The following is a 55,712-nucleotide window of genomic DNA, read 5'->3' on the forward strand; positions in this document are numbered from 1 at the left end:
CTCTCGATGATCTGCGGTGGTTTCGGACATCACATCTCTTCTCTCGCGTCGGCACGGCCGGGTCCGAGATTAGTCAACTGTGATCCACGCCGCGTCAGGATGTGCCCGTTCGGATGGCGAGCCCCGCCGCATCACCGCCGGCTCCCTCAGTAGCCTCGTATCCCGTGACCGATCCGCTGCAGCCCCTCGTCGACCTGCCGGGCGTGCTCGATGCCGCCGACCGCGCCCGCGACGCGCTGGCGGCTGTCCACCGGCACCGCTCCAACCGGCGCGGCTGGCAGACCACCGCCGCCGAGGCCGCTGTCCGCGCCGCCCGATCCTCCGCCGCGATCGACGGCGGCGGCACCGACATCCCTGCCGACGGCCGGGTCGAGGATCCGATCCTGGCCGGCTCGTTGCGGGTCGGCCAAGCCCTCGACGGCGACGCGCTGCGCAATCTGACCGCCACCTGGCAGCGCGCCCCCCTGCAGGCGTTGGCCCGGTTGCACCTGCTGGCCGCCGCCGACCTGGTCTCCGACGAACTGTCGCTGGGCAGGCCGCGCCCCGAACCGGGGGTCGCGCAACGCCTCGACCTGCTCGTGCAGACCCTGCACGCCACCCGCGCCCCCGCGCCGGTGATCGCCGCCGTCGTACACGGCGAACTACTGTCGCTGCGGCCCTTCGGCAGCGCGGACGGCATCGTCGCGCGCGCCGCGTCGAGACTCGTGACGGTGGCCAGCGGGCTGGATCCGCACAGTCTCGGGGTGCCGGAGGTCTTCTGGCTGCGTCGTAGGCAGGCCTACCTGGACGCCGCGGCCGCGTTCGGCACCGGCGACCCGAACAGCGTCGGCGGCTGGGTCATCCTGTGCTGTGGTGCGCTCGAAGACGGCGCGCGGGAGGCGACGTCGATCGCCGACGCCGCCGCGAGCTGAACGCTTTCCGGAAGACGGACGCTGCTACCGAAGAACCGACGCTGCTACGAAGAAGCTGGAACACATCGAAACGGGCGGTGCGATCGCCCTGCGACGATTCCACCGCCCGCTAGCACGGAGCACCCGGTTACCAAGCGTGCTCATCTGGGTTGTGTTCCATGGCCTCGGCGATCATTCGGACTCCGCCGGTTCATCCCCGCAACCTGTGCGAGGCTCTCGCCGTCGGCAGTCGAACTACGCAGGCCCACAACGCTGCTGCCCTTGTAGCGGCGTGCTCCGCGTGGGTGCCTGGCCTCCGTGCTGGGAAAGTCGGGCGGGGGGCCGAACCTTCTCTTCCGGTTCGGTCGTGGCCATCCGGCCTTCCGTAGCTACCTTTCTACCACTGTGGGACAGCTCACTCAAGGGGTTGAATATCCAGGTGGAAACCGTGTCTCGCGTGTCGCCCGCATGTCTCGAACTCGCGTCGAAGGCTGTCAGCGACGTTTCCGCAACAGTCGGTAGCCGACGGCTCCGGCCAGCACCGCGCTCAGCCCGACGGCGGCCGTCGCCGCCACCGTGGTGGACGAGGGAGCCTGGAAGCGCGCCCACAGCGACACCGGGTTCGAGAAGGTCAGGATGGTCCATCCCCGGGTGACGGCTTCCCTGCGCAACGCGCGATCCGGATTGACCACGGTGGGACGGCCGACCGCGCCGAGCATCGGCAGGTCGGTGATCGAATCGGAATAGGCGTAGCAGCGCGAGAGGTCGTAACCCTCTGCGGCGGCGAGCTTTTCGATGGCGCTCACCTTGCCTTCGGCGTAGCAGTAGAACTCCACCTCGCCGGTGTACTTGCCGTCGGCGACCACCATCCGGGTGGCGGCGGTGTGCTGCGCGCCGAGTGCCCGCGCGATCGGGGCGACGATCTCTTCGCCGGAAGCCGAGACGATCACGACATCGTGCCCGCGGATCCGATGATCGGCGATCAGATCGGCGGCCTCGGCGTAGATCACCGGATCGACCAGATCGTGAAGTGTCTCGGCCACAATGGCTTTCACCTGCTCGACGTCCCAGCCGGCGCACATCTTGGTCAGATGCTCGCGCATCCGCTCCATCTGGTCGTGGTCGGCGCCGGAGAGCAGGAACAGGAAATGCGCGTAGCTGCTCTCCAGCACCGCGCGGCGATTGAGCAGGCCCTGGGCGAAGAACGGTCTGCTGAACACATACGTGCTCGACTTGGCGATCACCGTCTTGTCGAGATCGAAGAACGCCGCGACGCGTGCTGCGCCGTCCGGGGGGTGCGTGGTGGTGGGCGCCGCCCTCGGGGCCGCGACCACGGGTTCGTCGTCCTCGGCCGTCACCTGTTCAGGATAGGCACGACGACGGCGCCGCGGGTTCCGGCCGGCCGTTGAGGATGCCGCGATGTTTGCTCGCAAGACGCCGGAGGCGCGAACGATCACGAAAGTTCTTCCACGCCGCACTTGCGTCGGCGGCGGGCGATGGGTGTAGTATTGCTGGCACCTGGACATGTTCCAGGCGTGTTCAGCCCGACCCCCCGGGGCTGAACCCCGACGGCCCCAGCCTCCTCCCCCCCCGGCTGGGGCCGTCCTCTATTTCCGGATGGGCGCACTTTCGTTCCCGCGACGTCCTCCACAACCGGTGAGTTATCCACATTCGGCATTCGTGTTCTGTCGGCGATCGGTTGATTCCGCGACGCTGACGGACATGCCCCACGATCCGCTCGAATCCCCGCTCACCCGGCCCGCGCTCGTGTTGATCCGTGACGATCGACTCCGCGAGGAGGTGCGCCGGGTCGCCGCCGCGGCCCAGCGCGCACTGGTGGAAACGGACCCTCCGGTGGGCCGGCACAGCTGGTCGAGCGCACCGTTGGTGATCCTCGACACAGCATGCGCTCGAGAGTGCGTGAGTGCGGTTTATCAACGCCGGGTGGGGGTAATCCTGGTGACCGATGGTGAGCCGGGGCTGTCGGATTGGCAGAGCGCGACGGCTGTCGGAGCGGAGCGGGTGATCGCACTTCCCGGTGCCGCGGTGGGGCTTGTCGAGAAGTTTGCTGAGCACGGCGAACCGAGGGCGGGCGATGGTGTCCTGGTCGCCGTGGCGGGCGCTTGCGGAGGCGCGGGCGCCTCGGTGCTGGCGGCGGCGACCGCGTTGCGAGCGGCGAGCGGACCGTCCGCCCGTCGGATTCTCCTGGTGGACGGCGCCCCCTTCGGAGGCGGTCTGGACCTGCTGCTCGGCATCGAGAGCACGCCCGGATTGCGCTGGCCGGATCTCGTCGTCGAAGACGGCCGTGTCGCGGCGGGCGCACTGCACGACGCGCTGCCGAGCGCGGCGCCTGGACTGGCGGTGCTGTCCTGCGGGCGCGGCGGTGCCGGTCGATTGCCCGGCCGCATCGGGGCTGCCGCGATCCACGCTGTACTCGAAGCATGCCGTGCCGCAGGCGATCTCGTCATCTGCGATCTGTCCGGCGAGCGCGGAGCGGCCGCCGACCAGGTGCTCGATTCGGCCGATCTGGTGGTGCTCGTCGTACCGGCGCGACTGCGCGCGGTGGCCGCCGCCGAATCCGCAGCCGCCCACATATCGGCTCGAAATCCCCATCAGGGCTTGATCGTTCGCGGTCCCGCGCCCGGTGGGCTGCGCGGAGAGGAGATCGCCGACGTGCTCGACCTACCGCTGCTCGCCGCGGTGCGCGCGCAGGCCGAGCTGCCTGCCCGGCTCGAACGCGGCGGGCTGCGGATGTCGCGGCGCGGTCCGCTCGCCATCGCCGCCGCGGCGGTGCTCGACGTTCTCGACGCACCGGAGCGGGTTCGATGAGCACCCTGGTCACCGCCGAACTGCTGGATCGGGTGCGCCATCGGATCGCCGGTCACAGTGGTGATCCCGACCCGGCGCGTCTGGCCGCCGCGGTCCGGGCCGAAGCGGGCGGTGTCCTCGGCGACACCGATCTGCTGCGAGCCCTGCGCCTGCTGCAGACCGAACTCACCGGCGCGGGACTGCTCGAACCGCTGCTGAACGATCCCCGCGTCGCCGATGTGCTGGTCACCGCGCCCGATGCGGTCTGGATCGACCGTGGACACGGCCTGGAGAAGACGGCGGTCACCTTTCCCGACGAAGCGGCGGTACGCAGGCTTGCGCAGCGGCTCGCGCTGTCCGCGGGCAGGCGATTGGACGACGCCCAGCCTTGGGTCGACGGCAGGCTCAGCGGTACCGGATCGGCCCTCGGCGCTTCGTTCGGCGTGCGCCTGCATGCCGTGCTCGCCCCGATCTCGCACGGCGGAACGTGTCTTTCGTTGCGGGTGCTGCGTCCCGCGACCCAGGGGCTGGACGCGCTCGCGGCCTCGGGAGCGGTACCCGCGTCCGCGAAGCCCCTGCTGGAAGCCATCATTCGTGCCCGCTTGGCGTTTCTCGTGGTCGGTGGCACCGGAGCGGGGAAGACGACGCTGCTTTCGAGCTTGCTGGCAACGGTGGATCCAGCGGAGCGCATCGTCTGCGTGGAGGACGCCGCGGAGCTCGCGCCACCGCATCCGCACGTCGTGCGGCTGGTCGCCCGCACCGCGAATGTCGAGGGCGTCGGCGAGGTGACAGTCCGCGACCTGGTGCGGCAGGCATTGCGGATGCGACCGGACCGGATCGTCGTCGGAGAGGTGCGCGGCGCCGAAGTCGTCGATCTGCTCACCGCGCTGAACACCGGGCACGATGGTGGCGCGGGGACCGTGCACGCCAACTCGCCCCGCGAGGTGCCCGCGCGACTGGAAGCGCTCGCCGCGCTCGGCGGCATGGACCGCGCCGCGCTGCACAGCCAGCTCGCGGCAGCGGTCCACGTGGTGCTGCATGTGCGACGCGCCTCGGATGGCTCGCGGGGGTTGTGCGAGATCGGTGTGGTCGAACGCGCTGAGGACGACCGGGTGCGCATTGCCGCAGCCTGGCGGGCGGACGGCGAATCGTGCCCGGCCGCAGCGCGATTGACGACCCTGCTCACCGAGCGGCTCGGCGGGTGACCCCCGGCACCGGTCTGCCTCGCCCGGCGCCCGGCGATCGGCCGAACCGCGGCACGATCGAAGGCCGGGCTCGCCGAACGGCTCGGCGCATGCTCCCGGTGCCGGTCTGCCCGGCCCGGCTGACCGAGCGGTTCGGCGCGTGACCCCGCCGCCGGCCTGCGCGGTCCTGCTCACGGAACGGCTCGGCGGATGATCCCCGCACTGGTCTGTCTGGCCTCGGCGCTGTTGGTGACGTCGGCGCCCGCCGCCCGCCGCCGCTTCAGCGCGTTGTTCATCGCACGCCCGAGCGTGTCGTCGGGACGGACGGTCCGCATCGTGGGCGTCGTCGGGGCGGGAGCCGTGGTGGTGGGAACCGGTGTCGGGCCGTTCATCGCGGCCGCGCTGGCGGCCGCCACCGCGACCGTCCGCACCCGCCGGGGCAGACGCGATCGTGAGCGGGGCACCGAATCCCTCCGGCTGCTCGACGCCTTGGAAGCCGTGGTGGGCGAATTGCGAGTCGGTGCACATCCCAGCGCCGCCGCCGAGGTGGCCGCGCGCGAATCCGGTGGCGGTGCGGCAGCCAGGGCCTTCGCCGTCAGCGCGGCCCGAAGCAGGCTCGGCGGCTCGGGCACCGACGGTCTGCGCGACGACGAGTCGGTGATCAGTATGGAACTGAACCGCATCGCCGATGCCTGGCAGGTCGCCGAACGGCACGGCTTGGCGCTTGCCGAACTGCTCACCGCCGCGCGTGCCGATCTCGCCGGTCGGGTGCGCTTCCGCAACCGCAGCGCCGCCGCGATGGCCGGCGCACGGGCGACCGCGACAGTGCTGTCCGGCCTTCCGCTGCTCGGCTTGGCCCTGGGGCAGCTGATGGGTGCGCAACCGCTGCGCGTACTGCTCACCACCGCCGTGGGCGACGTGCTGTTGCCACTGGGCGCGGCATTCGTCTGCGCCGGCCTGCTCTGGACCGATGCGATCACCCGGAAAGTACTGGTGTGAGCAATGCCGGGGATTTCCGCCGCCATCCTGCTCGCCGTCGCCCTCCTTTCCTGGCCCGCCCGCCCCGCGCCGAACCATCGCTTGCGCACCCCGTCCGCCGCGACGGACCCGACGCCGTCCGCGCCGAGATCACCCGCTCCCGACCCGCTGTCGATCGCCGCCGTCTTCGATCTCCTTGCCGCCTGCCTGCGCGCCGGACTCCCGATGGCCGCCGCGGCCAGCGCCGTAGCACCCAGCGCTCCCACCGAACTGGGCACCGCGCTCCTGCGCGCCGCCGGCCTGCTCGCCCTCGGTGCCGATGCCACGACCGCTTGGGAGCGCGCTGCCCAGGACGCCGCCGGACGTCCCGGCGCCGCCGAGATCGAGTCACTGGCCAGAATGGCGCGTCGCTCGGCTCGTTCGGGAGCATCCCTGGCCGAAGCCGTCGGCGAGCTCGCAGCGCAGCACCGTGGCGCCGTCGAGGACGCGGCTGCCGCCCGCGCCGAGCGCGCCGGTGTGCTGATCAGCGGCCCCCTCGGCCTGTGTTTCCTGCCCGCCTTTCTCTGCCTGGGCATCATCCCGGTCGTCGTCGGACTCGCCGGTCGCGTACTGGACGGTGGGTTGCTGTGAATCCGTCGCTGAGCCATGCGGAGAAGAGCCTCGGGGAAAATTTACGACCGCGAAACCGAACGTCTCCATGTGGAAATGCCTGTCCCATAACCTGCTCGCCCAGGCACTGTCGTTGCGTCTCTCGGGCGGAACTGTCAGCTCACGCAGGAGAATTCATGAAGTCGCACCGTTCCACCCGCCGCCGGGGCCGTCGTCTGGTCGCCGCCTCGCTGGTCGCCGCCCTCGCCCTCGGACTCGCCGCATGCGGTGGCAGCGACACGGAGAGCACGGACGGCCACGGCAAGATCAGCGTCCAGTACTCCTGGATCAAGAACGAGGAGTTCGCCGGCGAGTTCTACGCCTACGACAAGGGCTACTACACCGAGGCCGGGTTCTCGGCGGTCAACGGGATCTCCGGCCCGGACACCGGCGTGGCCAAGCTGCTGAGCGGAACCGTCCAGGTGGCGCTCAGCGACGCGGCCTCCGTCGGCGCGGCCATCGCCAACGAGGACGCTCCATTGAAGATCATCGGCGCGACCTTCCAGAAGAACCCCTTCACCATCCTGTCCCTCACCGACGGCGCGAATATCGCCACGCCGCAGGACCTCAGAGGCAAGAAGATCGGTGTCCAGGACTCCAACGCCAGCGTCTTCGAGGCGATTCTCAATGCCAACGGCATCGCCGAGAGCGAGGTGGAGGTCGTCCCGGTGGATTTCGACCCCACCCCGCTGATGGAGGGCAAGGTCGACGGTTTCATGGCCTACCTGACCAACGAGGCGCTCACCGTCGAACTGGCCGGTCGCAAGGTCACCAACCTGCCCTACGCCGACAACGGACTGCCCTACGTCGCGGAGACTTTCACCGTCACCGATCACTATCTCGCCGAGAACCGGGATCTTCTGGAGGACTTCCTGATCGCCGAGATCAAAGGCTGGTCCGATGTCTTCGCCAATCCCTTGGACGAGACCGTGGCGTTGGTGACCGAGTACTACAACAAGGCAGCCTCCGACAACACAGACGGCCTGGAATCCACCTTCGGCGCATTGGATCCGGTGAAGACCAAGCGGGGGCTCGAGGCCCAGAGCCTGCTCATCTCCACCGCGGAGACCGAGGCCAACGGCCTTTTCACGATCAGCGCGGAGCTGAAAAAGCAGACCGTCGCGTCCCTGGCCGCCGCGGGCTGGGAGGTCACCGCCGAGGAACTGTTCGACACCAGCATCATCGAGAAGATCTACGCGGAGAATCCCGAGCTCGAGACCTACCTGCCGTAGATCCAGGAGGTCTTGATGTCTTTCGACAACACCATCGCTGCCGACACGGCGCCCTCGGTGTCCGGCACCGGCATCCGGATCGCCGGTCTCACCAAGACTTTCGCGGTCGGCCGTGGCCGTTCCGTCACGGCGCTGGAGAACGCGGATCTGCACACCGAGCAGGGCTCGTTCCTGGCGCTGCTCGGTCCCTCCGGCTGCGGGAAGTCCACCATCCTGCGCATTCTCGCCGACCTGGAGAATCCCACCTCGGGCACCGTCATCGTCGACGGCAAGACGCCGGAGACGTTGCGCCGCAACAGCGAACTCGGTATCGCCTTTCAAGATCACGCACTGCTGCCGTGGCGCAGCGTGCGCAAGAACATCCGGTTGCCCTTCGAGGTGGCCGGGCGGGAGGTCGACAAGAATTACGTCGACGAGTTGATCGCCCTGGTCGGGCTGCGCGGATTCGAGGACAGCCGTCCCGCGCAGCTCTCCGGTGGTATGCGTCAGCGGGTCTCCATCGCCAGGGCGCTGGCGCTGAAACCCTCGGTGCTGCTGCTCGACGAGCCGTTCGGGGCGCTCGACGACATGACCCGCCAGAACCTCAATCTGGAACTGTTGCGGATCTGGACCGAGAAGCCGGCGACCACGCTGCTGGTCACCCACGGCATCTCCGAGGCGATCTTCCTCTCCGACCAGGTCGCGGTGATGTCGCCCCGGCCCGGCCGGATCAAGGCGATCATCGAGGTCGACCTGCCCCGGCCGCGAAGCCCGGAGATGATGCGCACGCCGGAGTTCCACGCGTTGGTGGACAAGGCGTCGGAGATCCTGTTCGGGGCCGACGGACGCGCGGGCGCGGAGTCGTGACCGGGCCCCGCTCCGAGCTGCGGACCCGTGGTATCCACGGCAGGCTCGCTGTTCTTCTCGGCACCGCCGCGCTCGTGATCGGCTGGTGGTTGTTCTCGGTGCTGGCTTTCCGGCCCGACCCGGGCACCACCTACGATCCGGTGCCCTCACCGTGGGCGGTGGTCCGGCAGATCGCCGCCGACGGATTCACCGCGTACTGGGACTTCTTCTCCGTCACCATCCACGAGGCCGTAGTCGGCTTCTTGTGGGGCAACGGCCTGGCGCTGTTGCTCGCGGCCACGGTGCTGCTGGTGCCGCGGATCGAGAGGGTCGTCACACAGGTCGCCGTGGTGACCTACTGCCTGCCGTTGGTCGCGGTCGGAGGCATCTCCATCGTCGCGCTCGGCGGCGCGGAATCGCCGGGTGACCCCTCCAAGACCGCGATCTTCCTCGCTGCGCTGTCGGTGTTCTTCACCACCGTGGTCGGCGCCCTGCTCGGCTTCGGAGCCGCCGACCAGGCCAGTCTCGACGTAGTCCGGGTCTTCGGCGGCGGCCGGTTCCGGCAGCTGTACAAGGTCCGGCTGATCGCGGCCGTGCCCGCGATTCTCAACGCGCTCCAGATCGCCGTCCCGGCCTCGCTGCTCGGCGCCGTCCTCGGCGAGTACATGGGAGCGACGGACCGGAGCGTCGGCATCACCCTCATCCGTTTGCAGGGTCAGCTGGACTCGGTGCGGGTCTGGGCGGTGTTCCTGCTCTGCGCGCTGGTCGCGCTGGTCGGATATGCCGCGTTCGGACTGCTCGCTCGATTGGCCACCCCGTGGGTGGCGGGACGGAGGAGCACATGAGCCGCGCGATGGTACGGGCGATCGGACGAGCGCTGCTCGATGCCGTGCTGACGGTGGTGATCGTGATCGCGTTGTGGCAGGCCGTGGTCAGCTTCGCCGGGGTCTCGCCGTACGTGGCCAAGGGCCCGGTCGAGGTGTTCGAGTTCCTGTTCGTCGACGAATCGGGAGCGAAGGCGGGCGGTCTCGCCGCCGACAACCGTGCTGCTCTGCGACCGCTCACCGTGCAGACTCTCCAGGACGCCGGCCTCGGTTTCGCGGTCGGCATGACGATCGCGGTGGCACTCGCCGTGGTCTTCTCGCTGTCGCGGGCCGTCGAGGCCGGGGTGATGCCGCTGGCGTTGCTGCTGCGCAGCGTTCCGCTGGTCTCCATCTCACCGGTCATCATCCTGATCACCGGCCGCGGCACCACGGCCTCGGTCGCCGCGATCGGCAGCATCGTCGTGCTGTTTCCCGCGCTGGCATCCGTTCTGTACGGCCTGGGACGCGCGAGCCCCGACAGCCTCGACCTGATCCGGGTCTACGGCGGCGGCAGTGCGACGGCGCTGCGCATGGTGGCCCTACCGGGCGCCCTCCCGTCGATTTTCGCGGCGGCCCGGGTCTCGGTGCCGGGAGCGGTGACCGGAGCGCTGCTGGCCGAATGGCTGTCCACCGGCAAGGGCATCGGCGGCTCCATCCAGAAGTTCAGCGCCGCCGCGAAATTCGACGAGCTGTGGGCCTCGGTAGCGGTCATCACCGCGATCACACTCGTGCTCTACAACGTCGTGCAGCTGGTGGAGAACGCGGTGCTGGCGCGCATGGGAATGGGCAAGCAGGCCGCCTCGGCATAGTTCTCCACAGCCACCGGGTTGTCCACATTCGGCGATCGGACGCTGTCGGTCGCGGGTCCTGTCCGCGACGCTGGCCTACATGCAATCCGATCCCGTCCCCCTCGCGGCTCCGTTCACGCCGGTGCCCGATCACGCTGCCGCACTCCGTGCAGCGGCGCGCCCTGACGCCGCGCGTGCCCGGCCGGCGACGGCATCGCAGCCTCGAGTCCGTACGGCGGTCTGTAGCGAAGATCACGAGCACGCGGTGCCTATCCTGCGGGGCCGATCACCAAGACCCGAGCCGCAGGGTCGCTCCCCGGACTTCGGTCCCGCGGGTCCCGAGTACGTGGGCGCGGGCCCGCGGGCTCGGCCTACCGGTACCTCGGTCCTGCGGGTCCCGAGCGTGTGGGCCCGAGCTCGCGGGCCCGGCCTTCCGGTAACTCGGTCCCGCTCGCTGGTGGCGATCGGGTGGGGCCCGAGTACGTGGGCGCGAGCTCACGGGTCCGATCAGCAGGACTTCGGCCGCACGGGTCCCGAGTACGCGGCGCGAGCTCGCGGATCCGATCACCAGGACCTCGGCCACGCGGGTTCCCGAGTCGCGGGCCCCGCTCGCCGTGTGCCATCACCGCCCATCCCGCGCTATCCCCGCGCCTGGTGTGGTGACCCGCTCTCAACTCCTCGCGGCGCCCGCCGCGCGCAGACGGCAATAGAGAAAGGACAACCCGTGCAGATCACCAACACAACCGGTCGGACAGCCCGGAGGTTCGGCACCCTGCTCATGGTCCGCCGTAGCCACGCTGCCGATTCGAAGCCCATTCGTCCGAGCGCTGTCAATGGCCCGGACACGATGGGCGGCTCGGACACGGTGAGGGACATGGACGGCTCCGCTCCGTCTGCCCACGATCTCGTCACCGGTGGGGTCTCCGAGCAGCAGGTGAGTTCTGCCGCTGCAGACTCGACGGGGGGCGAGACCGCCGCCGAAAGCGCAGACGGCATGGGGGACGAAGGTCCCGCGGTTCCTCCGGGCGAGACGAAAAGCCCGAACGCGATCGCGGACGCATCGCCGGGGAGCCTCGACGCGGGGTCGAATCCGAGCCTGCGCGCGGCGACGGCAGGCGCAGGCTCGGCCGCGCAGATCGAAGGACGCGACACGCAGGAGCCGGGTACGCCGCGGGCGGGTGTCGAACCGCTGATCCACGTGCCGATGTTCTGGCGACCGTCGCGGTCGGTCGATGCCGTGAGCACCGACCGATCCGGAACGGTCCCGGAATCTGTGGCTCGCACCACGGCCGCACCGGATGCCCATTCGTCGGAGACCGGCCCCGGCGTTCCCGTCGGACATTCACAGACACACGTATCCGGCCCGCGGAATCCACAGCCGTCGACCGGTCCGCGCCGGGCGCTGGTGCCGATCGTGTCGGCGGACGTGCCGCTGAGGTCGGAGGAGGCACTGTTGCCGGCAGCGTCGGACACGGCACTGCCCGCGGTGGTCTCCGGTCTGCGAGCGGTGAATTCGGGGAAGACGCCCATGCGCTGCGCCTCTCCTCGGTGCGGCTTCGCCTGTCGCGCAGGCGATGGGTACACAGCCGCGCCGGGTGGGCCGGTCGCGCGCCCGGAGTCCGGGACTTCCGGATCGCGAGCGCTCGTCCGGTCGGCATACGCCGCGGCTCCGCCCAGGTCAGGACGTGCGCGCTGCCTGTGGGCGCGACGGCTCAGGGTGCTGCGTATGGGATTGCGGCGGCGACTGCCACGCGCGGTACTCACGGAATGGGCGGACCGCCGCTTCGTCGCGGCCGTCGCCGCGGTGATTGCCTGTTCCATCCGGCCACTCGCTTTCTCCATCCGGTCCGGCGCCATGGGGCGGCGCAGCATCCGTTCCGCGGTCCGGATGACCTGGGTGCTTCTCGGAAGGATCGGCAGAGGACTGCGGATCCGCCTGGTGCGGGCAGTGCGGGCGGACGACGGCATGTCCACGGCCGAATACGCCATCGGCACGATCGCCGCGGCCGCGTTCGGTGCGGTCCTCTACGGGGTGGTGACCGGGGACTCCATCGTGGACGCCCTCACCGGGATCATCGACAAAGCGCTCAGTACCAGCGTCTGAACGGGCGTGCGGTGATGTCGACTTTGCCGGTGGGCCGGTCGGAACCGCGCACCACCCTGACCCGCCTGTTCGCCGACGACGGCGCGGTGACCGTGGAGGCTGCCATCGCCGTCAGCGCGATCATGATCGCCGTGGTGCTCTGCCTCGGGACGTTGCTCGCGGCGTCGACCCAGGTTCGTTGTGTCGATGCCGCCCGCGAGGCTGCCAGGCTGGAGGCCCGGGGAGACTCGGCGGCCGCGCGGTCCGCCGCCGACCGGGTCGCGCCGCCGGGGGCCGATGTCTCGGTGCGGCGCGAGGGCGGTTTCATCGTGGCCGTGGTCACGGCGGGCACGCCCCTGCTGCCGCTCCGCCTGCGAGCCGAGGCGGTCGCGGTGCCCGAACCGGGGACGCAGGCGCACGGTGGGTAGGGGTGGCGACAACGGGGCGGCCACGGTGTTCGCGTGCATCGCCTTGGTCGGACTGATCGCGATCACCTCGATGTTCGTGCACGTGGGCGCGGTGGTGGTGGCGCGGCATCGGGTGCAGGCCGGCGCGGATCTCGCCGCGCTCGCGGCAGCGGGCGCATTGGACAGCGGGACGGAGCAGGCATGCGCTCGAGCGGTCGCGATCGTGCGCCGGATGAGTGGTTCGGTCACCTCGTGTGAGATGGCGGGATGGGAGGTGACGGTCTCGGTGGAACGGAATGTATCGATCGGCGTCCTCGGCGCCCGGACGGTACGCGCGAGTGCGCGCGCAGGACCTGCGCATTAGTAAGACCGACCGGTTCGTGAATGTTCCACAGTGGGATGCTGCAAGGTTGAATTACCGAATACCCGGCCCATTGATAATTACGATGCGGTATCTATATGAACCCGATTGCACTAATACAATTCGCCCCAGCCGCTCTCCAGGCATGCATGGACCGCAATGTCGTAGTTAACATGAAACTATTCCGTTTTATTCTGGGGCCGAAGGTGTCCGCCGAGTGACGGCGATGGCCTGTCAACCTTCCCGCCGTGATCCAGTCCACAATCAGCTATGTGACCGTGCCTCGGCGGCCTATCCGGTCACCGGCGGACGTTCTGCTCTCGACCTGCGCCTATGGCGGGGAGGGCCTACTGGTCCAGTTCGGTGAGTACCGCGCGCAACAGGCGGGTCGCCGCGCCCTTGTCGAGGGGGCTGTTGCCGTTGCCGCACTTGGGTGACTGGACGCAGGACGGGCATCCGGTGGCGCAGACGCAGGACTCGATGGCGTCCAGCGTGGCCGCGAGCCAGGGGCGTAGCCGGGCGAAGCCACGCTCGGCGAAGCCCGCGCCGCCGGGTTGCCCGTCGTAGACGAAGACCGTGGGCAGGCCGGTATCGGGATGTTCGGCTGTGGACACGCCGCCGATGTCCCACCGATCACAGGTCGCCACCAGCGGGAGCAGGCCGATGGCGGCGTGCTCGGCAGCGTGCAGCGCGCCGGGCAGCTCGCGGGCGGTGATGCCGGCGGTGTCCAGGAGTTCGTGGGTGACGGTGTAGAGGACGGCCTTGGTCGGCAGGGTCCGCGCAGGCAGATCGAGCTCCACCATGTCCAGCACCTCGCCGGTGGGCAGGGTGCGCAGGTAGCCGATCACCTGTCCGGTCACGCTGACCTGCGCCAACGCACTGGTGACGGCGCCGTGCACGTGCTCGTCGACGATGCCGTCGATGGTCAAGGACGTGAGCGAGCGGGCGGTGGTGCTCCAGCCGGGCTCGTCCTCGTGGACGAAGGCCACGCCATCGTCCAGGTCGAGTTCGTCCACCACGTAGGTCTCGCCTTGGTGCAGGTGGACCGCGCCTTCGTGCAGCGTGGACGGTGCGCGGGAAGCGTCGGCGGTGCCGATCAACCGCCCGGTTTCGCCGTCGACGATCATCACCGGCGCACCGACCCCGCCGCGCACGTCCACGTCGTCGTGGGGGTAGGTGTGCGCGGTGATGTACCAGCGGCCCGAACCTGCCCGCTTGCCTGGCCGATGCCGGATCAGACCTTGTTCGGCCAATGCGGTGAGTACTGCGCGAGCGTCGAAGGCGTCGGCTTCGGCCTCGGTGATGGGCAGTTCGGCGGCCGCGCACAGCAGTTGCGGGCCCAGCACATAGGGGTTGGCCGGGTCGGTGATGGTCGCTTCGACAGGCTTGCCGAGCAGCGCCTCGGGGTGATGGACGAGGTAGGTGTCCAGCGGATCGTCGGTGGCGACCAGTACCACCAGCGAGCCCTGGGTACGCCGGCCCGCCCGGCCGGCCTGCTGTAGGAACGAGGCCACCGTGCCGGGAAAACCGGCGATGACCACGGCATCCAGACCGGCGATGTCCACGCCCAGTTCCAGGGCGTTCGTCGTGGCGGCCCCCAGCAGGGTGCCGTCGGACAGCGCGGTCTCGAGCGCGCGGCGGTCCTCGGCGAGATAGCCCGCGCGATAGGCCGCGACGCGGGCGGGCAGTGCCGGATCCCGCTCGGACAGCAACCTGCGAGTCTCCCGCGAGACCAGTTCGGCGCCGCGGCGTGACCGGACGAAGGTCAGCGTGCGTGCGCCCTCGGCCACCAGATCGGCCATGAGGCGAGCGGCCTCCACGGTGGCCGGCCGCCGGATCGGCGCGCCGTTCTCCCCGCCGGTGGCGTTCACCAGGGGAGGTTCCCAGAGGGCGACGGTGCGGGCGCCGCAGGGCGATCCGTCCTCGGTGACCGCCGCGCACGGGGCTCCGACCAGGCGGGATGCCGCCTCGGCCGGATCGGCGGTGGTCGCCGAGCAGAGCACGAACACCGGGTCGGCCCCGTAACAGGCGGCGACGCGGCGCAACCTGCGCAGCACCAACGCCACGTGTGACCCGAAGACTCCCCGGTAGGCGTGGCATTCGTCGACCACGATGTAGCGGAGTCTGCGAAACACCCTGGCCCAGCGCTGATGAGACCGCAGCATGCCGATGTGCAGCATGTCCGGGTTGGTGAATATCCAGCGAGCGTTGTCGCGGACCCACTGCCGGACCTCCGCCGGGGTGTCACCGTCGTAGGTGGCGGGGCGGACATCGCGCAGCGCCCCTTCGTGGGTCAGTTCGGAAACCGCGCGCAACTGGTCGGCGCCCAGCGCCTTGGTCGGCGCCAGATAGAGGGCCGTGGCTTTGGGATCTTCGCGCAGAGCGGTGAGCACCGGCAGTTGGTACCCGAGTGATTTGCCGGAGGCGGTGCCGGTGCTGACCACCACGTGCTGCCCCTTTGCGGCCAGATCTGCGGTTTCGGTCTGGTGCGTCCACGGAGCGGGGATGCCTGCGGCCCGGAATGCGGCGACGACCTCGGGATGGGCCCACGCCGGCCATGCCGTCGTGCGGGCCTGCCGGGCGGGCTGGTCGTCCACGTGGGTCAACCGCGGGTCGCCGGGAGAATTCTGGACACGGTTCAGCAACGATCGCCCGTAGCCGAGGGAGATGTCGGCGCCGGTTTCGCGGTCCGCTGTCACGAGACGAGCACGGCTGAGTGCCTGCCGAGCGTCGAAAGGCCTTCTACTGGTCGACCGACCTGTATTTCCGATACGGAATAGCGACCTGCGTCACAGCCTGATAGCCGAGCTACTGCCCGGTTATCCCAAGGCAAACCAACCGTAAGTCTGGATTCGGGGATTGCGTCCCTTATCCGCGCATTCGCAAGATCAAGTTTTTTGCAAATTGTCGGTAACTCGACTGTTGAATTGCTCTGAGACATGGTTCACTGGTTCCTGGTCGCAAGCTTCTGTGTTCGAGGGACGGATCGAAAGTCCAAACCATCAGCAGGATCGATGTTGCGAGCGGTGTGCTTGGCGCTTTCCCTGCGGTGCTTTCCCCGTAGAGGACAGCCGGTGCTTTCCCCGTAGGGGACGGCCAAGAGTACAACGGTCGGAACGGGCCCGGTGGACGAACCCAGTTGTCCGCCGTTCCGGTAAGAAAAGAGAAGGAACATAATGGCACAGGGAACTGTGAAGTGGTTCAACGCGGAGAAGGGGTTCGGCTTCATCGCGCCCGAGGACGGCTCCGCTGACGTCTTCGTCCACTACTCCGAGATTCAGGGTTCGGGCTTCCGCACCCTCGAGGAGAACCAGAAGGTCGAGTTCGAGGTCGGCCAGGGCACCAAGGGCCCCCAGGCCACCGGAGTGCGCGCGCTCAGCTGAGCCGCATCCATATCCAGCTTCGTCCCTCATCACCGGTATCGGGATGAGGGACGAGCTGTATCCGGGGTAAGGCGCCGCTTCGGGGGTGGGGCGCTACCATCTCCCCATCACGTACGCTCAGTGGTTCGGGTCGCACGCGCCCGACCGCTTCCGTCGTCAAGGTATAAACGTCACTGGTAGCGATGTTCGTAGTCGTCGCTTGCCCCACAGCCGTGCACGACGCGAGGGCGCGTGGCGCGGGTTCTGAGAAGGAAAGGTGTTTTCGCCGGTGGCAACACGAGACCGCAGTGCAGCCGACCAGGGTCGTCCCCTGCGTCGTCTCGTGATCGTCGAATCCCCGACCAAGGCGCGCAAGATCGCCCCCTATCTGGGCCGCAACTACACGGTGGAAGCGTCGGTCGGTCATATCCGCGACCTGCCGCGCGGCGCCGCCGACGTGCCCGCCAAATACAAAGGCCAGTCCTGGGCCCGCCTCGGCGTCGACGTCGACAACGACTTCGAGCCCATCTATGTGGTGAGCCCGGACAAGAAGGCCAAGGTCGCCGAGCTCAAGAGCCTGCTCGCCGACGCCGACGAGCTCTATCTCGCCACCGACCCCGACCGCGAGGGCGAGGCGATCGCCTGGCACCTGCTCGAGACGCTCAAGCCGAAGGTGCCGGTGCGCCGGATGGTCTTCCACGAGATCACCGAGCCCGCCATCCTCGCGGCCGCCGCCGATACCAGGGAACTGGACCCGGATCTGGTCGACGCGCAGGAGACCCGCCGCATCCTGGACCGCCTCTACGGCTACGAGGTGAGTCCGGTGCTGTGGAAGAAGGTCATGCCGAAGCTGTCGGCGGGCCGGGTGCAGTCGGTGGCGACCAGGGTCATCGTGCAGCGTGAGCGCGAACGGATGGCGTTCCGTTCGGCCGAGTACTGGGACATCGCCGCCAAGCTCGACGCGGGCACCGGCGAGCAGACCGATTCGGCCAATCCACGCACTTTCGGCGCGCGGTTGGTGACGGTCGACGGCAACAGGGTCGCCAGCGGACGTGACTTCGGTTCGGATGGTCGGCTCAAGGGTGCCGACCGTGTGTCTGCCGACACCCTCGCGCCGCCGAGCCCACAATCCGCCAACGGCGTCATCGTCCTGGACGAGACCCGCGCCCGCAGGCTCGCCGAAGCGCTCGACGGCGTGGATCTCGCGGTCACTTCCGCGGAGTCCAAGCCCTACAGCCGCAAGCCCTACCCGCCGTTCATGACCTCGACCCTGCAGCAGGAGGCCGGCCGCAAGCTGCGCTTCACCTCCGACCGCACCATGCGGGTGGCGCAACGGTTGTACGAGAACGGCTACATCACCTACATGCGTACCGACTCCACGACACTGTCGGAGTCGGCGATCGCGGCCGCGCGCGCCCAGGCCACTCAGCTCTACGGCGCCGAGTACGTGCATCCGACGCCGCGCCAGTACGCCCGCAAGGTCAAGAACGCGCAGGAGGCGCACGAGGCGATCCGCCCGGCGGGCGACACCTTCGCCACCCCGGGCCAGTTGCACTCGCGGCTGGACAACGACGAGTTCCGCCTCTACGAACTGATCTGGCAGCGCACCGTCGCCTCGCAGATGGCCGACGCGCGCGGCACCACCCTGACACTGCGCATCACCGGCGTCGCGGGCACCGGCGAGGAATGCGTGTTCTCCGCCTCGGGCCGCACCATCACCTTCGCCGGTTTCCTCAAGGCGTATGTGGAGAGCGTGGACGAGGAGGCCGGCGGTCAGTCCGACGACGCCGAGTCGCGCCTGCCCGCGCTGCAGGAGGGGCAGAACGTCACCGCCGTCGAGCTGAATCCCGATGGGCACAGTACGAATCCGCCCGCCCGCTACACCGAGGCCTCGCTCATCAAGGCGCTCGAAGAACTGGGCATCGGCCGCCCGTCGACGTATTCCTCGATCATCAAGACCATCCTCGACCGGGGCTATGTCTACAAGCGCGGCAGCGCGCTGGTGCCGTCCTGGGTCGCCTTCGCCGTGATCGGGCTGCTGGAAGCGTATTTCGGCCGACTGGTGGACTTCGACTTCACCGCCGGGATGGAAGACGACCTCGACGCCATCGCCGGCGGCCGGGAGCGACGCGGAAACTGGTTGTCCAGCTTCTATTTCGGTGGCGACAGCGGAGCCGAGGGCTCGGTCGCCCGATCGGGCGGCCTGAAGAAGATGGTCGGCGGGCAGCTCGACGACATCGATGCCAGGGCGGTGAACTCGATCAAGCTGTTCACCGACGACGAGGGCCGCGATGTGGTCGTGCGCGTCGGCCGTTTCGGTCCGTACCTGGAGCGCCTGGTCGCCGATCCCGATGATCCCGACGGCGATCCGATCTCCCAGCGGGCGAATCTGCCCGACGATCTGCCGCCGGACGAACTGACCGCCGAGGTCGCCGAGAAGCTGTTCGCGACCCCGCAGGAGGGGCGCAGGCTGGGCGTGGACCCGGAGACCGGCCACGAAATCGTCGCCAAGGAAGGACGTTTCGGCCCCTACGTCACCGAGATCCTGCCCGAGCCGGAACCCGAGCCCGAGGGCACGAAGAAGACTGCCGCGGCGAAGAAGGCGGCCGCGCCGAAACCGCGCACCGGTTCGCTGTTCAAGTCGATGGACCTGAGCACCGTCACCCTCGAGGACGCGCTGAAACTGCTCTCGCTGCCGCGCGTGGTCGGCGTCGATCCCGTCAGCGGCGAAGAGATCACCGCGCAGAACGGCCGTTACGGCCCGTATCTGAAGAAGGGCACCGACTCTCGTTCGCTGGCGTCCGAGGACCAGATCTTCTCTGTCACCTTGGACGAGGCGCTGAAGATCTATGCCGAGCCCAAGCGGCGCGGTGGTCAGTCCGCCTCGACCGCGCCGCTGCGTGAGCTGGGCGCCGATCCGGTGTCGGGCAAGCCGATGGTGATCAAGGACGGCCGGTTCGGCCCGTATGTCACCGACGGTGAGACCAACGCCAGCCTGCGCAAGGGCGACGAGGTCGAGTCGATCACCGATGAGCGGGCAGCGGAGTTGCTCGCCGACCGGCGGGCCCGTGGCCCGGTCAAGAAGACCGCGAAGAAGACCACCGCGAAGAAGACCACCGCGAAGAAGACCGCAGCCAAGAAGACCACCGCCAAGAAGACCCCGGCGAAGACCACGGCCGCCAAGAAGACCGCGGCCAAGAAGACGACGGCGGCCAAGGCGAGCGCCACCAAGGCCGCCGCCGAGAAGACCGCCGCGAAGAAGTCGCCGGCGAAGAAGGCCTCGGCGAATTCGAGCGCGGAGACCTCCTGAACCCGGACCTCACCCCGCCGGACGGGTCGGACCCGGCGGTTAGGGTGTAGTCGTGGCGGGAGTCTTCGATCGATTGGTCGGGCAGCACGCCGTCGAGTCCGAATTGACGGCTGCGGCGGTGGCGGCCCGCGCGGGTGTCGTCGAGGGTGCGATGACGCACTCCTGGCTGTTCACCGGCCCGCCCGGTTCCGGCCGCTCCATCGCCGCGCTCTGCTTCGCCGCCGCCCTGCAATGCGCCGCCCCGGGGACGCCGGGCTGCGGTCGCTGTCACGCCTGCACCACCACCATGGCAGGCACGCACGGCGATGTGCGGCGGGTGGTGCCCGAAGGGCTGAGCATCAGCACCAAGGAGATGCGCGAGATCGTGCAGATCGCCGCGCGCAGGCCGAGTACCGGCCGGTGGCAGGTGGTCGTGGTCGAGGACGCCGACCGGCTCACCGAAGGGGCGGGCAACGCCCTGTTGAAGGTTGTGGAGGAACCGCCCGCCCGCACCGTGTTCCTGCTCTGCGCGCCCTCGCTCGACCCGGAGGACATCTCCGTCACGCTGCGCTCACGGTGCAGGCACATGCAGTTGGTGACCCCCTCGGTCGCCGATATCGCCACCGTGCTGCGCGACAACGACGGACTCGACGCCGAAACCGCCGAGTGGGCCGCCTCGATCAGCGGCGGACACGTCGGCCGCGCCCGCCGCCTGGCCACCGACGCCCACGCCCGCGACCGCAGACAACGCGCCCTGGCCCTGGCCACCGCCGCCGCCCGTCCCGCCGCGGCCTATGCCGCCGCCGACGCGCTGGTGAAATCCGCCGACGACGAGGCCAAGGAGATGAGCGCCGAACGCGACGAACGCGAACGCGACGAACTGGCCACCGCCCTCGGCGCGGGCGGCACCGGCAAGGGCTCGGCAGGGGCCACCCGAGGCTCCGCAGGCATCCTCAAAGACCTCGAACGCCGCCAGAAATCCCGCCTCACCCGCACCGGCCGCGACGCCCTCGACCTCGCCCTCACCGACATCGCCGGTCTGTTCCGCGACGCCCTCGCCGTCCGCTTCGCGGGCCACGACCTCTCGTCGGTCACCCTCACCCACCCCGACATGACCGACGAGATCCGCGATCTCGCCGACCGCGTCCCTCCCGAAGGCCTGCTGCGCAGCATCGACGCCGTCCTGGAGTGCCGCGAAGCCATCGACCGCAACGTCAAACCCCGTTTCGCCGTCGCCGCCATGGTCGCCACCTTCATCGCCGCCCGCACCAGCTGACCACCCGTTTTCGCGATCCGAAGCCCGAGACGATAGACTCCGGTGGCCGAAAGGCACGCCGCCTTAGCTCAGTCGGTAGAGCGCTTCACTCGTAATGAAAAGGTCGGGGGTTCGATTCCCCCAGGCGGCTCCACGTTCTTCCCTCGGTTTCGGGCCGGTGACTACGGTTCTTGACGACAGTCACCCTCCGTCCCGAAACAATCCGTCCATACCGGCCACCGCGTCTTGCAGCGCTGCCCGCAGAACACGCAGGATCGTGCGCGCAGAGTGCCGGTAACTCGGATACTGCCCGCAGCGCTGGGCCGGAGTCAGTGCCCAGCAGCGGGCCTTGCCCTTCTCAGCTCGTTTCGCGTCCTTCCGAGGAAGTGTTGCCATTGGAAATCGGGGCATTCCGAACTTACGGCCCCTGACTATTGTTGGCTCGTCGCGAGTCAGCGTAGGAAAGGCGGCGAAATGCCCCGAATGGCATCGAAAATCATTGTGGCGGTCGGTGTTACGTTGTCGATGGGCTTTTCCCCCGCAATGGCCTCGGCCGCGCCGGTGACGGCGGATCCCGCTGTGGACGTGAACCTCGATACTGTCATCGGTTCCGCCGCGCTGGACCTCACCCGGGTCCTGCTGAAGTGCCTGACGACTGGTACCTCGGTCCTTCCTGGTGATCCGATGGGCCTCCCGGTGGCCTGCGTGTAGCGGACTGCTGGACATATCGGATGTCATCGGGCGCTGCACCCACGGGTGTCACTCGTGCGAAGACGGTGATCATTGCGGCGACGCCGATGGCTGCCGCGGTGATCAGAGCGGTGGCCGGCCACCCGAACCACGCGACTGCCGTGGCACCGAACGCGGTTCCGAGGCTGCCGCCGACGAAGTAGACCAGCATGTAGGCACTGTTGAAGCGGGCGGGTGCGCAGGGATCGAGCGCCAGGACGGTGCTCTGGTTGGCTACCTGGGCAGCGAACAACCCCGCGTCGAAGACCGCCAGGCAGACCAGTGTCACGAACGTGTTCGCGAGGCCGAAGCCCGCGACGGCCGCGGCCGGTCCCGCCAGGACGAGGCCGACGAGGATCACTCGGCGAGCACCATCGCGGTCGGTCCGCGCGCCCGCGATCTGCGTGGCCAGGATGCCAGAGAGGCCCGCCAGTGCGTACAGGCCGATCCGTTCGGCCGAGTAGGAGTACGGGGGCTCGGAGAGAGCCACGGCGATGCCGGCCCACACCGCGCAGAACGCGAAATACCACAGGAAACCACGGAGAGCGGCCACGCGCAGGATCGCGTGGTGGACGAACAAGCCGGGCAGGGAACGCAGGGTGGAAAGGTAGCCGCGCTCGGTGTTGCCGGGTGCTGTGGGGAGCGCCACCAGGCAACACACGGCGACGAGGCCGCAGGCAGCAGCGAACACGAGCAGCATCCCGCGCCAGCCGAGCTCGTCTGCGAGCCACCCGCCCAGAGTCCGACCGGCAAGGATGCCGACCGAGATGCCGGCGGTCACCATCCCCAGGACCGTTGCCCGCCGCTGTGGTGGAGCCAGACGGCCCGCGACCGAGCTCAGAGCGGCTCCGACCGCCGAACATGCTCCGACCAGGCCGACTACCGGACCCAGCAAGGTGACGGTGCCAACGGCGGCGCTGGCCGCAAGCGCACACGCAAGGATGCCGAACTGAGCGGCGAGGACGCGCCCAGGGGCGAAGCGGTCGACCAGTGGCACAAGAAGACCGAGGCCGACCATGTAGCCGATGGGCCCGCAAGCGAGCGTGATCCCGACGGCAGTGATCTGCGTACCCAATGTGTCCGCAACGTCCGCGATCGCGGGCTGCATCGGGTAGATGGTCGACGTGCCGAGGGCAGCCGCGACCGACATGAACAGGATGACGGGCCCGCGGAGCCGGGCAGTGGCAGGAGCCTCGGTATCGGTATCAATTCGCACTCGATCGACCGTAAGTACGCACGAACCGTGTTACCGGCGGGAATGCGACGTGACCGTCCTGGTGCGCGCAACGCCGGCCCGGGTGTCGGCACCGGCTTCCACGGCCGCGTTTGAGACGAGGCGGGCCGGGTAGTTCCGGTCGGCCCCGTGCCAGGCGTGGCGCGGTCGGAATCGAGGAGGCCGGAGACATGCTGTTCAGCACGCTCGGAGATCTGCTCCATCGCTCGGGAAAGCCCGCCGACGAGGATTACCCGGGGGAGGTGGCTGTCACGGTGCCGGTGCCGCCGGAAGAGGTGTTCGACGTCCTCTCGGATGGTTGGTGTTACGGATTGTGGGTGGTGGGGGCTTCGCATATCCGCGATGTCGAAGACGGATGGCCCGCCGTCGGTTCCCGGATCCATCACGGCGTGGGGCCGTGGCCCCTGACGCTGCACGATTACACCGAGGTGGTCGGCATGGACAAGCCGAGGCTGCTCGAATTGCGGGCTCGGTCGTGGCCGCTCGGGGTGGCGCGGGTCCGGCTCGACCTGCGGCCGGACGGGAACGGCGGCACCGAGATCCGGATGGCCGAATGCGCAAGCGAAGGCCCCGGCCGGGTGTTGCCGGGCCGGGTGCAGTATCTGATGCTGGCGCCACGCAACCGGGAATCGTTGCAGCGCTTGGCCGATATCGTGGTGAGTCGGAGTTCCGGCAGCCGGGACCGTGCTGGTACAACAGGCGATCCCGGAGGACGAGGCGGCGATGCACCGCACGAGCCGGGCTGAGCGCTCAGCTCCCGTGCTGCGCCGACAGCTTTCCGGCCTCGGCGAGCAGTAGGCGCAGCGCGTGTCGGATGGTCTGTTCGAGTACGTCTCCGGGCTCGCCGTCGAACTTCCGGTGTGCGGCCTCGCACGACCCTTCGGTCGCGACGGCGAACCACACCGATCCGGGCTCGTGGCCGTCCTGCGGGTCGGGGCCGCCCGCGCCGGTGACAGCGACGCTCAGCGTGGCGTCCATCATCTTCCTGACCCCGCCGGCCATCGCCTCGGCCGCCGTCCGGCAGACGACCGGCCCGAGTGGCACGTCGAGAACCTGATGTTTGACGTAACGCGAGTAGGCCACCACACCGCCGCGGAACCACTCGCCCGCGTTCGGCGCCGCTCCGAGTGCGGCGGCGAGATTGCCCGCGGTCAGCGATTCGGCGACGGCGATCGTCAGGTCTGCGCGCGTTGCGATGTCGGCGAGTTCTTCGGCGAGCGAATCGGCCCCGGCCATGCGTCTGTCCTTCCGGTTCTCGGTGTCGCGGTCGGCCGAACCCCGCTGTCCGAGGGGCGTGCCGACGGGCCGGGTGATACCCGGACCGGCGCGGTTCAATCCGGGTCGCGCGGCCGGGCTTCACCCGGATCGGGTGATCCCGGCCCGCCGCACCCGGCCATACCGTGGACGCAGTCGCCGACCCGCGATGTTCCATCGACATCACCGAGGTGCGCCATGTCGTTCTGGGAAGTGCTGTGGCTGATCGTGGTGAGCTTCGCGTTCATCGCCTACCTGCTGCTGCTGTTCCACATCATCGCCGACCTCTTCCGGGACAGCGAGACCTCCGGCTGGGCGAAGGCGGTGTGGATCGTGTTCCTCTTCGTGCTTCCGCTGCTCACCTCGCTGGTGTACGTGATCGTTCGCGGCAAGGGGATGCAGGAACGCGCGATGGCGCAGGCGCAAACGTGGCAGTCCGAACAGCAGGCCTACATCCGGGAGACGGCGGGCACCAGCCCGGCCGCTCAGATCGCCGATGCCAAGCGCCTGCTGGCCGAAGGCTCGATCTCCGAGCAGGAGTTCGAAGTGTTGAAGGCCAAGGCGCTCGCGTGAGTGGGTGGACCGGACGGAAGTCCGAGGCCAGGCACGCGGCGCCGGAGCAGGCGGAAAAGCCCTCGCTGCTCGCCCGGGTGTCGCTGAACCAGTGGCTGGCGCTCGCGCTGGCCGTGCTCACGCTGGTGTTCATCTTCGCCAACCGCACCGAGGTCGAGATCGAATTCCTGCTGATCACCGTGCGGTCGCCGATGTGGCTGATCTTGCTGGTGGTGTTCGCGATCGGATGGCTCATCGGGCTGCTCACCACCCACCGCCGCACCCGCTGAGGGTCGCCGCCGAGCGTCACCCGGGCGATCTGGTGCTCCGTTTGCGGCGCCGATGGCTGGTGTCGCACAGCGGATAGATCTTCGACCGGTGGCACAGGCAGACGGCCACCAGGAACCGGTCGCAGCGGATCGTTCGCCCGTCGGCGGTGACCAGGTCCAGCGGCCCTTCGACCAGGGCTGGGCCGTCGGCGGTGAAGGTCATCCGCGTGCGGTCATCGTCGGATGCGGTCACCGCGGATCACCACCAAGTCCTCGGTATCGGTCGTGGGGTCGATGCGACGGGTCGCCGACAGCCAGGCCGCGCGTGCTCGCAGGACCGGTCCGAACGGGACGGTCGCGCGGGCGACCACCGCGGTCTTCAAGCCGTGCTCGCGGAGCGCGTCGATGGTCCGATCGGGGTCCGACAGGGCCGAGTGCACGATGAGGGCGGTGCCGCGTGGCGCGAGCGCCGAGGGCACCAGCGCGCAGAACCGATCCAGTAATGCGCGACCGTCCGCGCCGGCGTCCCAGGCGCGGGCGGCGCCGACCGGGGTGTCGTGCGGGGCGGGGACGTAGGGCGGATTGGCGACTACCAGGTCGTAGGGGCGACGGCCGAAGACCGAGGCGAAATCCCCGCAGTGGACCTCGGCGGAGACGCCGCGCAGGTGCAGGTTCACCCAGGCCGCGGCGGTTGCGCGGCGCGAGATGTCGACGGCGGTGACCGTCGCCGCGCCGATCCGCGCGGCGGCGATCGCGAGCGCGCCGGTACCGGTGAAGACGTCGAGAGCGTGTGCGCCGCGCGGAATGCCCGCTTCGGCCAGGGCGTGCGCCAGCAGCCAGGTGTCGGCTTGCGGCGGATAGACCCCCGGGGGACGCAGCAGAGTTCGCCGGGGGATGCGCAGGGGGTTGTGCATGTGCAGCGGGTTATGCATCGATCGCTCCTTCACGCAGCGAACTGCGACCGGCTCGCCAGGCCTCGAGCACGTGATCGGCGAAGCGGTCCTCGAGGAAATTCGTGACCTGGATCCCGAAGGTCACCGAGGCACGCAGGTCGGGCTCCCTGGCGAGCAGGTCGCCGATGACGCCGGTGCGCATGACTTGTTCGTGAACCGCATCGGCTTCCACGTGTTCGGCGAAGAACCGCACGCACGCCGGGGCGGCCTCGAACCGGCGCAGGGCCTCGACCATCCGCTTGGAGCCGGGTGGCGAGGTGATCTCGACGCTCGCGAAATGCCCGACCAGCGCGCCGCGATGCACGCGGTGCAGGCCGAACAACGACATCATGTTGACCAGGGCCAGCATCGGCGCGCCGACATCGTCCAGGTAGTGCAGATACCCCGGATCCAGCCCAGCCCCCGCCAGCAGATCGGCATACAGCTGCGCGTGCACGCGGTCGCCATGGCCGCCGCCGAACTCGTCGAACTCGACCGCCACCAGCGAGGCCTTGGCCTGGCCGCGCAACCGCGGGATGACCCAGGCATAGGGATCGGCTTCCTTGTGGTGATAGATCGAGCGGTGCACGAAGTACTCGCGCACCTGCCACCACTGGCCGTGCTCGAGCAGGAATGCGCTGGTCCCGGACGGCTCATCGGGGACGACGAGCAGCTGCTCCAGCTCGTGGTCCAGATCGTCGCCGCCGGGGACCGCCGCGCGCAGGGCCGCCAGGAACACCCGTTCCATCTCCGCGCGCAGGCCCAGCAGGCCCGGATCCCATTCCCATCCGGGATCGACGTCGGGGAAACCCTGGTAGTGCAGCTCATAGCAGGTATGCAGGGCCAGCTGCAGGTCGTCGCCGAAGGGGTCGGCCGTCTCCATCCGCGGCACCGCCGCCCCGGGGGATCGACCGAGCAGACCGATAACGGCATCCGAGAGCGGGCCCCGCGCGGCCGGGAGCGTCGGCGGCGAGGCAACGGCGATGGTCATCGGGAATCCCCCTGCCGAAGAATGTGATCATGCAAACTGGTCGGGCAATACCCGGCGACAGCGTGGCGAAACGGGCGAAAACGGTGGTCACGGCAGTAGCGGGCGCATCCACCCGGCCCGGCCCGGTGGCGGGGGCTTGCGAGTCCGCTCAGAGGATCGGTCGCCCGCCGGTGACGGCGATACGCGCACCGGAGATGTAACTGCCGTCGTCGGAGGCCAGCAGCACGTAGGTCTGGGCCAGTTCCGCGGGCTGACCGGCCCGGCCGAGCGGCACGTCGTCACCGAAGCCGGAGACCTTCTCCGGGGGCATGGTGGAGGGAATGAGCGGTGTCCAGATCGGGCCGGGCGCGACGCTGTTGACACGAATTCCGCGCTCACCGAGCAATTGCGCGAGGCTGGCCGAGAAGTTCGCGATGGCCGCCTTGGTGGCGGCATAAGGCGCCAGCGTCGGGGAAGGCATATCGGAGTTCACCGAGGAGCTGCCGATGATGGACCCGCCCGCGGGCATGTGCGGCAGCGCCGCCTTCACCAGGGAGAAGTAGGCGCCGACATTCACCTTGAAGGTGTAGTCGAATTCCTCGTCGCTGATCTCTTCGATCGTCTCGTGGGTCATCTGATAGGCCGCATTGCTGACCAGGACGTCGATCTTCCCGAATTCCTGGACCGCGCGGTCGACGACAGCGCGGCCGTGCGCGGGATCGGCGAGATCACCCGGAACCAGGACTGCGCGCCGACCCGCCTGCTCGACCAGCGTGGCGACCTCCTTCGCGTCCTCGTCCTCGTCGAGGTAGGAAATCAGCACGTCCGCGCCCTCGCGCGCGAAAGCGATCGCCACGGCGCGGCCGATACCGCTGTCGGCGCCGGTGATCACCGTGGACTTGCCGGTCATTTTCCCCGACCCTCGGTAACTGTGCTCTCCGCAATCGGGCACCGGCGACATCCGCGACTGCACACCGGGCACTTTCTGCTGTTGTTCGGGAAAACCCATGGTGTCCTCCTCTGCGACGTTGCACCGGTCCTACCCCGCATACGGGCGCTCAACCGGAATGGCCGCGGCGGCCGGCGCACAGCCGGGAGTGACCGGAGCCACCACGAATCGCGCAGCGGATCTGTTGGCGCCGTGGATATTCGGGTATCGCCGTGACAGGACACAAGCGTGCCGGGTTTCGACACCGAGGAGATGATCTGATGAACGCCTCCACCATGACCACCCGAAATGCGAACTCCCGAATCGCCAGGCACGAAGAGGTGGCCGAATGCTTCGGCACGTGGCGCTCGGGCTACGCCGTCATGGCGCTGTGGATCACCCTCGTCGTCGCCGCGAGCCTGGTCCTGGCCGTCGTGTAGGCCCGAGCGATTGTGACGAGGATTTTCCGCCCGCACGGTTTGCCCTGTTCGAAACGGTCAAGACCGGAGATACGGCGGAACAGTTCGAAGGAGATGCGCTATGTCAGATCTCGGAGCGACCAACGACCCCAACCGTGCCTCCGTCCCCCCTGGCAACGAGGGTTTCCCGGACCATGCCCGTACCTCGCGCAGCCACGCGGGCGAGGGCATCGAAGACAGCTACAACCTTCCCGGCATCATCATGTTCGCGCTGGGCATCGTCGCGCTCGGACTGACCTTGACCGCGGCCGCCTACGGATTCGGCGGGTGGGTGATCATCGGCGCGGTGGTGTGCGCGGTCGGCCTGCTCGGCGGCTCGGCCTGGATCCTGCTCGAACATCGCCGGGTCAAGGCGAAGGAAGGGCTTTCCCTGACCGATCAGGCCGGGCACTGATCGCCGGTCCGCCGGGTCGATCGCAGGTCGGTGGGACCGGGCCGCTCACCGCCGCATGGCGGTGAGCAGGCCGGCGCGGACGGTGGAGTCCGGCCCCTCCGCCGGGCCGGTCGTGCCGCCGAGGGCGAACTTCTTCTCCGAAGCGGTCTCGGGTGCGTCGTCGGAGGTGGCGATCAGCAGTCTGTCCGGCAGGGCCAGCTTGTGGATGGTGCGCAGGGCAAGCAGGTACTGCCGCAGAAGTGATCCCGTGGTGTACGGCAGGTTGTAGCGCGCGCACAATTCCCGTACCTCGATCGCGATCTCCGGGTAGCGGTTGCAGGGCAGATCGGGGAACAGGTGGTGCTCGATCTGGTGACTGAGGTGTCCGCTGAGGAATGCCAGCACCGGACCCGCACGGAAATTCGCGGAGCCGAGCAACTGGCGCAGATACCATTGCCCCTTGGTCTCGTGTTCGAGCACCGACGGCGCGAATTTCTCGGCTCCGTCGGGGAAATGGCCGCAGAAGATCACGACATAGGCCCACACGTTGCGAACGAGGTTCGCGCAGATGTCGGCTGTCAGTGTGCGCCGCCACCGACGACCACTCAGGGCGGGAAACAGCAGGTAGTCCTTGCCCATCTGACGCGCGACCTTGACCGCGAGCGCGCGGGTTTCCGCTGCCTTGCCGGTGGCGGTGCCGACGCGTTCGTGCTCGGAGTACAGGTCGTGCAGCGCGATTCCCCATTCGAAGAACAGCGCGAGCACGATATTGCGCAGCGGCTGGAACAGATGCTCGAGCCGCCACGGCTCGTCGCGGGTCACCCGCAGCACACCGAAGCCGACGTCGTCGTCCATGCCCACCACATTGGTGAAGACGTGATGGCGATAGTTGTGCGAATAGCGCCATTGCGCGGAGGCGCCGACCATGTCCCATTCCCAGGTGCCGGAATGGATTTCGGGATCGTTCATCCAGTCCCACTGGCCGTGCCCGACGTTGTGGCCGATCTCCATGTTCTCCACGCTCTTGGCCAGCGCGAGCATCGCCGTACCCGCTGCCCAGCCCGAACGCTTGCGGGTGAGGCCGATGGTCAACCGGGCCGCGACTTCGAGGCAGCGCTGGAACGCGATCGTGCGATGGATGTAGCGCGCGTCCCGGCTGCCCCGGCTCGCGGTCACTTCGGCGCGAATGCGGTCGAGTTCCGCGCCGAAGGCTTCGATGTCCTCGTCGCTCAGATGGGCGTATGCCGCGACCCGGGTGATTGCCATGCTCCGACCTCGTTTTCTGCCTCGTTTCGCCGACGCCGATCCAACGAACCGCCGTGTGCGAATACCATGCGAGCGCGACACGGCAGGCGGTATCTATAAGCCCTGTACTCCCAGCGTAGAGGCCGCGGCCGCCGATTATCTACAGCGTAGAGTTGAACTGTAGGCCAACATGTGAACGGTACCGCGGAGACGAGCCGAGCGGCCGTTCGCGCGGCGGTGAGAGGAGTGCCGGTCATGACGCGGCACGAAGACTCCGTGATTCTCGATCGTGACCCCGACCCAGACGGAAAGCCCGCGCAGGACAGGGAACAGGTGGCGGTGCGGGCGGCTGTCGGTGTCGCGGATCGCGCGGCGCACCAGCGGTGGGATACCGACGGCGGGGACGCCGGTCGCTGATCGGTCAGCGGTGCTCGCCCGCCGGGCCCCCGAGGCCGGCGAGCAGGATGTCCAGCCCTCGTTCCAGCTCGGCCGCCCCGTCGTAGGCGGCCAGCGCCGCAGCGAGGCCGCGCAGCAGCGGGAATTCGCCGATCGGCAGACGGTACAGGCCCAGGCGCAGCACCTCGTCGGTCTCGTCCGGCCGCTCGACGACCTCCTGCAGTTCGTTGAGCACATGGCCGTAGAGAAAGCCGAAGACGGCGCGGTAGATGTGCAGCGCGTCGACTCCGGAGAATCCCGCGCGGGTCAGCAGCGCGAGAATGTCTTCCACCGGCCGCACCACCGCGTGCGGTCGCAGGCCGAGGGGGGTGGCCAACGGCCGCGTCACCAGCAGCGGGACCGCGTTGGGGTGCTCGAGCGCCAGCCGCCGGAAATCGCGGGCGACCGTCCTGAGCTGCTCTGCCCAGTCCGGATCCGACGGATCGACTCGCAGGCGCGCGAGGATGATCTCGGCGACGCCGTCGAGCACCGCCGCCTTGTTCGGCAGGTGCCGGTAGATCACCATCGGGTCGCGCCGGACCGCCTCGGCCAGCCGTCGCATGGACAGTCCGTCGATGCCGTCCCGGTCGATGATCGCCAATGCCGCGGCCAGCACGGCATCCCTGGTCACCGGGGCTTCGCCCCGCCGATCCTCGCCCGTTCGCCGGCGGCTTCGCTCGGCGGGCATCTTCACCACGGTGACTCCTGACCTCGTTGCGACGTAGGTCTACAACGTTGACATACCGACCCCGGTGACGTCTACTGAAAGAACAAGGAAGGTAGTGACACCGTGACCGGAACCAGCCCCGTCCCCAGCCATGTCGAGACACGCGAGGGATCGGCCGTCTCTTCCGTCGCGCAGCCGTTCGGCAGCCCCACCCGCACCCCCAGGGTGCTGCTGAGCAGCCCCGAGGACTCGCTCGGCCTGGTCGACGGCGCCTGGTGGCCGCGAACCGACAATCTCACCTCCGAACTCCACGACCTGGTGAGCGCGGTGACTCCGCAGCTGGGGCCCATTGCCCGGATCTCCTTCGACTGGAACGTCTTCAGCGCGAATCAGCGCCGTATCGATCGCGAGGACGGCATCGAGGTCACCGGCCCCGACGCCGATCAGTCCGCCGATGTCATCCGTCTGTCCGGTCGGCAGGGTGCGCAGCTGGACCTGTTCGTCATCGCGGCCGACACCCCGCCCGAGCTGGCCGACCAACGCATGCGGGAGTTGCTCGGGACCGCCCCGGACATCCCGTGGACCGCCGCGGACTGACCCGTCCTCACGGTGATCACCGGCTGATTGCGCCGCATCGAACCGGGTAGTGCCTCTCTGCGTCGATCGGCCGGGCATCGCGCCCGGCCGCCCAATGTGTCCAGGGAACTGGTAGAGAGGTGTGACGATGTCGAAGATGCCGCCGGGAGTGCCCTCCTCGGAACCGGCCCAGCCGACCGAACCGACCGACCCCAGGGAGCCCGTGGCGCCGAAACCCGATCAGCGTGCGCCTGCGCCGGTGACCCCCACCGGGAAGACCGTCGAGCAGCCGGCGGGGGCGCGAGCCCAGCAGGGCGCGTTCCTCACCACGGCGCAGGGCGCGCGGATCGCCGATACGGATCATTCCCTCAAGGCAGGCCCGCGCGGGCCGGTGCTGCTGCAGGACCATCACCTGCGCGAGAAGATCACCCATTTCGATCACGAGCGGATTCCGGAGCGGGTCGTGCACGCCCGTGGCGCCGCGGCGCACGGCGTGTTCGTCGCCAACGGCGCGGCCGAGACCATCTCGTGCGCGTCGGTTTTCCAGAAGGGCAAGCAGACACCGGTTTTCGTACGGTTCTCCACCGTGCTCGGCTCGCGTGGTTCGGCCGACACCGTCCGCGACACCCGCGGCTTCGCCACCAAGTTCTACACCGACGACGGCGTGTGGGATCTGGTCGGCAACAACATTCCGGTGTTCTTCATCCAGGACGCCATCAAGTTCCCCGATGTCGTCCACGCCGCGAAACCTCATCCGGATCGCGAGATTCCGCAGGCCCAGAGCGCCCACGACACCTTCTGGGATTTCGTCTCGCTGCACACCGAGGCCACCGCGCACACGCTGTGGAACATGTCCGATCGCGGCATTCCGCGGTCCTTCCGGATGATGGAAGGCTTCGGCGTCCACACCTTCCGATTCGTGAATGCCGACGGCGGAACCGTTCTGGTGAAACTGCATTGGAAGCCCAAGCTGGGTGTGCACTCGCTGCTGTGGGAAGAGGCGCAGATCGCCGCGGGCGTGGACCCGGACTTCCATCGCCGGGATCTGGCCGACGCCATCGAAGCGGGCGCCTACCCGGAATGGGATCTCGGGGTGCAGGTGTTCCCCGACAACGAAGACCAGATGTTCGAAGGGATCGATCTGCTCGACCCCACCAAGTTCGTCCCGGAGGAACTCGCACCCGTCCAGGTCATCGGCACGATGACGCTGAACGCGAATCCCACCAATTTTTTCGCCGAGACCGAGCAGGTCGCCTTCCATCCCGGTCATGTGGTGCGCGGTATCGATTTCACCAACGACCCGCTCCTGCAGGGACGGCTGTTCTCCTACCTCGACACCCAGATCTCGCGCCTCGGCGGCCCGAATTTCGCGCAATTGCCGATCAATCGGCCGCATACGGAGATCAACGACATGCTCCGCGACGGCATGCATCAGACCGCCGTGCACGCGGGCGTGGCGCCCTACCACCCGAACAGTCTCGACGGCGGCTGCCCGTTCACCGCGCGGCCGGGCGAGGAACTGATCGAATTCCCCGCGCCGGTCGAGGGTGTCAAGGTCAGGGAGGCGCCCGCGAGTTTCGACGACCATTTCAGCGGCGCGCGCCTGTTCTACGCCAGCCTCACCGAGATCGAAAAACAGCACGTCGCCGAGGCTTACAGCTTCGAACTCGGGAAGTGCTACGAGAAGGCGATCAAACAGCGCACGGTGGATGTGCTGCGCAATATCGACGAACAACTCGCGCAGACCGTCGCCGGAAATCTCGGGCTCACCGTGGCGGGCGACGCGGCGGCCGGAGGCGAGGCCACGACCTCCGAGGCGCTGGCGCAGGTTCGCGGCAGCTGGCCCGCCGAGGGGCGGATCATCGGCATCGTCGCCGACGACGACACCGACGCCAAGGATCTGACGGCGACGATCGAGAAGATCTTCGACAGTTCGATGACTCCGCTGGTCATCGCCGCGCACGGTGGCGAACTCGGCTCCGGGAAGCACACGGTCCCGATCTCACGCACCCTCGACACCGCGCGCTCCATCGAATTCGATGCCGTTCTCCTCGCCGCGACGTTGCCGGACCCGAAACTCACGGTCCTGCTGCAGGAAGCGCACCGTCACCTCAAGGTCGTCGTCTACACCCCGGCGGGCGAGGCGGCGCTGCGCACGGCCGGAATCGCGGACGGCTTCGACGGTATCGAGGCCGCGTCCGGCATCGAATCGGCGTTCGCGCTCATCGCCGAGGCGCTGCCCGAACACCGGGTGTGGTCGCGGGCCGCTCAGCTGACCTCCTGACCTGTCCGTCGACGGGGCCGACGAGAACGTCGTCGGCCCCGTTGCCGTGCCCGTAGGGACGCAGGAGTGCCGAGCGAACAGTCAGGTGCAGCAGTTGGGGTCGAGGACCAGGCGCAGGGCGTCGAGGGCCTCGCGCCGGGCGCGGTGGAAGACGTTCATGCCACGACGCTCCGAAGCCACCATGCCGGCTTTCCGCAGCTGTCCGAGGTGATGGCTGACGGTGGATTCGGCCAGGCCGACGCCGGTGGCGAGATCGCAGGTGCAGACCTCCCCGTCGTCGGTGGTGAGCAGGATCGACATGAGCTTGATCCGGACCGGGTCGGCCAGGGCCTTGAGCCGCAAGGCGATCTCCAGTGCTGCCTCGTCGGCCATCGGCGCCGCGGAGACCGGGGCGCAGCAGACGGGAGCGGAGAGGTCGAGGACGGGCAGCGCCTTGGGCATGATCCGATCCTATCCACCTTGTTGACATATGTCGAAAAGGTGGAAGGCTGAACGCGTACCCATTCGACATATGTCACACACCCTGGAGGACGTCATGTCACGCACACAACTCGCACTCAACGTCGACGACCTGCAGACCGCGGTCACGTTCTACTCGAAGCTCTTCGGCACCGAGCCCGCGAAACTGAAGCCGGGTTACGCCAATTTCGCGATCGCGGACCCGCCGCTGAAGCTGGTCCTGCTCGAGAATCCCGGCAAGGGCGGCACCATCAATCATCTGGGGGTCGAGGTGGAGTCCTCGGCGAAGGTGCACGAGGAGATCGCTCGCCTCACCGAGGAAGGGCTGTTCACCGAGGAGGAGATCGGCACCACGTGTTGCTTCGCCACCCAGGACAAGGTGTGGGTGACCGGGCCCGCGGGGGAGAAGTGGGAGGTCTACACGGTGCTCGCCGATTCGGAGACCTTCGGTTCGAGTCCGCAGCATCTCGACGATCCCGCGACCGCCGAGGGCGGCGTCTGCTGCGGCACCGCGCAGGCTTCCGCCGACAAGCCGGAGCCCGCCGCCTCCTCCTGCTGCTGACCCTTCGGACGCCGCAGTGATCCGGCTCTCACGGCGGCGTCCGATTGGGAACCGCGAGGCCGGGTAGGCATCTGTTGTCAGGGTCCTAACTATCTAGGAGGACAGATGCCAGAACACACCAGCGGTATCAGCGAAGGCGTGGAAGGCGTCGTCGAGGACGTCAAAGGCAAGGCCAAGGAAGCCGCGGGGGCGGTGACCGGCAAGCATGATCTCGCCGAGGAAGGCCGCGCCCAGCAGGACAAGGCCGAGTCGCAGCGTAAGGCGGCGGAGAAAGAGGCCGCGGCCGAGAAGGCGCGCGCCAAGGCCGACGTCGACGAGGCACGTCAGGCTTCGCACCAGGACTGACCCGGCCACCGGCTGGATTCGAGCGGGCCGCCGACAGACCCTGTCGGCGGCCCGCCGTCCTTGCCCCGAGCCGGGCCGAGCCCGACACCAGGGTTGATCGAGGAGGATTCATGGTTTCCCGAGACGTGATCGCCCAACTTCATCAAGACATCACCACCGCCGAGGACGCGGGTGACCGGGTCAACGCCGACCGCCTGCGCCAGGAACTGGCCCGCGCCGAGCGGGCCCGCGAAGACGAACCGACGACGGACCCGAACGAGGCGAGGAAAGAGGCCGCACAAGATCGCCGCCCCGCCCACGACCTCGGCCCCGGTAGCGCCGAAGTCGACCAGAGCAGCATCGGCGAAGTGCCCGGCGTGGTGCAGGAGCCGCCGGACTGATCAGTCCCGCAGCGGCACCCGATCCGGCTGCGCGACAGCACCTGGGGATCACCCCGCGTAGTCCAGGTATTCGATCCCATCTCGAGGCCGTTCCGGTCGGCTGGAGATGACACTCTCAGGCGATGCCCGCCACGAGAACCGTGGCGGGCATTCGGCTGTCCGGTTCAGAGGCGGTATTCGCGGAGCAGGCCCTTGCTGATGATCGTCTTCTGGATCTCGCTGGTGCCTTCGCCGATGAGCAGGAACGGAGCCTCGCGCATGAGGCGTTCGATCTCGGCTTCCTTGGAGTAACCGAAGCCGCCGTGGATACGGAAGGCTTCCTGGGTGACCTCGGCGCAGTATTCGCTGGCGATGAGCTTGGCCATGCCCGCGACGACGTCGTTGCGTTCGCCGGAATCCTTGGCGCGGGCGGCGTTCACCATCATCAGATGCGCCGCTTCGACCTTCGTCGCCATTTCGGCGAGTTTGAAGGCGATGGCCTGGTGCTCGGCGATCGGCTTGCCGAAGGTGGAGCGCTGCTGGGCGTAGCCGATGGCCAGTTCGAAGGCGCGCACGGCGATGCCGCAGGCGCGGGCGGCGACATTGACGCGGCCGACTTCGATGCCGTCCATCATGTGCGAGAAGCCCTTGCCGGGTTCGCCGCCGAGGATGGCGTCGGCGCCGACGCGGAAGCCGTCGAAGAGCGCCTCGGTGGTGTCGACGCCCTTGTAGCCCATCTTGTCGATCTTGCCGGGGATGGTGAGGCCGGGCAGCACCTCGCCGGTGCCCTCGGGCTTGTCGATCAGGAAGGTGGTGAGGTTCTTGTGCGGTTTGTCCTCGTTGTGCGACCCGGCGCCGAGATCGGTTTTCACGAGCACGGCGGTGAGGTTGGAGGTGGCGCCGTTGGTGAGCCACATCTTGGCGCCGTCGATGGTGTAGCCCTCGTCGGTGCGGGTGGCGCGGGTCTTGATGGCGGCCACGTCGGAACCGAGATCGGGTTCGGACATGGAGAACGAGCCGCGGATCTCGCCGGTGGCCATCTTCGGCAGGTAGTGCGCCTTCTGGGTCTCGGTGCCGTGCCGGGAGATCATGTGCGCGACGATGAAATGGGTGTTGATCACGCCGGACACGCTCATCCAGCCGCGGGCGATCTCCTCGACCACGAGCGCGTAGGTGAGCAGGGATTCGCCGAGGCCGCCGTATTCCTCGCCGATCGTGATGCCGAACAGGCCGATCTCCTTCATCCGTTCGACGATGTCGGTGGGATAGGTGTCGGAGTGTTCGAGTTCCTGCGCGTTCGGGATGATCTCGCGGTCGACGAACGCGCGCACGGTGGCCAGGATGTCGGTCTGGACCTCGGTGAGCCCGGCGGTGCGGGCCAGGCGGGTCACGAGCCGACCTTCTCGAAGATGGCGGCCAGGCCCTGACCGCCGCCGATGCACATGGTGACCAGGCCGTAGCGGGCGTCGCGGCGCTGCATCTCCCTGGTCATGGTGGCGATCATGCGGGTGCCGGTGGCGCCGACCGGATGGCCCAGCGAGATGCCGGAGCCGTGCACGTTGAGACGCTCGAAATCGCTGTCGCCGAAGCCCCATTCGCGGGTGCAGGCGAGCACCTGGGCGGCGAAGGCCTCGTTGAGTTCGATCAGATCGATGTCGGCGAGTTTCAGACCGGCCCGGTCGAGGGCAGCCTGGGTGGCCGGGACCGGGCCGATGCCCATGATCTTGGGCGCCACGCCCGCCACGCCCCAGGACACCAGCCGCGCGATCGGTCGCAAGCCGAGTTCGGCCGCGCGTTCGGGATGGGTGACCACGCACAGCGCGGCGGCGTCGTTCTGGCCGCTGGAATTGCCCGCGGTGACAGTGGCTTCCGGATCCTCGGCGGCCAGCACCGGCTTCAACGTCGCCAGCTTCGCCGAGGTGGAGTCGGCGCGCGGATGCTCGTCGGTGTCGACGACGATCTCCCCGCGCCGGGACTTCACCGTGACCGGCACGATCTCCTCGGCGAACACCCCGGAAGTCTGGGCGGCGACCGCACGCTGATGCGAGGTGACGGCCAACTCGTCCTGTTCGGTGCGACCGATGTTGTACTCACGGCGCAGGTTCTCGGCGGTCTCGAGCATGCCGCCCGCCACCGGGTAATCCCGGCCGCCCGCGGTGATCCGGCCGCGGACCAGCCCGTCGTGCAGGCTCACGGACGGGCCTTTGACACCGAACCGCATGTCGGTGGCGTAGAAGACGACATTGCTCATGCTCTCCACGCCGCCGGCCACGATCACGTCGTTGACGCCGGTGGCGATCTGCATGCCCGCCTGCAAGACGGCCTGCAGGCCCGACCCACAGCGGCGGTCGACCTGCATACCGGGCACGGTCACCGGCAGCCCGGCATCGAGCGCCACCACGCGGCCGATGGCGGGGGCCTCGCTGTTGGGGTAGCAGTTGCCGAGGATGACGTCCTCGACCGCGCCCGGGGCGAGGCCGGTGCGCTGGAGCAGGCCGCGCAGCACGGTCTCGCCCAGGTCGGCGGCCGACAGACTCGACAGGGAGCCGCCGAAACGGCCGATCGGACTGCGAACCGGTTCGCAGATCACCACGTCACGCATCACATGAACCTCCCGCCGGTGACTTCCAGAACGGCACCGGTCATATAGGAGGACAGATCGGAGGCCAGGAAGAGCACCACGTCGGCGACCTCATCCGGTTCGCCCGCACGGCCCAGCGGGATCTCGGCCATCTTCTGGTCCCACACCTTCTGGGGCATGGCCTCGGTCATGGCGGTGCGGATCAGGCCGGGCTGCACGGCGTTGACGCGCACGTTCTTGAACGCGACCTCCTTGGCCGCGGCCTTGGTGAGACCGACGATGCCCGCCTTGGCGGCCGAGTAGTTGGTCTGGCCGGGCAGGCCGATCTTGCCCGAGAGCGAGGAGATGTTGACGATGGCGCCGCGCCCGTGTTCGCGCATCCGGTCGGCGGCCGCGCGGGTGCCGTTCCAGGTGCCCTTGAGGTGGACGGCGATGACGGCGTCGAAATCGTCCTCGGTCATCTTGCGCATGGTGGCGTCGCGGGTCAGGCCCGCGTTGTTGACGAACACCCCGAGCGGGCCGAAGCGCTCGGCGGTCTCGATCAGCGCCTGGATCTGCCCGGCGTCGCGGACATCGCAGTGCGCGTAGGCGGCCACCGATTCGCCGCCGAGTTCGGCGACGGCCGCCGCGCCTGCTTCGTCGTTGATGTCACCGATGGCGACCTTGGCGCCCTCGGCGACGAAGCGGCGCGCGATGTGCAGCCCGATTCCCTGGGCCGCTCCGGTGACCACGGCCACCCGACCCTCCAGCAAGCCCATATCAGCTCCGATCCGTTCGTGTCTGCGGGCCGGTGTGTGCACGGCCCCTGTCGGTCGTCCTGCGCGCGGAATGCGCACCGGGCGGACGTTGTGACTTCGCGTGACTCTGTGCCGATGCCATGGCGCGACGTCGCCGGGATGCCAGTACCCTGGCCCGGCACGACGCCTCGGCCCGACCCCGGCGAGGGAGAGTCACTGCACCACTCCCTCTTCGCGCAGGCTCTCGATCTCTTCCGGCGTGCTGCCGAGTTCGATCAACACCGCGTCGGTCTGTTCGCCGAGCGCGGGCACCGGGTCCATGCGCATCTCCACGTCGGAGAACGTCATCGGCGGCAGCACCGCGCGGATCGGCCCGGCTTCGGTGCCGACCTCGCGCCAGCGGTCGCGCGCGGACAGTTGCGGGTGCGCGATCAGGCCCCTCATGTCGTTGAGCTGCGCGGCGGGGATACCGAACTTCGCCAGCAGCTCGTCGAGCTCCCGGGTGGCGAAGCGGCGGGTCTGCTCGGCGACGGCGGCGTCGACCTCCGCGCGGTGGCGGACCCGCTCGATATTGGTGACGAAGCGCGGGTCGTCGGCGAGCTCGGGGACGCCGAACACGTCGGTGACCAGGGCGCGCCAACCGCGATCGTTCTGTACGCCGATGAGGATCCGGCCGTCGGCGGTCGGGTAGGCGTCGTAGGGGGCGATCGAGGCGTGCGACAGGCCCATGCGCTGGACCTGTGTGTCCTGGTACATCTGCATGTACATGGAGTGGCCGAGCCATTCGACGGTGGCGTCGAACATGGCGATCTCGATGGTGGCGCCTTTCCCGGTGCGCTCGCGGCGGAACAGCGCGGCCTGGATGGACGACAGCGCGTAGAGGCCCGAGGCGATATCGGCCGAGGGCACACCGGTTTTGGTCGCGGTCTCGGGGGTGCCGGTGATCGAGCACAGACCGGTCTCGGCCTGGATGAGCATGTCGTAGGCCTTGCGGTCGCGGTACGGGCCGTCGGTGCCGTAGCCGCTCATGTTGACCACGATCAGTCCGGGCTGCTCGCGGCGCAGCTCGTCGGCGCCGAAGCCCAGCCGCGCGGCGGCGCCGGGCGCGAGGTTCTGGATGAACACGTCGGCGCGGGAGATCAACTCGCGCAGCAGCTTGCGGCCGCGGTCGTCCTTGAGGTCGAGGGCGATGGATTCCTTGCCGCGGTTGAGCCAGACGAAATGCGAGGCCAGGCCGTGCACGGCGGCGTCGTAGTTGCGGGCGAAATCGCCTTCGCCGACCCGTTCCACCTTGATGACCCTGGCGCCGAAATCGGCCAGGTGGCGGCTGGCCATCGGCGCGGCGACGGCCTGTTCGAGGCTGACGACGGTCACCCCCGCGAGTGGCAGTTCGCCCGAATCCGTTGCCGCGCCGGGGTGGCCGGTATCAGCGCTGCCCACCGGTCGCCTCCCGTTTGGCCTGCTTCACCAGCTGACCGCCGATGATGAGCCGCTGGATCTCGCTGGTGCCCTCGTAGAGACGCAGCAGGCGAACGTCGCGGTAGATGCGCTCGACGGCGACATCGCGCATGTAGCCGGTGCCGCCGTGGATCTGCACCGCCAGATCGGCGACCCGGCCGACCATCTCGGTGCAGTACAGCTTGGCCGCCGACGGACCGACGCGGCGGTCCTCGCCGGAGACATAGCGGGCGGCGACGTCGCGAACGAGGGCGCGACCGGCCAGCACGCCGGTGTACTGGTCGGCGATCATGGCCTGGACCAGCTGGAAATCGCCGATCGCGGAGCCGCCCTGGGTGGCGGTGGCGGCGTAGGCGACGGATTCGTCGAGAGCGCGCTGGGCGGCGCCGACGGCCAGCGCGGCGATGTGCACGCGCCCGCGGGTCAGCGACACCATGGCGGCCCGGTAGCCGACGTCCTCGCTGCCGCCGACCAGCGCCGAATTCGGCACGCGCACAGCGGAGAAGCGCACGTCGGAGGTCCAGGCGCCCTCCTGGCCCATCTTGCGGTCCTTGACGCCCACCTCGAGGCCGGGGGTGTCGGCGGGGACCAGGAACACCGCGATGCCCGGCCCGTCGGAGTCGGCCGCGCGGGTGCGGGCGAACACGACGAACAGGTCCGCGGAGGGGGCGTTGGTGATGAAGCGTTTCTCGCCGTCGATCACCCAATCAGTGCCCCCTCTGCGATCGCCGTCGCGAACAGCTTTGGTCCGCAGCCCGGCCGGGTTGGAGCCCGCGCCCGGTTCGGTGAGGGCGAAGGAGGCCACCACCTCGCCGGAGGCGATGCGCTCGAGCCAGGTCTGCTTCTGCTCCTCGGTGCCGTAGGTGACCAGCACCTGGCCGGCGATGCCGTTGTTGGTGCCGAACATCGAGCGGAACGCGAGGGTGGTGTAGCCGAACTCCATCGCCAGCTCGACATCCTGGGCGAGGTTCAAGCCCAGACCACCCCACTTCTGCGGGATCGCGTAGCCGAACAGCCCCATATCGGCGGCGGCGCGGCGGATGTCGTCGGGGATGCGGTCGGTGTCGGCGATCTCCTGTTCGCGCGGCACCACCACCTCGCGGACGAAGGTCCGGGTCTGGGCCAGGATGTCGGCGAAGTCCTGGTCGGACACCTGCGACACCAGGGCGGCCTGGTCGGCGGCCATCGAATGCTCCTCTGCTGGAATGGGGTTCGCCGTCAGCGCGGGTTGCGGATCAGCTTCTTGTTGGCGAATTCGGCGATGCCGTAGTGCGAGAGCTCGCGGCCCACACCGGAGCGCTTCACCCCGCCGAACGGCAGATCGGGAGCCGAGCGGCTGGTGCCGTTGATCCACACCATGCCGGTCTCCAGCCGGTCGGCGACCTCGGCCGCCAGCTGTGCGTCGGCGCCGAACACCGCCGCGGCCAGGCCGTAGGGCGAGTCGTTGGCCAGTTCCACCGCCGCGTCCACCGAGGGCACCCGATAGACCACCGCGACCGGGCCGAACAGCTCCTCCCGGTAGACGCGCATGTCCGGGGTGACGTCGGTGAGCACCGTCGCCTCGTAATACGCGCCCGGTCCCTCGACGGGCCGCCCGCCGGTGGCCACGGTCGCCCCCTGCGCGACCGCTTCGTCCACCTGGCGGGCGAGATCGTCGCGCGCGCGCCGCGAGGACAGCGGGCCGAACGTCGTCGCGGGGTCCGTGGGGTCGCCGGGCCGCTGATCCCGCATGGCGGAGACGAACGCGTCGAGGAACTCGTCGTAGATCTCGTCGAGCACGATGAAGCGCTTGGAGGCCGTGCAGGCCTGACCGGCGTTGCCCATCCGGTTGCCCACCGCGGCGGCCACCGTCTGCTCCAGATCGGCGGCGTCGAGCACCAGGAACGGATCCGAGCCGCCCAGTTCGAGCACGTACTTCTTCAGGTGTCTGCCCGCGACCTCCGCGACCGCCGCGCCGGCGCGTTCGGACCCGGTCAGCGACACGCCCTGCACCCGGGGATCGGCGATGATCCGGGCGACCTGCTCGTTGCTCGCGAACAGATTGCGGTACACCGACTCCGGCGCGCCCGCCTCGGCGAACACCTCCGCGATGGCCAAGGCCGACTGCGGGCAGATCTGGGCGTGCTTGAGCAGGATCGTGTTGCCCAGCACCAGGTTCGGCGCGGCGAAGCGGGCCACCTGGTAGTAGGGGTAGTTCCACGGCATGACGCCCAGCAGCGGGCCGATCGGCTCGGTGCGCACCACGGCGGTGCCGGTCCCGGAGAAGGTCAGCGGCTCGTCGGCCAGGAAGGTTTCGGCATTGTCGGCGTAGTACTCGTAGATCGCGGCGCTGAGCGCGACCTCGCCGCGGGCTTGGGTGATCGGCTTGCCCATCTCCAGGGTGAGCAGGGCGGCCAGTTTCTCGGACTTGTCGCGGTAGAGCCGGGCGACCCGGCGCAGCAGTGCCGCGCGCTCGGGGCTGGGGACGCGCCGCCAATCGTCGTAGGCGGTCTTCGACGCGGCGAGGGCGTCGTCGATCTCGGCGTCGGCAGCCTCGGGGAAACGGGCGAGTACCTCACCGGTTGCCGGATCGGTGGTGGCGTAGTCGCTCATAGCTGTGCCCTCTTCTCGATGGCGGACTGCTCGGTGGCGGACTGCTCGGCGGCCCACTCCTGGGTGGCCGCCTTCTGGGTGGCCGATTTCTCGGGAGCCGGGTGCCCGACGATCGTGACCCTGTCGCTCATGGGGACGGCACTCCCAGATGGCCGCCGTCGATCAGCGCGTCGATCTCCTCGTCGGGCGCGCCGAGCAGATCGCGCACGACGGCCGCGCCGTCGGCGCCGAGCGCGGGCGCGGGGCCGGTCGACAGATGCCTGCCGTCGAACGTCGCCGGCAGGCCCGCCGCCAGGTAGGTGCCGATGCGCGGCTGGTCAAGGGGGCTGAACAGCGGATTGTCGGCGAGTTCGCCACCCGCGACGATCTCGGCGAAACCGCGGTAGCGGTCGAACAGCACCGAGGTGCCCGACAGCGCGGCCTCGACCTCGGCGGCGGTGTGCTCGGCGAACCAGGTGGCGAACACCGCGTCGAGCAGTTCGCGGTAGCGGTAGCGGTCGCCGTCGGTGGAGAAGTCCACGCCCAGCGAGGATTCCAGCGCCGCGACCACCTCGGTGCGGCCGGTGACCCGCACCAGATCGCGCATGTGCCGGGGTGTCAGCGCGACGACCATGAAACGCGCGCCGTCGCTGGTGCGGAAGTCCTTGCCGTAGGTGCCGTAGACGGCGTTGCCGGTGGCCTCGCGCTCCACGCCGTTGATCTGCACCTCGGTGAGGTAGCTCAGGTGACCGGCGAGGGCGAGCGCGACGTCCGACAGCGGCAGGTCGACGGCCGAACCCTGCCCGGTCGCCTCACGCTTGCGCACCGCCGCCGCGACGGCCAGCGCCGCGTACAGGCCGCAGGCCACATCCCAGGCGGGCAGCACGTGATTGGCCGGGCCGTCGTGGGTGGGAGAGCCGGTGATGAGCGGGAAGCCGGTGGCGGCATTGACGGTGTAGTCCACCGCCGCGCTGCCGTCGCGCTTGCCGAGGATCTGCACGGTGATGACATCCGGGCGCAGCGCGCTCAGCGTCTCGTGGCTCAGCCAGCCTCGGCCGCCGGCATTGGTGACCAGGATGCCGCCGCCCTCGCCCGGCGCGGTGATCAGCCGCTGCACCAGTTCCCGGCCCTCGGGACTGCGTAGATCGCAAGTGACCGACCGCTTTCCGCGATTGAGCCCGGCCCAGTAGATGCTCTCGCCCGCCTGGGTGACCGGCCAGCGGTTCTTGTCGCCCGCGCCGCCGATGGGGTCGACGCGGATGACTTCCGCGCCGAGCTGGGAGAGGGTCAGCCCACACAGGGGCGAGGCGACGAAGCTCGACACCTCGACCACCCGCAGCCCGGCCAAGGGGCGCGGGGCGCTCATGCTGTGTTGGTCGGGCATGGGCGGGGGGCCTGCGTGGTGATGCTGCGCTGCCGCCTCCGGCCCCTGACCGCTCATGCTGTGTTGGCCGGGCATGGGCGGGGGGCCTGCGTGGTGATGCTGCGCTGCCGCCTCCGGCCCCTGACCGCTCATGCCAGCAACCCCGTGAAGCGCCAATCCAATACCGGTCGCGGGGAAGCGGATTCGGAGCCCGGGCGGGGATGCGCGTGGACGATCGCGCGCAGCCGCACGGCGTGCCCGTCGCCGCAGGGTTCGGCCGACTCGATGTGCAGTTCGCTGGTGAGGGTGTCGCCCTCGCGGACCGGACCGGTGTGATCGCAGGACTGCCAGCCCAGCACGGTCACCAGTGCGGGCAGCGCGCGGGTGGCCTGGGCGAAGGCGAGGCCGATGGTGTGGCCGCCGTAGACCAGGCGACCTGCCTCGCCGCTGCGCTCGTCGTGGTGCACGGCGGCGATGTTGAGAGTGAGCCGCGCCAGTTCGGGTGCGCTGGTGACCACGTCGCCGCTGCTGTGGAAGACCGCGCCGACGAGGTCGGGGGAGAAGTGCGGGCCGGGCACACGAGCGCGGTAGGCGTCGAGATCCCAGCCTTCGACGGCTCGCGGATCACCGCTCATCGGCTCGCTCTCGGGGGCGCCGCTCGCGCCGGCCGCGGGGGCGCTGCCGATGGCCGAGAGGTCGTCGGCGCGGCGCACGCGATCCTCGGCGGCGGACGGGCTCAGCGGGAGCATGGCGCACCGGTGGAAATCCAGGACGACGCGGTCGTGCTGGTCGGTGGAGGTGATGCGCAGCGCGGCCAGACCGGTGGGGGCGCGGCCGGGCTTGGCGGAGTTCTCGCGCAGGCCGACCACCCGGGTGCGGGTGTAGAGGGTGTCGCCCAGGACGGGGAAGCGGTGGAAGCGCAGGCCGCGGTAGAAGAGGTTGGCCTTGACGTGGTGGGTGGCCAGGGTCGACTGGCCGATGGCGATGTCCCAGACGAGGCCGGGATGGGCCAGGGGAGCCGGCGAGCCGATGACTGCTTCGCCGAGGTGCGCGTCGAGGGGCAGACGCAGCCGATCGCCGAGGATCGCCTGATGAGAGGCGGCGAGCCCGCTGGTCAAGGTGACCGCGGGGGCGGTGTCGAACGTGGCGCCGGGCTCGAGTTCGTCGAAATACGGTCCGCCGACGAACGTCTCGCGTCGGTTCACAGCGTGGTCCACCTCGATCCCGGTCGCCGGCGATGCCGGAACGGCGCCGGCGATCCGGCACTGCCCGGAATATTTGCAGCGGGACAACGGTCATGTCAAGACCAATGTGCGGCTATGCTACCGATATGGCCGGTATTTGGCCGTACAAATCAGGCTGTGTGCATCAGTCCAGGGACATCAGTCCGGGTACATCAGACCGGGTACATCGGACCGGGTACTGCAGCCGTACACGTACATCGGAATTCAGGCGGAGATGTCCAAGCTCAACGACGAAGAGTCCTACCTGGTCGAGACCGTGCGGACGTTCATCGACCGCGAGGTGCGCCCGCACGTGCGCGAGATGGAGCACGCCGACACCTATCCCGAGAAGTGGATCGAGCAGATGAAGCGGATCGGGATCTACGGTCTGGCGATCCCGGAGGAGTACGGCGGTTCACCGGTCTCGATGCCCTGCTACGCGCGGATCACCGAGGAGCTGGCTCGCGGCTGGATGAGCCTGGCCGGGGCCATGGGCGGGCACACCGTGGTCGCCAAGTTGCTCACGATGTTCGGCACCGAGGAGCAGAAGCGCCACTACCTGCCGACCATGGCGACCGGCGAGATGCGCGCGACCATGGCGCTGACCGAGCCCTCCGGCGGCTCCGATCTCCAGGCGCTGACCACCCACGCTCGCGCCGACGGCGACGACCTGGTGATCAACGGTGCCAAGATGTGGATCAGCAACGCCCGCCGCTCCGGGCTGATCGCGTTGCTGTGCAAGACCGATCCGGACGCCTCGCCGCGGCACGCGGGTATCTCCGTGGTGCTGTGCGAGCACGGTCCCGGCCTCGAGGTCTCGCGGGATCTGCCCAAGCTCGGATACAAGGGCGTCGAGTCCTGTGAGCTGGCGTTCACCGACTATCGCGTGCCCGCGACCGCCGTTCTCGGCGGCGTGCCGGGCAAGGGTTTCGCGCAGATGATGAAGGGCCTGGAGGTGGGTCGCATCCAGGTCGCCTGCCGGGCGCTCGGCGTCGCCGCGGCCGCGCTCGCCGACTCCCTCGAATACGCGCAGCAGCGCGAGAGTTTCGGCAAGCCGATCTGGAAACACCAGTCGATCGGCAACTACCTGGCCGATATGGCGACCAAGCTGACCGCCGCCCGGCTGCTGGCCTGGCACGCCGCCGAGAAGTACGACGCGGGTGAGCGTTGCGACATGGAAGCGGGCATGGCCAAGCTGTACGCCTCGGAGATCGCGATGGAGGGCGCTTTGTCGGCCGTGCGCATCCACGGCGGCTACGGTTACTCGACCGAGTACGACGTGGAACGCTATTTCCGCGACGCGCCGCTGATGATCGTGGGGGAAGGTACCAACGAGATCCAGCGCAATGTCATCGCGGCTCAGCTCGTCGCGCGAGGCGGGTTGTAGCCGCGCGAGGCGGGTGTGACAGCCGGGCATGCCGGAAACAGCCGGAACGGAACGGGAGAGCACGGAGCACGATGGCCGCACGGGATACGGAACCGGCGCACCAGCTGGTGTCGCGGGAGTTGCGCGCGGGCATCGCCGCGGGGAGCTACCGCGGCGGGGTGAAGCTGCCCACCGAAGCCGAACTCGCCCAGCGTTATCGGGTGAGCAGGCAGACCGTGCGCCGCGCCTTCCAGGACCTCGTCGCCGACGGCACCGTCTACCGGGTGCCGGGCCGGGGCACCTTCGTGACCGAGCCCGACGGCCGCTACCTGCGCCACCACGGCTCCATCGAGGACCTGATGAACCTGTCCTCGGATACCACGATGGAGGTGCTCAGCCCGCTGCAGCGCCGCGTCGACATCGACGCCGCCAGCAGGCTGCGCCTGGACACCGATGTGGTGTACACGGTGGTGTTCCGGCGCATCCACGAGGGCGTGCCGTTCGTGCTGACCACCGTGCACCTGCCCGAGCACATCGCCCGGCCGCTGATCGACGCCCCGGAACTCGGCGCGGGCGCCTCGAGCGCGCACACCGTCATCGGACTGCTGGAACCGCGCCTGGACAGCCCGATCGTGGAAGCCGCGCAATCGATCACGGTCGCGCCCGCCACCGCCGAGATCGCGGGCGGGCTCGGTTGTGATGCCGGGCATGCGATGCTGCGGGTCGACCGGCTGTACTCGGACGCGGCCGGTCAGGTGATCGACCTGTCCATCAGCTATTTCCTGCCCGAGCACTACACCTACCGCGTCACGCTCCGCCGCAGCACGCTGTGAGCCGACCCGCTGCCGACCGGCGCCCGCCCTTCCAGGTGTTGTCGGATCGACGTCGCTGCACCGCACCGACCGGGAGGGCTATCTGGCTGAAATTCGGACGTCCATCACGAACGGACTCGCGGCCGCCGGTATCGACACTCCGGGGCGGGGGGACCGCCGGAGTGGATGACGTGGTCCGGCGACAGAAGGAACGGGTCAGCGTATTCCGGCGGTGATGAGCGGGGCGATGACGCGGCGGGCCAGATCGCGGGCGACCTCGTCGTCGCCGAGGTCGTAGCCGGGGGCGGGCAGCAACAGGTAGCCCATGGTGAGCCGGATGATCGCGTCGGCCTGCAGGTCGGGGTTGCCGGGCGGCAGGGTCCCTTCCTCCTGACCCGCACGGATGCGGGCGGAGATGAAGCGATGGCCGATGTCGATCGGCGACGGGGCGCCCGCGGACAGGATCGCCAGCAGTTCGGCATTGCGCTCGGGGTCGTGGCTGTCGGCGAGCAGCCGGTCGCGCAGCCGCAGGCAGGCGAGGAAGGCTTCGGCGATGCGGTCGGCCGGGTCGATGACGGTGAGGAAGGTCGTGGTGATCTCGGCCAGGAAGGTGCGCAGGGTGTGCGCCACCGCCGCCTCGAACAAGGCGTCCTTGCCGCCGTAGCGGCGGAACAGGGTGGCGCGGCTGACGCCGGTGCGCGCGGCGATGTCGTCCATGGTTGCCGCGTGGGTGCCGCGCTCGGTGAGCACCCGCAGCGTCGCCTCGTAGACATTCGAGACGTCGGGACCTGCCGCGGAGTGTGCCACGACCTTGGCGACCGCTCGGCCGAACAGACTGGTCAGCGGTGCGGAGGGGCGAGGCATTCGACCATTGTCGCACCTGAGACTTACGTGCTACTAATAGTCTCATGAGCGAGGGAGTGACCGACCGGGCGAAGCCTGTGACGACCGACGTGGAGCCCGCACCTCTCGGCCCGGATTCGGTGGCCTGGTCGGTGTTCGGTGATCTGACATTCGTGCTCGGCGCCTCGCGCCGGCTGCTCATCGACGTCGGCCACCCGATCGTGGCCGCGGGCGTGAGCGAGTTCTCGGTGTTCGAGTCCGACCCGTACGGCCGTGCCGACCGGACCTTGAACATGATCATGGGCGTGGTCTACGGCCAAGAGGAAGCGCTGGCCACCGCCAGGCGGCTGCGCGATCTGCACAAGCACTTCAAGGGGCAGTACCCCGACGGCTCCCGGTGGAGCGCGCTGAACCCGGAGGCCTTCCACTGGGTGCACGCCAGTCTCGTGCACGGCGTCTACACCCAGCAGAAGCTGCTCGGGCGCGGCTGGAAGCCCGGCGAGGTCGAGCAGTTCTACCAGGAGATGCGCCAGGTCGGCCGGATGTACGGCGTGCGCGAGCAGGACATGCCCGTGGACTGGGACAGCTTCTGCGTGTGGTTCGACGAGATGGCCGCCACCGAGCTGGCACGCTCCGAGGTCAGCGACCGAGTGCTCGCCGTGGTCGCCGGGCCCAAGCCGCCGCCGATGATCCCGGTGCTCAGGATCCCGGTCGTGTGGAACCACACGGTGCGCCCGGTCGCGGGCGCGACCCTGACCCTGATCACCGCCGGACTGTTGCCCCCGCACCTGCGCGAACTGTTCGGCGTGCCGTGGTCGCGCAGCCGCGAGATCGCGTTCGACACGCTCGCGGCGATCTCCCGAACCGTGCTTCCCCGGCTGCCGCGGTTCGTGCGACTGGTCCCGCCAGCCCGGCGCGCGCTACGGCAGGCGCGGTGACGCGGGCGCGGCGCCGCCCGGCCGCCGGGCGGGCCGGATCGCCGGTTCAGCGGCGAAGGCCGGATCGGCGCCGGGGTCCGGTCGTCGACAGCGGCGGCCCGATCGAGGTGACCGAGGTCCGCGGCGCGGACGGCACTGTGCTCCATACCGAGATCCACGGTCATCCGGACGCGCCGACGATCGTGCTCACCCACGGTGTCCTGTGCGATCTGGCCTTCTGGCGCAAGCAGATCGCCGACCTCAGCGACGAGTTCCGGGTGGTCGCCTTCGACCATCGCGGGCACGGTCTCAGCGACCAGCCCGCGCGGGGCAGCTACACCCTGGACCACCTGGCCGACGATCTGCACGCGGTGCTCACGGCCACCGTCCCGGCAGGCGAACAGGCGGTGCTGGCCGGTCACTCACTGGGCGGTATCGCTGTGATGGCCTGGGGCGCGAGGTATCCCGATGATGTCGCGCGGCGGGTGCGCTCGGTCGCGCTGGTGAACACCACGCCCGGCGAGATCCTCGACAACGTGCATTTCCTGCGCGGCCCGCGACGGTTGCTCGGCGCCCGCAGGCGGCTGGCCATGACGGTGGCGCCGCTGGCGGGAATTCCCCTGCCGCGCAGGATGCCGGTGCGCAGGCGGCTGCTGTCGCACGTCGCGCTGGGATCGACGACCGTGGCGAGCGCGGGTCGCGAGCTGGATCGGATGATCGGCGCGACCTCACCGCGCGGACGCGGCGGGTACGGCGGCATGCTGGTCAACATGGTGACCAGCATCGACCCGAGCTCGCTCGACGTCCCAGCGCTGGTGATCGCCGGGCGCAGGGACAAGATCGCGCCGCCCGCGCGCTCGGAGATCATCGCCGCGCGCCTGCCGCAGCTGATCGATTTGCGGGAGTACGACACCGGGCACTGCGGACCGCTGGAGTGCGCGGACGAGGTCACCGCGTCGTTGCGCGCGCTGGGCCGGGGCGAGCTGGGACAGGCCGGGAAAGCGACGGCCTGACCGAAAACGGTCATCGCGATCGGCGCGGTGGGCGACCCGCCCGATGCGCGACCGGGATTTCCGGTGTGTGGGGGGGTAGTGAACGAGGAGAACGATGATCCGAGGACGAGACAACGATGTCACGGTCCGCCGGACCCGGGGGTGGCGCGCTGTCACCACCCGTGCGGGTTCGGCCCTGGCGGCGGTGGCCCTGCTGGTCACCGGCTCGGCGGTCGGCACCGCCGCGCCCCCACCGGGTTTCGACGAATTCACCGGGGTCTGGCCGACCGCGGTCGACCAGGCGAACTGCCGCCCCGGCGACCGGGTGGAGACCGGGCTACAGGGCGAGGTGCCGCTCGACGACCGCAGATCCCGGCGAAGCACGGCCGGCTACAACTGCAATATCGACCTGGTCGGGCAGTATCAGGGCCTGGGCGCCGGGCCGGTGAGTCCGACCTACGAGAACTGCGCCTATATCGCCTCGACCTTCCCGGGCAACCTGTTCGGCCCCGACGCGGGCGTGCACGTGGTCGATGTCAGCGATCCGGCCGACCCGGTCCGCACCGCGGTGCTCACCGAACCGGCCATGGTCGGCGGCACCTGGGAGTCGATGAAGGTGCACCGCGGACGCGGCCTGCTCGTGGCCACCGGTGTCGGCCTGATCCTCGGCGCGGGCTACATCTCGATCTACGACATCTCCCAGGACTGTGCGCATCCCCGGCTGTTGAACACCACGACCGGGTCCATGCTGAACATGCCGATCCCGATCACCACCCACGAGGGCGATTTCTCCCCGGACGGCAACACCTACTGGGCCTCGGGCATCGCGCCGGGCTATGTCAGCGCCGTCGACATCAGCGATCCCACGCAGCCGATGGTGGTGTGGGGCGGGCTCACCGGCGTCGAGGCGCACGGCATGGGCTTCACCCCCGACGGCAACACCATGTACCTGGCGAACCTGGGCGGCCTGACGATCATCGATGTCTCGGCCGTGCAGAATCGGGTGCCGCGCACCGTGATCGGGCATCCGCTGCCGCACATCGGCCAGAAGTTCTGGACCGACGGCTTCATCAACCAGCACAGCATCTACGCCACCTACGACGGCGAGCCGCACCTGTTCACCGTCGACGAGGGCGGTTCGGGCGGTGTGAAGCTGTTCGACATCGCCGACCGGGCGAACCCGAAGTGGCGCACCAGCGCGAAGCTGCAGATCAACCTGCCCGAGCACGCCGACCGCTGGGCCTCCAGTTCGGCGGGCAACGGCGCGTTCGCCTACGACGCGCACTACTGCCGCCTGGACCGTCCCGACGACCCGCGCCTGATGGCCTGTAGCTGGATCCAGTCCGGGATCAGGGTGTTCGATGTGAGCGACCCCGACCACTTCCGGGAAGTCGCGTACTACAACCCGCCCGCGCAGACGGGAAAGCACCTGCAATTGCCGAACTCGTTGCACGCCGTGCTCGGGTCCATCATCGGGCCGCCGATCATCGGCACCATCGCGCTGGCGCGCGCGGTGATCCAGGGACAGACCTCGCTCAACGGCGTCGTCAACGATCAGAGCAGGCTGCTCGGCGGCGACCTGTCCGCCGACTGGTGCCTCTCGCCGCCGGAGTTCCACGGCGACAAGCTGTACGTGGCGTGCATGGACAACGGGTTCATGGCGCTGCAGCTCGATCCGTCGGTGTTCCGGTCCTGATGAGCGCGGCGGACGGAGCGGAGGAGCGGCGGTCGTGGCGGGTACGGGCCGTCGCGCTCGCGGCCGGGGTGCTGTGTGTCGCGGCCGGGGTGCTGATCGGCTGGTTCGCCCGCGGCGACGGCGGGACGGAGGCGGCGGGCGGTGAGCGGGTGGTGCTCGCCGACGCCGATATCGCCTTCGCCCAACAGATGTCGGCGCATCACCAGCAGGCGCTGACCATGGTCGAGATGCTCGGCCCGGACGCCGCGACCGAGGTGCGGGCCGCCGCCGAGCAGATCCGGGTGTCGCAGTGGCGGGAGGTCGGCACGCTGACCGGCTGGCTGGAACTGGTCGGCGCGCCCATGCAGCCGACGGTCGAGCGGGGCACGCACGACGGACACGGTGGGCACGACGGACACGGCGGTGACGATCATGCCGGGTCGGCCTCGGGGATGGCCGGGATGGCGTCCGACGAGGAGTTGACCCGCCTGTACCACGCGGCCGGCCTCGAGCGGGAAGTGTTGTTCCTGCAGTTGATGATCCGGCACCACCAGGGCGGCGTGGAGATGGCGGCGGCGGGGGCGGACGCCACCGCCTCGGCCGCCGTGCGGGCCAGGGCGCTGTCGATGCTCAACGGTCAGCAGCAGGAGATCTCGACGCTGTCGGTGCTGTTGAGTCGGCGCGGTGCGGAGGTCCTGGCATACCCGTGAGCCGTCGTTTCGAACACCTGTTGAATCACTGATTGAAACGTGTTCTACTCGGTGGGTGAGCCGAGCCGAGTCCGACACCCGGGAACGACTGCTGGCGGCAGCCGAGCGGCTGTTGCTGGAATCGGGATACGAGAAGGTCTCCATCCGGGCGGTGTGCACCGCGGCCGAGGTCAATCCGGCCGCGGTGCATTACCACTTCGGTTCGAAGGACGCCCTGGTCGTCGCCCTGCTGCAGAGCAGGCTCGCACCGCTGTGGGAGTCGTCGATGGACGGCCTCGCGCAGCGGTCCGCCACGGTGGCAGAGTGCGTCGCGGCGGTGATCGAGCCGCTGGTGACCTTGGCCGACGACCCGGCCGGGCGGCTGTACCTGCGGTTGCTCGCCCGGTTGGTGCAATCCCGTCGCGACATGGGCTGGACGGCCCGCTGGTTCGCTCTCGCCCCCTTCGTCGAGTTGCTGCGCGGGCAGTGCCCGTGGGTGAGCGAACGGGAAGCGCGTGCGCGCTGGCTGCTCGCCTTCGATCTGATCCTCGGCCGGTTCGGCGCCCCGCTGGCCGACGACCACATCCTGTCCCCGCACGCGGTCACGACGCTGCGCGAGTTCGTCACCGCGGGCTTGTGCACGCCCGCGGACCAACGAACGACGCTTCTGGAGAAACGATGAACAAGGTATTCACCCCCGCCCAGCTCGGGCCGATCACCCTGCGCAACAGGGTGATCAAGGCCGCCACCTTCGAAGGCCGCACCCCGGACGCGCTGGTCACCGACGACCTCATCGAGTACCACCGCGCCCCCTCACGCGGCGGCGTCGGTATGTCCACGGTCGCCTACTGCGCGGTCGCCCCGGAAGGCCGCACCGACCGCCACCAGATCTACATGCGCCCGGAAGCCGTGCCCGGCCTGCGGAAACTGACCGCCGCGATTCACGCCGAGGGCGCTGCCGCGAGCGCGCAGATCGGCCACGCCGGTCCGGTGGCGAATTCCGCGTCCAACCGCCTGCCCGCGCTCGCCCCCAGCGGGTTCTTCAACCCGCTCGGCATGGCGCGGGCACACAAGCCCGACGCCGCCGAATTGGCCAGGGTGGTGCGCGATTTCGCCGCCGCCGCGCGCACCGCCGAGGAATCCGGTTTCGACGCCGTCGAGTTGCACTTCGGCCACAACTACCTGGTCAGCGCGTTTTTCAGCCCGCTGCTCAACCGTCGCCGCGACTCCTACGGCGGCAGCCTGGCCAATCGCGCCCGGCTTGCCCGCGAGGTCGCGCAGGCCGTGCGCGAGGCGGTCGGCGGCAGGATCGCGGTGCTGGCCAAACTGAGCATGGACGACGGCGCGCCCGGCGGGCTGCACATCGAGGAGAGCCTGCAGATCGGCCGCTGGCTGGAGGAGGACGGCACCCTCGACGCGCTGGAGCTGACCATCGGCAGCTCGCTGCTCAACCCGATGTACCTGTTCCACGGCGACGCCCCGCGCAAGGAGTTCGCCAAGGCGTTCCCGCCGCCGATGAGCTGGGGCATGCGTCTGGGTGGTCGCTTCTTCCTGCGCGAATTCCCCTATCGCGAGGCGTACATGCTGGACCTGGCGCGACAGTTCCGCTACGAACTGAAGATGCCGCTCGTCCTGCTCGGCGGGATCACCAATGCCGAGACCATGCAGCTGGCGATGGACGAGGGCTTCGAGTTCGTCGCCATGGCCCGTGCTCTGCTGCGCCAGCCCGATCTGCTGCTGCGTATCCGAGAAGACGAGAAGACCAGGTCGCTGTGCACGCACTGCAACAAGTGCATGCCCTCCATCTACGACCGCACCGTCTGTGTGCTGGCCCGCCCCGACGAGCTCGCCGCACACTGACGGATTCGCCGCGACACCGGCGAAATCGCCTGCGACACCCGCGAACTCGCTACGTACCGATGAAATCGCCGCGCACCGGCGGTCCCCCGAACCGACGAAGGATCAATCGATGACCGACAAGACCGTGCTGATCACCGGCGCGGGCGGCGGCCTCGGCGGCGCGACCGCCGAACTGTTCGCCGGCCGGGGCTGGCAGGTGCTCGCCGCCGACCTGCGTCCGCCGCGGCCCGCGCCGAATCTGATCCCCCTCGCACTCGACGTGACCGACTCGGCCTCGGTCGCCGCGGCGTCGAAGGCCGCCGAGGAGCACGCGCCCGGCGGGATCGACGCCGTGGTGACCTTCGCCGGAATGATGTTCACCGGCCCGCTGGTCGAGGTCGCCGAGGAGGATATGCGGCGGATCTTCGAGGTCAATGTGCTCGGCACCTACCGGGTGGTCAAAGCCGCGTTCCCACTGATCCTGCGCGCCCGCGGACGGGTGATCACGATCAGCTCCGAGACCGGCTGGCAGAAGGCGCTCATGCTCAACGGCCCCTACGCCATGACCAAGCACGCGATCGAGGCCTACTCCGACGCGCTGCGGCGTGAGCTGATGTTCCTCGACATCCCGGTCAGCACGGTGCAACCCGGCCCGTTCCGTACCACGATGGTCGAGGGCATCCGCGCCACCTTCGACAAGGCGAAACAGAACTCGACCTATTTCGCCGAACTCATCGGCAAGGTGGGGGCGATGGCCGAGAAGGAGAACGCGAGCGCCAACGACCCGCAGATCCTCGCCGAGGTGGTGTGGCGGGCGGCCACCACCGCGCGCCCGCGTAGGCGCTATTCGGTGAAGGCCGATCTCAGCCGGTCACTGATGCACCGGCTGCCGGACGGCCTGCTCGACCCGCTGTTGAAGAAGCTGCTCGCACCCCGCTGAGTCGGCCGACCCGGGTCAGACCGCGTCGGCCCGGGTCTGGTGGGCGCCCGAGGCGATCCGGATCAGTTCGGCGTTGAACCG

At 69.1% G+C, this 55,712-nt stretch carries 57 protein-coding genes and 1 tRNA gene (1 of these 58 running past the window's edge); 36 read left to right on the forward strand and 22 right to left on the reverse strand.

What is annotated here, in order from left to right; all coding sequences use genetic code 11:
- The first annotated feature begins 164 nt into the window (after positions 1–164).
- Positions 165–911, forward strand: coding sequence for a Fic family protein (locus NS3_RS11880; protein WP_067858283.1), 747 nt, complete (start codon positions 165–167; stop codon positions 909–911).
- A gap of 473 nt (positions 912–1,384) precedes the next feature.
- On the opposite strand, the gene NS3_RS11885 is transcribed toward NS3_RS11880, so the two are convergent.
- Entirely contained in the window at positions 1,385–2,224 is an 840-nt protein-coding gene (locus NS3_RS11885) for an HAD family hydrolase (protein ID WP_067858766.1), read from the reverse strand.
- Positions 2,225–2,612: 388 nt separating this feature from the next.
- Between NS3_RS11885 and ssd the strand changes: the two genes are divergently transcribed.
- The 11 genes from ssd to NS3_RS11940 all read left to right on the forward strand — a co-directional run bounded on the left by ssd (position 2,613) and on the right by NS3_RS11940 (position 13,070).
- Positions 2,613–3,719: a septum site-determining protein Ssd gene (gene ssd, locus NS3_RS11890; protein WP_067858286.1), complete on the forward strand. Its 1,107-nt coding sequence runs from the start codon at positions 2,613–2,615 to the stop codon at positions 3,717–3,719.
- Positions 3,716–4,903, forward strand: coding sequence for a TadA family conjugal transfer-associated ATPase (locus NS3_RS11895; RefSeq protein WP_067858289.1), 1,188 nt, complete (start codon positions 3,716–3,718; stop codon positions 4,901–4,903). Before ssd ends, NS3_RS11895 begins: the two co-directional genes overlap by 4 nt.
- Positions 4,904–5,092: 189 nt before the next feature.
- Complete coding sequence (locus NS3_RS11900; RefSeq protein ID WP_067858292.1) at positions 5,093–5,881, forward strand: type II secretion system F family protein; 789 nt, start codon at positions 5,093–5,095, stop codon at positions 5,879–5,881.
- Between the two features lie 3 nt (positions 5,882–5,884).
- On the forward strand, positions 5,885–6,490 hold the full coding sequence (locus NS3_RS11905) for a type II secretion system F family protein (protein ID WP_067858295.1): 606 nt from the start codon (positions 5,885–5,887) through the stop codon (positions 6,488–6,490).
- A 155-nt stretch (positions 6,491–6,645) separates the two neighbouring features.
- Positions 6,646–7,740, forward strand: coding sequence for an ABC transporter substrate-binding protein (locus tag NS3_RS11910; RefSeq protein ID WP_067858298.1), 1,095 nt, complete (start codon positions 6,646–6,648; stop codon positions 7,738–7,740).
- 15 nt (positions 7,741–7,755) lie between these two features.
- Entirely contained in the window at positions 7,756–8,586 is an 831-nt protein-coding gene (locus NS3_RS11915; RefSeq protein ID WP_067858300.1) for an ABC transporter ATP-binding protein, read from the forward strand.
- Positions 8,583–9,410, forward strand: coding sequence for an ABC transporter permease (locus NS3_RS11920; RefSeq protein ID WP_218018224.1), 828 nt, complete (start codon positions 8,583–8,585; stop codon positions 9,408–9,410). The genes NS3_RS11915 and NS3_RS11920 overlap by 4 nt, the downstream gene beginning before the upstream one ends.
- On the forward strand, positions 9,407–10,237 hold the full coding sequence (locus tag NS3_RS11925; protein ID WP_067858303.1) for an ABC transporter permease: 831 nt from the start codon (positions 9,407–9,409) through the stop codon (positions 10,235–10,237). Before NS3_RS11920 ends, NS3_RS11925 begins: the two co-directional genes overlap by 4 nt.
- A gap of 1,867 nt (positions 10,238–12,104) precedes the next feature.
- Positions 12,105–12,320: a DUF4244 domain-containing protein gene (locus NS3_RS30340; protein ID WP_067858772.1), complete on the forward strand. Its 216-nt coding sequence runs from the start codon at positions 12,105–12,107 to the stop codon at positions 12,318–12,320.
- A 122-nt stretch (positions 12,321–12,442) separates the two neighbouring features.
- Complete coding sequence (locus NS3_RS11935) at positions 12,443–12,727, forward strand: TadE family type IV pilus minor pilin (RefSeq protein WP_245649591.1); 285 nt, start codon at positions 12,443–12,445, stop codon at positions 12,725–12,727.
- A complete protein-coding gene (locus NS3_RS11940; RefSeq protein ID WP_067858308.1) occupies positions 12,720–13,070 on the forward strand; it encodes an Rv3654c family TadE-like protein in 351 nt (116 codons plus the stop codon). Before NS3_RS11935 ends, NS3_RS11940 begins: the two co-directional genes overlap by 8 nt.
- A gap of 344 nt (positions 13,071–13,414) precedes the next feature.
- Here the strand turns inward: NS3_RS11940 and sftH are convergent, their stop codons facing one another.
- Positions 13,415–15,766, reverse strand: coding sequence for a DEAD/DEAH box helicase (sftH, locus tag NS3_RS11945; protein WP_067858310.1), 2,352 nt, complete (start codon positions 15,764–15,766; stop codon positions 13,415–13,417).
- A 477-nt stretch (positions 15,767–16,243) separates the two neighbouring features.
- Between sftH and NS3_RS11950 the strand changes: the two genes are divergently transcribed.
- The 4 genes from NS3_RS11950 to NS3_RS11965 all read left to right on the forward strand — a co-directional run bounded on the left by NS3_RS11950 (position 16,244) and on the right by NS3_RS11965 (position 21,127).
- The gene (locus NS3_RS11950) at positions 16,244–16,450 is read left to right on the forward strand and encodes a cold-shock protein (RefSeq protein WP_011206895.1); all 207 of its coding nucleotides are present in this window, start codon (positions 16,244–16,246) and stop codon (positions 16,448–16,450) included.
- A gap of 268 nt (positions 16,451–16,718) precedes the next feature.
- On the forward strand, positions 16,719–19,739 hold the full coding sequence (gene topA / locus NS3_RS11955) for a type I DNA topoisomerase (protein ID WP_084495416.1): 3,021 nt from the start codon (positions 16,719–16,721) through the stop codon (positions 19,737–19,739).
- A gap of 52 nt (positions 19,740–19,791) precedes the next feature.
- Positions 19,792–20,994, forward strand: a complete 1,203-nt coding sequence (locus NS3_RS11960) for a DNA polymerase III subunit delta' (RefSeq protein WP_067858314.1) — start codon at positions 19,792–19,794, stop codon at positions 20,992–20,994.
- A gap of 57 nt (positions 20,995–21,051) precedes the next feature.
- Positions 21,052–21,127 (forward strand) — tRNA-Thr (locus NS3_RS11965).
- A 471-nt stretch (positions 21,128–21,598) separates the two neighbouring features.
- Here the strand turns inward: NS3_RS11965 and NS3_RS11970 are convergent.
- A complete protein-coding gene (locus NS3_RS11970; protein WP_245649577.1) occupies positions 21,599–22,918 on the reverse strand; it encodes an MFS transporter in 1,320 nt (439 codons plus the stop codon).
- 260 nt (positions 22,919–23,178) lie between these two features.
- On the opposite strand from NS3_RS11970, the gene NS3_RS11975 reads away from it, so the two are divergent.
- A complete protein-coding gene (locus tag NS3_RS11975) occupies positions 23,179–23,682 on the forward strand; it encodes an SRPBCC family protein (protein ID WP_281205495.1) in 504 nt (167 codons plus the stop codon).
- A gap of 4 nt (positions 23,683–23,686) precedes the next feature.
- Here NS3_RS11975 and NS3_RS11980 read toward each other — a convergent pair whose 3' ends face one another.
- A complete protein-coding gene (locus NS3_RS11980; RefSeq protein ID WP_067858775.1) occupies positions 23,687–24,172 on the reverse strand; it encodes a CinA family protein in 486 nt (161 codons plus the stop codon).
- 216 nt (positions 24,173–24,388) lie between these two features.
- On the opposite strand from NS3_RS11980, the gene NS3_RS11985 reads away from it, so the two are divergent.
- Complete coding sequence (locus tag NS3_RS11985; protein WP_067858317.1) at positions 24,389–24,763, forward strand: SHOCT domain-containing protein; 375 nt, start codon at positions 24,389–24,391, stop codon at positions 24,761–24,763.
- Complete coding sequence (locus tag NS3_RS11990) at positions 24,760–25,032, forward strand: LapA family protein (RefSeq protein WP_245649579.1); 273 nt, start codon at positions 24,760–24,762, stop codon at positions 25,030–25,032. The genes NS3_RS11985 and NS3_RS11990 overlap by 4 nt, the downstream gene beginning before the upstream one ends.
- 16 nt (positions 25,033–25,048) lie before the next feature.
- Here NS3_RS11990 and NS3_RS11995 read toward each other — a convergent pair whose 3' ends face one another.
- From NS3_RS11995 to NS3_RS12010, 4 genes are all read right to left on the reverse strand, one after another.
- Positions 25,049–25,264, reverse strand: coding sequence for a CDGSH iron-sulfur domain-containing protein (locus NS3_RS11995; RefSeq protein ID WP_067858320.1), 216 nt, complete (start codon positions 25,262–25,264; stop codon positions 25,049–25,051).
- Entirely contained in the window at positions 25,245–25,943 is a 699-nt protein-coding gene (locus tag NS3_RS12000) for a HemK2/MTQ2 family protein methyltransferase (protein WP_245649580.1), read from the reverse strand. Before NS3_RS12000 ends, NS3_RS11995 begins: the two co-directional genes overlap by 20 nt.
- Positions 25,936–26,934 carry an iron-containing redox enzyme family protein gene (locus NS3_RS12005; RefSeq protein ID WP_067858326.1) on the reverse strand — a complete coding sequence of 333 codons (999 nt, stop codon included), beginning with the start codon at positions 26,932–26,934 and terminating at the stop codon, positions 25,936–25,938. The genes NS3_RS12000 and NS3_RS12005 overlap by 8 nt, the downstream gene beginning before the upstream one ends.
- A 148-nt stretch (positions 26,935–27,082) precedes the next feature.
- Positions 27,083–27,922: a glucose 1-dehydrogenase gene (locus NS3_RS12010; RefSeq protein WP_067858329.1), complete on the reverse strand. Its 840-nt coding sequence runs from the start codon at positions 27,920–27,922 to the stop codon at positions 27,083–27,085.
- Between the two features lie 200 nt (positions 27,923–28,122).
- Between NS3_RS12010 and NS3_RS29035 the strand changes: the two genes are divergently transcribed.
- Together NS3_RS29035 and NS3_RS12015 are read left to right on the forward strand one after the other, a co-directional pair.
- Positions 28,123–28,281, forward strand: a complete 159-nt coding sequence (locus NS3_RS29035; RefSeq protein ID WP_157101286.1) for a hypothetical protein — start codon at positions 28,123–28,125, stop codon at positions 28,279–28,281.
- Positions 28,282–28,381: 100 nt separating this feature from the next.
- A complete protein-coding gene (locus tag NS3_RS12015) occupies positions 28,382–28,714 on the forward strand; it encodes a hypothetical protein (protein ID WP_067858332.1) in 333 nt (110 codons plus the stop codon).
- A 45-nt stretch (positions 28,715–28,759) separates the two neighbouring features.
- On the opposite strand, the gene NS3_RS12020 is transcribed toward NS3_RS12015, so the two are convergent.
- Positions 28,760–29,959, reverse strand: coding sequence for a fatty acid desaturase family protein (locus NS3_RS12020; RefSeq protein WP_067858335.1), 1,200 nt, complete (start codon positions 29,957–29,959; stop codon positions 28,760–28,762).
- A gap of 234 nt (positions 29,960–30,193) precedes the next feature.
- Here NS3_RS12020 and NS3_RS29040 point away from each other — a divergent pair, with 234 nt between their 5' ends.
- Positions 30,194–30,355: a hypothetical protein gene (locus NS3_RS29040; protein WP_157101287.1), complete on the forward strand. Its 162-nt coding sequence runs from the start codon at positions 30,194–30,196 to the stop codon at positions 30,353–30,355.
- 4 nt (positions 30,356–30,359) lie between these two features.
- Here the strand turns inward: NS3_RS29040 and NS3_RS12025 are convergent, their stop codons facing one another.
- Positions 30,360–31,061, reverse strand: a complete 702-nt coding sequence (locus NS3_RS12025) for a TetR/AcrR family transcriptional regulator C-terminal domain-containing protein (RefSeq protein WP_067858781.1) — start codon at positions 31,059–31,061, stop codon at positions 30,360–30,362.
- A 102-nt stretch (positions 31,062–31,163) separates the two neighbouring features.
- On the opposite strand from NS3_RS12025, the gene NS3_RS12030 reads away from it, so the two are divergent.
- Both NS3_RS12030 and NS3_RS12035 read left to right on the forward strand, forming a co-directional pair.
- Positions 31,164–31,637, forward strand: a complete 474-nt coding sequence (locus NS3_RS12030; protein WP_245649581.1) for a DUF5994 family protein — start codon at positions 31,164–31,166, stop codon at positions 31,635–31,637.
- Between the two features lie 127 nt (positions 31,638–31,764).
- Positions 31,765–33,900, forward strand: a complete 2,136-nt coding sequence (locus NS3_RS12035) for a catalase (protein ID WP_067858784.1) — start codon at positions 31,765–31,767, stop codon at positions 33,898–33,900.
- Positions 33,901–33,981: 81 nt separating this feature from the next.
- Here NS3_RS12035 and NS3_RS12040 read toward each other — a convergent pair whose 3' ends face one another.
- Positions 33,982–34,341, reverse strand: a complete 360-nt coding sequence (locus tag NS3_RS12040; RefSeq protein WP_067858341.1) for an Rv2640c family ArsR-like transcriptional regulator — start codon at positions 34,339–34,341, stop codon at positions 33,982–33,984.
- Positions 34,342–34,435: 94 nt separating this feature from the next.
- Here NS3_RS12040 and NS3_RS12045 point away from each other — a divergent pair, with 94 nt between their 5' ends.
- The 3 genes from NS3_RS12045 to NS3_RS12055 all read left to right on the forward strand — a co-directional run bounded on the left by NS3_RS12045 (position 34,436) and on the right by NS3_RS12055 (position 35,646).
- Entirely contained in the window at positions 34,436–34,921 is a 486-nt protein-coding gene (locus NS3_RS12045) for an ArsI/CadI family heavy metal resistance metalloenzyme (RefSeq protein ID WP_067858787.1), read from the forward strand.
- A 105-nt stretch (positions 34,922–35,026) separates the two neighbouring features.
- Entirely contained in the window at positions 35,027–35,266 is a 240-nt protein-coding gene (gene mbp1, locus NS3_RS12050) for a microaggregate-binding protein 1 (protein WP_067858344.1), read from the forward strand.
- A gap of 110 nt (positions 35,267–35,376) precedes the next feature.
- A complete protein-coding gene (locus NS3_RS12055; protein WP_157101288.1) occupies positions 35,377–35,646 on the forward strand; it encodes a hypothetical protein in 270 nt (89 codons plus the stop codon).
- A gap of 164 nt (positions 35,647–35,810) precedes the next feature.
- Here the strand turns inward: NS3_RS12055 and NS3_RS12060 are convergent, their stop codons facing one another.
- From NS3_RS12060 to NS3_RS12095, 9 genes are all read right to left on the reverse strand, one after another.
- Complete coding sequence (locus NS3_RS12060; protein ID WP_067858350.1) at positions 35,811–37,016, reverse strand: acyl-CoA dehydrogenase family protein; 1,206 nt, start codon at positions 37,014–37,016, stop codon at positions 35,811–35,813.
- Positions 37,013–38,227 (reverse strand): acetyl-CoA C-acetyltransferase, encoded by a 1,215-nt coding sequence (locus tag NS3_RS12065; RefSeq protein ID WP_067858790.1) that lies wholly within the window; start codon positions 38,225–38,227, stop codon positions 37,013–37,015. Before NS3_RS12065 ends, NS3_RS12060 begins: the two co-directional genes overlap by 4 nt.
- Complete coding sequence (fabG, locus tag NS3_RS12070; RefSeq protein WP_067858353.1) at positions 38,227–38,964, reverse strand: 3-oxoacyl-ACP reductase FabG; 738 nt, start codon at positions 38,962–38,964, stop codon at positions 38,227–38,229. The genes NS3_RS12065 and fabG overlap by 1 nt, the downstream gene beginning before the upstream one ends.
- Before the next feature lie 192 nt (positions 38,965–39,156).
- On the reverse strand, positions 39,157–40,383 hold the full coding sequence (locus NS3_RS12075) for a CaiB/BaiF CoA transferase family protein (RefSeq protein WP_067858356.1): 1,227 nt from the start codon (positions 40,381–40,383) through the stop codon (positions 39,157–39,159).
- On the reverse strand, positions 40,370–41,587 hold the full coding sequence (locus NS3_RS12080) for an acyl-CoA dehydrogenase family protein (protein ID WP_084495420.1): 1,218 nt from the start codon (positions 41,585–41,587) through the stop codon (positions 40,370–40,372). Before NS3_RS12080 ends, NS3_RS12075 begins: the two co-directional genes overlap by 14 nt.
- A 32-nt stretch (positions 41,588–41,619) precedes the next feature.
- Entirely contained in the window at positions 41,620–42,993 is a 1,374-nt protein-coding gene (locus tag NS3_RS12085) for an NAD-dependent succinate-semialdehyde dehydrogenase (protein ID WP_067858359.1), read from the reverse strand.
- Entirely contained in the window at positions 42,990–43,124 is a 135-nt protein-coding gene (locus tag NS3_RS30345; RefSeq protein ID WP_281205434.1) for a hypothetical protein, read from the reverse strand. Before NS3_RS30345 ends, NS3_RS12085 begins: the two co-directional genes overlap by 4 nt.
- A complete protein-coding gene (locus NS3_RS12090; protein WP_067858363.1) occupies positions 43,121–44,338 on the reverse strand; it encodes a CoA transferase in 1,218 nt (405 codons plus the stop codon). Before NS3_RS12090 ends, NS3_RS30345 begins: the two co-directional genes overlap by 4 nt.
- A 146-nt stretch (positions 44,339–44,484) precedes the next feature.
- Positions 44,485–45,540 carry a MaoC family dehydratase gene (locus NS3_RS12095; RefSeq protein ID WP_067858796.1) on the reverse strand — a complete coding sequence of 352 codons (1,056 nt, stop codon included), beginning with the start codon at positions 45,538–45,540 and terminating at the stop codon, positions 44,485–44,487.
- Between the two features lie 253 nt (positions 45,541–45,793).
- On the opposite strand from NS3_RS12095, the gene NS3_RS12100 reads away from it, so the two are divergent.
- Positions 45,794–46,945: an acyl-CoA dehydrogenase family protein gene (locus NS3_RS12100; protein WP_067858366.1), complete on the forward strand. Its 1,152-nt coding sequence runs from the start codon at positions 45,794–45,796 to the stop codon at positions 46,943–46,945.
- A gap of 71 nt (positions 46,946–47,016) precedes the next feature.
- Positions 47,017–47,757 (forward strand): GntR family transcriptional regulator, encoded by a 741-nt coding sequence (locus tag NS3_RS12105; protein WP_067858369.1) that lies wholly within the window; start codon positions 47,017–47,019, stop codon positions 47,755–47,757.
- Between the two features lie 195 nt (positions 47,758–47,952).
- On the opposite strand, the gene NS3_RS12110 is transcribed toward NS3_RS12105, so the two are convergent.
- On the reverse strand, positions 47,953–48,600 hold the full coding sequence (locus NS3_RS12110) for a TetR/AcrR family transcriptional regulator (RefSeq protein WP_067858372.1): 648 nt from the start codon (positions 48,598–48,600) through the stop codon (positions 47,953–47,955).
- A 44-nt stretch (positions 48,601–48,644) separates the two neighbouring features.
- Here NS3_RS12110 and NS3_RS12115 point away from each other — a divergent pair, with 44 nt between their 5' ends.
- From NS3_RS12115 to NS3_RS12145, 7 genes are all read left to right on the forward strand, one after another.
- A complete protein-coding gene (locus NS3_RS12115; protein ID WP_067858375.1) occupies positions 48,645–49,517 on the forward strand; it encodes an oxygenase MpaB family protein in 873 nt (290 codons plus the stop codon).
- Between the two features lie 107 nt (positions 49,518–49,624).
- A complete protein-coding gene (locus tag NS3_RS12120; protein WP_067858378.1) occupies positions 49,625–50,509 on the forward strand; it encodes an alpha/beta fold hydrolase in 885 nt (294 codons plus the stop codon).
- Positions 50,510–50,603: 94 nt separating this feature from the next.
- Complete coding sequence (locus NS3_RS12125) at positions 50,604–52,184, forward strand: LVIVD repeat-containing protein (protein WP_067858381.1); 1,581 nt, start codon at positions 50,604–50,606, stop codon at positions 52,182–52,184.
- Complete coding sequence (locus NS3_RS12130) at positions 52,184–52,873, forward strand: DUF305 domain-containing protein (RefSeq protein ID WP_067858384.1); 690 nt, start codon at positions 52,184–52,186, stop codon at positions 52,871–52,873. Before NS3_RS12125 ends, NS3_RS12130 begins: the two co-directional genes overlap by 1 nt.
- Positions 52,874–52,928: 55 nt before the next feature.
- Positions 52,929–53,534 (forward strand): TetR/AcrR family transcriptional regulator, encoded by a 606-nt coding sequence (locus NS3_RS12135; RefSeq protein WP_067858386.1) that lies wholly within the window; start codon positions 52,929–52,931, stop codon positions 53,532–53,534.
- Positions 53,531–54,712 (forward strand): NADH:flavin oxidoreductase, encoded by a 1,182-nt coding sequence (locus NS3_RS12140; RefSeq protein ID WP_067858389.1) that lies wholly within the window; start codon positions 53,531–53,533, stop codon positions 54,710–54,712. Before NS3_RS12135 ends, NS3_RS12140 begins: the two co-directional genes overlap by 4 nt.
- Before the next feature lie 109 nt (positions 54,713–54,821).
- Positions 54,822–55,631 carry an SDR family NAD(P)-dependent oxidoreductase gene (locus tag NS3_RS12145; RefSeq protein ID WP_067858392.1) on the forward strand — a complete coding sequence of 270 codons (810 nt, stop codon included), beginning with the start codon at positions 54,822–54,824 and terminating at the stop codon, positions 55,629–55,631.
- Between the two features lie 15 nt (positions 55,632–55,646).
- Here NS3_RS12145 and NS3_RS12150 read toward each other — a convergent pair whose 3' ends face one another.
- Positions 55,647–55,712, reverse strand: partial view of an alpha/beta fold hydrolase gene (locus NS3_RS12150; protein WP_067858395.1) — the end only. The gene runs 1,002 nt beyond the window's last position; only the last 66 of its 1,068 coding nucleotides appear in the window; its start codon lies beyond the right edge, outside the window; it ends in the stop codon at positions 55,647–55,649.

The sequence above is a fragment of the Nocardia shimofusensis NBRC 100134 genome (genome assembly GCF_001613125.1).
GTDB lineage: Bacteria > Actinomycetota > Actinomycetes > Mycobacteriales > Mycobacteriaceae > Nocardia > Nocardia shimofusensis.

Bases quoted from the DNA above. Each gene is read 5' to 3' on its own strand.
- NS3_RS11905 (WP_067858295.1), top strand. From the start codon at position 5,885: ATGCCGGGGATTTCCGCCGCCATCCTGCTCGCCGTCGCCCTCCTTTCC.
- NS3_RS11925 (WP_067858303.1), top strand. From the start codon at position 9,407: ATGAGCCGCGCGATGGTACGGGCGATCGGACGAGCGCTGCTCGATGCC.
- NS3_RS12000 (WP_245649580.1), bottom strand. From the start codon at position 25,943: ATGCATAACCCGCTGCACATGCACAACCCCCTGCGCATCCCCCGGCGA.
- NS3_RS12065 (WP_067858790.1), bottom strand. From the start codon at position 38,227: ATGCGTGACGTGGTGATCTGCGAACCGGTTCGCAGTCCGATCGGCCGT.
- NS3_RS12140 (WP_067858389.1), top strand. From the start codon at position 53,531: ATGAACAAGGTATTCACCCCCGCCCAGCTCGGGCCGATCACCCTGCGC.
- NS3_RS11900 (WP_067858292.1), top strand. From the start codon at position 5,093: ATGATCCCCGCACTGGTCTGTCTGGCCTCGGCGCTGTTGGTGACGTCG.
- NS3_RS12105 (WP_067858369.1), top strand. From the start codon at position 47,017: ATGGCCGCACGGGATACGGAACCGGCGCACCAGCTGGTGTCGCGGGAG.
- NS3_RS12010 (WP_067858329.1), bottom strand. From the start codon at position 27,922: ATGGGTTTTCCCGAACAACAGCAGAAAGTGCCCGGTGTGCAGTCGCGG.
- NS3_RS11895 (WP_067858289.1), top strand. From the start codon at position 3,716: ATGAGCACCCTGGTCACCGCCGAACTGCTGGATCGGGTGCGCCATCGG.
- ssd (WP_067858286.1), top strand. From the start codon at position 2,613: ATGCCCCACGATCCGCTCGAATCCCCGCTCACCCGGCCCGCGCTCGTG.
- NS3_RS11950 (WP_011206895.1), top strand. From the start codon at position 16,244: ATGGCACAGGGAACTGTGAAGTGGTTCAACGCGGAGAAGGGGTTCGGC.
- NS3_RS12145 (WP_067858392.1), top strand. From the start codon at position 54,822: ATGACCGACAAGACCGTGCTGATCACCGGCGCGGGCGGCGGCCTCGGC.
- NS3_RS12055 (WP_157101288.1), top strand. From the start codon at position 35,377: ATGGTTTCCCGAGACGTGATCGCCCAACTTCATCAAGACATCACCACC.
- NS3_RS30340 (WP_067858772.1), top strand. From the start codon at position 12,105: ATGACCTGGGTGCTTCTCGGAAGGATCGGCAGAGGACTGCGGATCCGC.
- NS3_RS12085 (WP_067858359.1), bottom strand. From the start codon at position 42,993: ATGAGCGACTACGCCACCACCGATCCGGCAACCGGTGAGGTACTCGCC.
- NS3_RS12080 (WP_084495420.1), bottom strand. From the start codon at position 41,587: ATGGCCGCCGACCAGGCCGCCCTGGTGTCGCAGGTGTCCGACCAGGAC.
- NS3_RS11910 (WP_067858298.1), top strand. From the start codon at position 6,646: ATGAAGTCGCACCGTTCCACCCGCCGCCGGGGCCGTCGTCTGGTCGCC.
- fabG (WP_067858353.1), bottom strand. From the start codon at position 38,964: ATGGGCTTGCTGGAGGGTCGGGTGGCCGTGGTCACCGGAGCGGCCCAG.
- NS3_RS12100 (WP_067858366.1), top strand. From the start codon at position 45,794: ATGTCCAAGCTCAACGACGAAGAGTCCTACCTGGTCGAGACCGTGCGG.
- NS3_RS11980 (WP_067858775.1), bottom strand. From the start codon at position 24,172: ATGGCCGGGGCCGATTCGCTCGCCGAAGAACTCGCCGACATCGCAACG.
- NS3_RS11915 (WP_067858300.1), top strand. From the start codon at position 7,756: ATGTCTTTCGACAACACCATCGCTGCCGACACGGCGCCCTCGGTGTCC.
- NS3_RS29040 (WP_157101287.1), top strand. From the start codon at position 30,194: ATGACGCGGCACGAAGACTCCGTGATTCTCGATCGTGACCCCGACCCA.
- NS3_RS12045 (WP_067858787.1), top strand. From the start codon at position 34,436: ATGTCACGCACACAACTCGCACTCAACGTCGACGACCTGCAGACCGCG.
- NS3_RS12015 (WP_067858332.1), top strand. From the start codon at position 28,382: ATGTCAGATCTCGGAGCGACCAACGACCCCAACCGTGCCTCCGTCCCC.
- NS3_RS12025 (WP_067858781.1), bottom strand. From the start codon at position 31,061: ATGCCCGCCGAGCGAAGCCGCCGGCGAACGGGCGAGGATCGGCGGGGC.
- NS3_RS12130 (WP_067858384.1), top strand. From the start codon at position 52,184: ATGAGCGCGGCGGACGGAGCGGAGGAGCGGCGGTCGTGGCGGGTACGG.
- NS3_RS12115 (WP_067858375.1), top strand. From the start codon at position 48,645: ATGAGCGAGGGAGTGACCGACCGGGCGAAGCCTGTGACGACCGACGTG.
- NS3_RS29035 (WP_157101286.1), top strand. From the start codon at position 28,123: ATGAACGCCTCCACCATGACCACCCGAAATGCGAACTCCCGAATCGCC.
- NS3_RS12110 (WP_067858372.1), bottom strand. From the start codon at position 48,600: ATGCCTCGCCCCTCCGCACCGCTGACCAGTCTGTTCGGCCGAGCGGTC.
- NS3_RS12125 (WP_067858381.1), top strand. From the start codon at position 50,604: ATGATCCGAGGACGAGACAACGATGTCACGGTCCGCCGGACCCGGGGG.
- NS3_RS11985 (WP_067858317.1), top strand. From the start codon at position 24,389: ATGTCGTTCTGGGAAGTGCTGTGGCTGATCGTGGTGAGCTTCGCGTTC.
- NS3_RS12090 (WP_067858363.1), bottom strand. From the start codon at position 44,338: ATGAGCGCCCCGCGCCCCTTGGCCGGGCTGCGGGTGGTCGAGGTGTCG.
- NS3_RS12005 (WP_067858326.1), bottom strand. From the start codon at position 26,934: ATGACCATCGCCGTTGCCTCGCCGCCGACGCTCCCGGCCGCGCGGGGC.
- NS3_RS12040 (WP_067858341.1), bottom strand. From the start codon at position 34,341: ATGCCCAAGGCGCTGCCCGTCCTCGACCTCTCCGCTCCCGTCTGCTGC.
- NS3_RS12035 (WP_067858784.1), top strand. From the start codon at position 31,765: ATGTCGAAGATGCCGCCGGGAGTGCCCTCCTCGGAACCGGCCCAGCCG.
- NS3_RS11935 (WP_245649591.1), top strand. From the start codon at position 12,443: ATGATCGCCGTGGTGCTCTGCCTCGGGACGTTGCTCGCGGCGTCGACC.
- mbp1 (WP_067858344.1), top strand. From the start codon at position 35,027: ATGCCAGAACACACCAGCGGTATCAGCGAAGGCGTGGAAGGCGTCGTC.
- NS3_RS12020 (WP_067858335.1), bottom strand. From the start codon at position 29,959: ATGGCAATCACCCGGGTCGCGGCATACGCCCATCTGAGCGACGAGGAC.
- NS3_RS30345 (WP_281205434.1), bottom strand. From the start codon at position 43,124: ATGAGCGACAGGGTCACGATCGTCGGGCACCCGGCTCCCGAGAAATCG.